61 protein-coding genes, 3 tRNA genes, 1 pseudogene and 1 riboswitch (1 of these 66 running past the window's edge) are annotated in these 57671 nt (G+C 27.0%); of the genes and pseudogenes, 48 read left to right on the top strand and 17 right to left on the bottom strand.

All coding sequences use genetic code 11. From position 1 onward, the window contains the following. From AS160_RS04015 to AS160_RS04005, 3 genes are all read left to right on the top strand, one after another. Positions 1 to 105: the final stretch of an aromatic ring-hydroxylating dioxygenase subunit alpha gene (locus AS160_RS04015; RefSeq protein ID WP_165145236.1), read on the top strand. The gene continues 897 nt to the left of window position 1, outside the view; the window shows 105 of its 1002 coding nt (coding positions 898-1002); its start codon lies beyond the left edge, outside the window; it ends in the stop codon at positions 103 to 105. Beyond that, positions 86 to 1063 carry a tocopherol cyclase family protein gene (locus AS160_RS04010; protein WP_165145234.1) on the top strand — a complete coding sequence of 326 codons (978 nt, stop codon included), beginning with the start codon at positions 86 to 88 and terminating at the stop codon, positions 1061 to 1063. The genes AS160_RS04015 and AS160_RS04010 overlap by 20 nt, the downstream gene beginning before the upstream one ends. 62 nt (positions 1064 to 1125) lie before the next feature. After that, the gene (locus tag AS160_RS04005) at positions 1126 to 2187 is read left to right on the top strand and encodes an endonuclease/exonuclease/phosphatase family protein (RefSeq protein ID WP_165145232.1); all 1062 of its coding nucleotides are present in this window, start codon (positions 1126 to 1128) and stop codon (positions 2185 to 2187) included. Positions 2188 to 2241: 54 nt separating this feature from the next. Here AS160_RS04005 and glgP read toward each other — a convergent pair whose 3' ends face one another. Together glgP and rlmD are read right to left on the bottom strand one after the other, a co-directional pair. After that, complete coding sequence (gene glgP, locus AS160_RS04000; RefSeq protein WP_165145230.1) at positions 2242 to 4806, bottom strand: alpha-glucan family phosphorylase; 2565 nt, start codon at positions 4804 to 4806, stop codon at positions 2242 to 2244. Positions 4807 to 4902: 96 nt separating this feature from the next. Then, on the bottom strand, positions 4903 to 6240 hold the full coding sequence (rlmD, locus tag AS160_RS03995) for a 23S rRNA (uracil(1939)-C(5))-methyltransferase RlmD (protein ID WP_165145228.1): 1338 nt from the start codon (positions 6238 to 6240) through the stop codon (positions 4903 to 4905). A gap of 64 nt (positions 6241 to 6304) precedes the next feature. Here rlmD and AS160_RS11220 point away from each other — a divergent pair, with 64 nt between their 5' ends. From AS160_RS11220 to AS160_RS03985, 3 genes are read left to right on the top strand one after another with little or no spacing between them, the layout of a single operon-like run. Then, positions 6305 to 6454 (top strand): hypothetical protein, encoded by a 150-nt coding sequence (locus tag AS160_RS11220; protein WP_206528073.1) that lies wholly within the window; start codon positions 6305 to 6307, stop codon positions 6452 to 6454. After that, positions 6436 to 6717, top strand: coding sequence for a VOC family protein (locus AS160_RS03990; protein WP_206528072.1), 282 nt, complete (start codon positions 6436 to 6438; stop codon positions 6715 to 6717). Before AS160_RS11220 ends, AS160_RS03990 begins: the two co-directional genes overlap by 19 nt. Position 6718: 1 nt before the next feature. Next, on the top strand, positions 6719 to 7075 hold the full coding sequence (locus AS160_RS03985; RefSeq protein WP_165145226.1) for an MmcQ/YjbR family DNA-binding protein: 357 nt from the start codon (positions 6719 to 6721) through the stop codon (positions 7073 to 7075). A gap of 7 nt (positions 7076 to 7082) precedes the next feature. Here the strand turns inward: AS160_RS03985 and AS160_RS03980 are convergent, their stop codons facing one another. Continuing rightward, positions 7083 to 7976 (bottom strand): hypothetical protein, encoded by an 894-nt coding sequence (locus tag AS160_RS03980; protein WP_165145224.1) that lies wholly within the window; start codon positions 7974 to 7976, stop codon positions 7083 to 7085. Positions 7977 to 8485: 509 nt separating this feature from the next. Here AS160_RS03980 and AS160_RS03975 point away from each other — a divergent pair. The 27 genes from AS160_RS03975 to AS160_RS03845 all read left to right on the top strand — a co-directional run bounded on the left by AS160_RS03975 (position 8486) and on the right by AS160_RS03845 (position 33007). Next, on the top strand, positions 8486 to 9067 hold the full coding sequence (locus AS160_RS03975) for an HD domain-containing protein (protein WP_165145222.1): 582 nt from the start codon (positions 8486 to 8488) through the stop codon (positions 9065 to 9067). Continuing rightward, entirely contained in the window at positions 9051 to 9548 is a 498-nt protein-coding gene (locus AS160_RS03970) for a transcription repressor NadR (protein ID WP_206528071.1), read from the top strand. The genes AS160_RS03975 and AS160_RS03970 overlap by 17 nt, the downstream gene beginning before the upstream one ends. Before the next feature lie 13 nt (positions 9549 to 9561). After that, positions 9562 to 10599 (top strand): low-specificity L-threonine aldolase, encoded by a 1038-nt coding sequence (gene ltaE, locus AS160_RS03965; protein ID WP_165145220.1) that lies wholly within the window; start codon positions 9562 to 9564, stop codon positions 10597 to 10599. Further along, positions 10583 to 11686: a GNAT family protein gene (locus AS160_RS03960; protein ID WP_206528070.1), complete on the top strand. Its 1104-nt coding sequence runs from the start codon at positions 10583 to 10585 to the stop codon at positions 11684 to 11686. Before ltaE ends, AS160_RS03960 begins: the two co-directional genes overlap by 17 nt. Before the next feature lie 296 nt (positions 11687 to 11982). After that, positions 11983 to 12489: an NAD(P)H-dependent oxidoreductase subunit E gene (locus AS160_RS03955; RefSeq protein ID WP_165145214.1), complete on the top strand. Its 507-nt coding sequence runs from the start codon at positions 11983 to 11985 to the stop codon at positions 12487 to 12489. Between the two features lie 12 nt (positions 12490 to 12501). Continuing rightward, positions 12502 to 12900: a (2Fe-2S) ferredoxin domain-containing protein gene (locus AS160_RS03950; protein WP_165145211.1), complete on the top strand. Its 399-nt coding sequence runs from the start codon at positions 12502 to 12504 to the stop codon at positions 12898 to 12900. A 13-nt stretch (positions 12901 to 12913) separates the two neighbouring features. Further along, the gene (gene nuoF, locus AS160_RS03945; protein WP_165145208.1) at positions 12914 to 14704 is read left to right on the top strand and encodes an NADH-quinone oxidoreductase subunit NuoF; all 1791 of its coding nucleotides are present in this window, start codon (positions 12914 to 12916) and stop codon (positions 14702 to 14704) included. Positions 14705 to 14718: 14 nt separating this feature from the next. Then, positions 14719 to 16452, top strand: a complete 1734-nt coding sequence (locus tag AS160_RS03940) for an NADH-dependent [FeFe] hydrogenase, group A6 (RefSeq protein ID WP_165145205.1) — start codon at positions 14719 to 14721, stop codon at positions 16450 to 16452. Between the two features lie 52 nt (positions 16453 to 16504). Continuing rightward, on the top strand, positions 16505 to 16930 hold the full coding sequence (locus AS160_RS03935; protein ID WP_165145202.1) for a hypothetical protein: 426 nt from the start codon (positions 16505 to 16507) through the stop codon (positions 16928 to 16930). A gap of 68 nt (positions 16931 to 16998) precedes the next feature. Then, positions 16999 to 17388, top strand: a complete 390-nt coding sequence (locus AS160_RS03930) for a hypothetical protein (protein WP_165145199.1) — start codon at positions 16999 to 17001, stop codon at positions 17386 to 17388. 68 nt (positions 17389 to 17456) lie between these two features. Further along, entirely contained in the window at positions 17457 to 18347 is an 891-nt protein-coding gene (locus AS160_RS03925) for a hypothetical protein (RefSeq protein WP_206528069.1), read from the top strand. Between the two features lie 132 nt (positions 18348 to 18479). Continuing rightward, the gene (locus AS160_RS03920) at positions 18480 to 20105 is read left to right on the top strand and encodes a putative manganese-dependent inorganic diphosphatase (protein WP_165145193.1); all 1626 of its coding nucleotides are present in this window, start codon (positions 18480 to 18482) and stop codon (positions 20103 to 20105) included. Positions 20106 to 20339: 234 nt separating this feature from the next. Beyond that, entirely contained in the window at positions 20340 to 20651 is a 312-nt protein-coding gene (locus AS160_RS03915) for a metalloregulator ArsR/SmtB family transcription factor (protein ID WP_165145190.1), read from the top strand. 23 nt (positions 20652 to 20674) lie between these two features. Continuing rightward, on the top strand, positions 20675 to 21160 hold the full coding sequence (locus AS160_RS03910; RefSeq protein ID WP_206528068.1) for a Na+/H+ antiporter subunit E: 486 nt from the start codon (positions 20675 to 20677) through the stop codon (positions 21158 to 21160). Continuing rightward, a complete protein-coding gene (locus AS160_RS03905; RefSeq protein ID WP_165145187.1) occupies positions 21157 to 21405 on the top strand; it encodes a cation:proton antiporter in 249 nt (82 codons plus the stop codon). The genes AS160_RS03910 and AS160_RS03905 overlap by 4 nt, the downstream gene beginning before the upstream one ends. Next, positions 21402 to 21743 carry a monovalent cation/H(+) antiporter subunit G gene (mnhG, locus tag AS160_RS03900; protein ID WP_165145184.1) on the top strand — a complete coding sequence of 114 codons (342 nt, stop codon included), beginning with the start codon at positions 21402 to 21404 and terminating at the stop codon, positions 21741 to 21743. Before AS160_RS03905 ends, mnhG begins: the two co-directional genes overlap by 4 nt. Then, on the top strand, positions 21730 to 21975 hold the full coding sequence (locus tag AS160_RS03895; protein ID WP_165145181.1) for a hydrogenase subunit MbhD domain-containing protein: 246 nt from the start codon (positions 21730 to 21732) through the stop codon (positions 21973 to 21975). The genes mnhG and AS160_RS03895 overlap by 14 nt, the downstream gene beginning before the upstream one ends. Further along, positions 21975 to 22724 carry a Na(+)/H(+) antiporter subunit B gene (locus AS160_RS03890; RefSeq protein ID WP_165145405.1) on the top strand — a complete coding sequence of 250 codons (750 nt, stop codon included), beginning with the start codon at positions 21975 to 21977 and terminating at the stop codon, positions 22722 to 22724. Before AS160_RS03895 ends, AS160_RS03890 begins: the two co-directional genes overlap by 1 nt. Next, positions 22725 to 23069 carry a cation:proton antiporter subunit C gene (locus tag AS160_RS03885; RefSeq protein ID WP_165145178.1) on the top strand — a complete coding sequence of 115 codons (345 nt, stop codon included), beginning with the start codon at positions 22725 to 22727 and terminating at the stop codon, positions 23067 to 23069. Beyond that, positions 23062 to 24441 (top strand): proton-conducting transporter membrane subunit, encoded by a 1380-nt coding sequence (locus tag AS160_RS03880; RefSeq protein WP_165145175.1) that lies wholly within the window; start codon positions 23062 to 23064, stop codon positions 24439 to 24441. The genes AS160_RS03885 and AS160_RS03880 overlap by 8 nt, the downstream gene beginning before the upstream one ends. 1 nt (position 24442) lies before the next feature. Then, positions 24443 to 26284 (top strand): proton-conducting transporter membrane subunit, encoded by a 1842-nt coding sequence (locus AS160_RS03875; RefSeq protein ID WP_165145172.1) that lies wholly within the window; start codon positions 24443 to 24445, stop codon positions 26282 to 26284. Beyond that, positions 26281 to 27192: an NADH-quinone oxidoreductase subunit H gene (locus AS160_RS03870; RefSeq protein WP_165145169.1), complete on the top strand. Its 912-nt coding sequence runs from the start codon at positions 26281 to 26283 to the stop codon at positions 27190 to 27192. The genes AS160_RS03875 and AS160_RS03870 overlap by 4 nt, the downstream gene beginning before the upstream one ends. Then, a complete protein-coding gene (locus tag AS160_RS03865) occupies positions 27183 to 27776 on the top strand; it encodes an NADH-quinone oxidoreductase subunit B (protein ID WP_165145166.1) in 594 nt (197 codons plus the stop codon). Before AS160_RS03870 ends, AS160_RS03865 begins: the two co-directional genes overlap by 10 nt. Continuing rightward, entirely contained in the window at positions 27760 to 28275 is a 516-nt protein-coding gene (locus AS160_RS03860) for an NADH-quinone oxidoreductase subunit C (RefSeq protein WP_165145163.1), read from the top strand. The genes AS160_RS03865 and AS160_RS03860 overlap by 17 nt, the downstream gene beginning before the upstream one ends. Beyond that, entirely contained in the window at positions 28272 to 29387 is a 1116-nt protein-coding gene (locus AS160_RS03855; protein ID WP_165145160.1) for an NADH-quinone oxidoreductase subunit D, read from the top strand. The genes AS160_RS03860 and AS160_RS03855 overlap by 4 nt, the downstream gene beginning before the upstream one ends. 9 nt (positions 29388 to 29396) lie before the next feature. Beyond that, on the top strand, positions 29397 to 31235 hold the full coding sequence (locus AS160_RS03850) for an FAD-dependent oxidoreductase (RefSeq protein WP_165145157.1): 1839 nt from the start codon (positions 29397 to 29399) through the stop codon (positions 31233 to 31235). Between the two features lie 476 nt (positions 31236 to 31711). Next, complete coding sequence (locus tag AS160_RS03845; protein ID WP_165145154.1) at positions 31712 to 33007, top strand: uracil-xanthine permease family protein; 1296 nt, start codon at positions 31712 to 31714, stop codon at positions 33005 to 33007. Positions 33008 to 33031: 24 nt separating this feature from the next. On the opposite strand, the gene purD is transcribed toward AS160_RS03845, so the two are convergent. From purD to AS160_RS03795, 10 genes are read right to left on the bottom strand one after another with little or no spacing between them, the layout of a single operon-like run. Next, the gene (gene purD / locus AS160_RS03840; RefSeq protein WP_165145151.1) at positions 33032 to 34270 is read right to left on the bottom strand and encodes a phosphoribosylamine--glycine ligase; all 1239 of its coding nucleotides are present in this window, start codon (positions 34268 to 34270) and stop codon (positions 33032 to 33034) included. A 10-nt stretch (positions 34271 to 34280) separates the two neighbouring features. Beyond that, the gene (gene purH, locus AS160_RS03835) at positions 34281 to 35768 is read right to left on the bottom strand and encodes a bifunctional phosphoribosylaminoimidazolecarboxamide formyltransferase/IMP cyclohydrolase (protein WP_165145148.1); all 1488 of its coding nucleotides are present in this window, start codon (positions 35766 to 35768) and stop codon (positions 34281 to 34283) included. A 4-nt stretch (positions 35769 to 35772) separates the two neighbouring features. Beyond that, complete coding sequence (gene purN / locus AS160_RS03830; protein WP_165145145.1) at positions 35773 to 36333, bottom strand: phosphoribosylglycinamide formyltransferase; 561 nt, start codon at positions 36331 to 36333, stop codon at positions 35773 to 35775. Between the two features lie 5 nt (positions 36334 to 36338). Continuing rightward, complete coding sequence (gene purM / locus AS160_RS03825) at positions 36339 to 37292, bottom strand: phosphoribosylformylglycinamidine cyclo-ligase (RefSeq protein ID WP_165145142.1); 954 nt, start codon at positions 37290 to 37292, stop codon at positions 36339 to 36341. Positions 37293 to 37306: 14 nt separating this feature from the next. Further along, the gene (gene purF, locus AS160_RS03820) at positions 37307 to 38659 is read right to left on the bottom strand and encodes an amidophosphoribosyltransferase (protein WP_165145139.1); all 1353 of its coding nucleotides are present in this window, start codon (positions 38657 to 38659) and stop codon (positions 37307 to 37309) included. Between the two features lie 2 nt (positions 38660 to 38661). Continuing rightward, entirely contained in the window at positions 38662 to 40806 is a 2145-nt protein-coding gene (gene purL / locus AS160_RS03815; RefSeq protein WP_241244215.1) for a phosphoribosylformylglycinamidine synthase subunit PurL, read from the bottom strand. After that, positions 40790 to 41458, bottom strand: a complete 669-nt coding sequence (gene purQ, locus AS160_RS03810; protein ID WP_165145402.1) for a phosphoribosylformylglycinamidine synthase subunit PurQ — start codon at positions 41456 to 41458, stop codon at positions 40790 to 40792. The genes purL and purQ overlap by 17 nt, the downstream gene beginning before the upstream one ends. After that, positions 41458 to 41718: a phosphoribosylformylglycinamidine synthase subunit PurS gene (gene purS / locus AS160_RS03805; protein ID WP_165145133.1), complete on the bottom strand. Its 261-nt coding sequence runs from the start codon at positions 41716 to 41718 to the stop codon at positions 41458 to 41460. The genes purQ and purS overlap by 1 nt, the downstream gene beginning before the upstream one ends. Next, complete coding sequence (gene purC / locus AS160_RS03800; protein WP_165145130.1) at positions 41715 to 42422, bottom strand: phosphoribosylaminoimidazolesuccinocarboxamide synthase; 708 nt, start codon at positions 42420 to 42422, stop codon at positions 41715 to 41717. Before purC ends, purS begins: the two co-directional genes overlap by 4 nt. Next, complete coding sequence (locus AS160_RS03795) at positions 42419 to 42829, bottom strand: AIR carboxylase family protein (protein WP_165145127.1); 411 nt, start codon at positions 42827 to 42829, stop codon at positions 42419 to 42421. Before AS160_RS03795 ends, purC begins: the two co-directional genes overlap by 4 nt. 64 nt (positions 42830 to 42893) lie before the next feature. After that, positions 42894 to 42995, bottom strand: a riboswitch (purine riboswitch). Positions 42996 to 43170: 175 nt separating this feature from the next. Here AS160_RS03795 and AS160_RS03790 point away from each other — a divergent pair. The 13 genes from AS160_RS03790 (at position 43171) to AS160_RS03730 (ending at position 52426) form a co-directional block, all read left to right on the top strand. Continuing rightward, a tRNA-Glu gene (locus AS160_RS03790) sits at positions 43171 to 43246 on the top strand. A gap of 7 nt (positions 43247 to 43253) precedes the next feature. After that, positions 43254 to 43329: transfer RNA gene (locus AS160_RS03785), tRNA-Val, on the top strand. Positions 43330 to 43339: 10 nt separating this feature from the next. Beyond that, positions 43340 to 43415 (top strand) — tRNA-Phe (locus AS160_RS03780). Between the two features lie 120 nt (positions 43416 to 43535). Then, positions 43536 to 45119 (top strand): bifunctional aspartate carbamoyltransferase catalytic subunit/aspartate carbamoyltransferase regulatory subunit, encoded by a 1584-nt coding sequence (locus AS160_RS03775; protein WP_165145124.1) that lies wholly within the window; start codon positions 43536 to 43538, stop codon positions 45117 to 45119. 9 nt (positions 45120 to 45128) lie between these two features. Next, entirely contained in the window at positions 45129 to 46316 is a 1188-nt protein-coding gene (locus AS160_RS03770; protein ID WP_165145121.1) for a dihydroorotase, read from the top strand. Then, a complete protein-coding gene (locus AS160_RS03765) occupies positions 46313 to 47026 on the top strand; it encodes a dihydroorotate dehydrogenase (RefSeq protein WP_165145118.1) in 714 nt (237 codons plus the stop codon). Before AS160_RS03770 ends, AS160_RS03765 begins: the two co-directional genes overlap by 4 nt. Next, positions 47020 to 47919 carry a dihydroorotate dehydrogenase gene (locus AS160_RS03760; RefSeq protein ID WP_165145115.1) on the top strand — a complete coding sequence of 300 codons (900 nt, stop codon included), beginning with the start codon at positions 47020 to 47022 and terminating at the stop codon, positions 47917 to 47919. The genes AS160_RS03765 and AS160_RS03760 overlap by 7 nt, the downstream gene beginning before the upstream one ends. Further along, positions 47912 to 48685 (top strand): orotidine-5'-phosphate decarboxylase, encoded by a 774-nt coding sequence (pyrF, locus tag AS160_RS03755; RefSeq protein WP_165145112.1) that lies wholly within the window; start codon positions 47912 to 47914, stop codon positions 48683 to 48685. Before AS160_RS03760 ends, pyrF begins: the two co-directional genes overlap by 8 nt. Beyond that, a complete protein-coding gene (gene pyrE / locus AS160_RS03750) occupies positions 48672 to 49238 on the top strand; it encodes an orotate phosphoribosyltransferase (RefSeq protein ID WP_165145109.1) in 567 nt (188 codons plus the stop codon). Before pyrF ends, pyrE begins: the two co-directional genes overlap by 14 nt. Before the next feature lie 10 nt (positions 49239 to 49248). Next, positions 49249 to 49434, top strand: a complete 186-nt coding sequence (locus tag AS160_RS03745; RefSeq protein ID WP_165145106.1) for an EamA family transporter — start codon at positions 49249 to 49251, stop codon at positions 49432 to 49434. Between the two features lie 230 nt (positions 49435 to 49664). Next, a complete protein-coding gene (locus AS160_RS03740) occupies positions 49665 to 50015 on the top strand; it encodes an EamA family transporter (protein ID WP_165145103.1) in 351 nt (116 codons plus the stop codon). A gap of 583 nt (positions 50016 to 50598) precedes the next feature. Further along, a complete protein-coding gene (locus tag AS160_RS03735; RefSeq protein WP_165145100.1) occupies positions 50599 to 51066 on the top strand; it encodes a hypothetical protein in 468 nt (155 codons plus the stop codon). A 16-nt stretch (positions 51067 to 51082) separates the two neighbouring features. Further along, a complete protein-coding gene (locus AS160_RS03730; RefSeq protein ID WP_165145097.1) occupies positions 51083 to 52426 on the top strand; it encodes a carboxypeptidase-like regulatory domain-containing protein in 1344 nt (447 codons plus the stop codon). A 54-nt stretch (positions 52427 to 52480) separates the two neighbouring features. Here AS160_RS03730 and AS160_RS03725 read toward each other — a convergent pair whose 3' ends face one another. Then, positions 52481 to 54067: a gamma-glutamyltransferase family protein gene (locus AS160_RS03725; RefSeq protein WP_165145094.1), complete on the bottom strand. Its 1587-nt coding sequence runs from the start codon at positions 54065 to 54067 to the stop codon at positions 52481 to 52483. A 9-nt stretch (positions 54068 to 54076) separates the two neighbouring features. Further along, positions 54077 to 54820 carry a sulfite exporter TauE/SafE family protein gene (locus AS160_RS03720; RefSeq protein WP_165145091.1) on the bottom strand — a complete coding sequence of 248 codons (744 nt, stop codon included), beginning with the start codon at positions 54818 to 54820 and terminating at the stop codon, positions 54077 to 54079. Positions 54821 to 54921: 101 nt separating this feature from the next. Here AS160_RS03720 and AS160_RS03715 point away from each other — a divergent pair, with 101 nt between their 5' ends. Continuing rightward, positions 54922 to 55746 (top strand): M55 family metallopeptidase, encoded by an 825-nt coding sequence (locus AS160_RS03715; RefSeq protein WP_165145088.1) that lies wholly within the window; start codon positions 54922 to 54924, stop codon positions 55744 to 55746. A 76-nt stretch (positions 55747 to 55822) separates the two neighbouring features. Here the strand turns inward: AS160_RS03715 and AS160_RS03710 are convergent, their stop codons facing one another. After that, a complete protein-coding gene (locus tag AS160_RS03710) occupies positions 55823 to 56584 on the bottom strand; it encodes a TSUP family transporter (RefSeq protein ID WP_165145085.1) in 762 nt (253 codons plus the stop codon). Positions 56585 to 56603: 19 nt separating this feature from the next. Further along, entirely contained in the window at positions 56604 to 57104 is a 501-nt protein-coding gene (locus tag AS160_RS03705) for a hypothetical protein (RefSeq protein WP_206528066.1), read from the bottom strand. A gap of 380 nt (positions 57105 to 57484) precedes the next feature. Between AS160_RS03705 and AS160_RS03700 the strand changes: the two are divergent. Next, positions 57485 to 57671, top strand: a pseudogene (locus AS160_RS03700) (IS110 family transposase); the annotation flags it as partial.

Below are 57671 nucleotides of genomic sequence, written 5' to 3'. Positions count from 1 at the left end.
ATGAATGAAAATTTAATTACCGGTGATTTACCAATTTTAGAATACAGAAGAAAAAGAGATGAACTAAAAAATAGGGAGGAATTAAATGAATATATGGAATCCTGAAAATTATCATGGAAAAGGCAAAAAAATTTTTTTTGAAGGATGGTATTTTAAGCATACTGATACTCTAAAAAAATATGTTTTTGCAGTTATACCTGGAATTTCACTTGGAAAAGATTCTCATTCTTTTATACAAATTATTGATAATAATAATTTTTCTAAATATTATAGATTTAGTATTACAGATTTTAAATATATAAATAATCCTTTTAGTGTTATAATCGGGAATAATTTTTTTTCTTTAGAAAAATTAGTTTTAAATCTTGAAGATTTTTCTGCTGATTTAAATTTTGAAAATATAAAACCTTGGCCTGTAAATTTATTTAATCCCGGTGCAATGGGACCATATGGATTTTTAAATTTTTTAGAATGTTATCATGGAATATTAAGTTTTAATCATAATGTACATGGTACTGTTACTGTTAAAGGAGAAAAAAAAGACTATAGTAATGGTAATGGTTATATAGAAAAAGATTGGGGAAAATCATTTCCAAAATCATGGATATGGGCATCATCTAATAATTTTGAAAATTATGATGCATCTTTTTCAGCATCAATAGCAAATGTTCCTTTTGGAAAAAGTTATTTTGTAGGATTTATAATAGGATTTTATTTAAATGGAAAGATTTATCAATTTACTACATATAATGGAGCAAAAATATATGATCTAGAAAATAATGAAAATAAAATATCTTTTAAAGTAGTAAGAAAAAAATATCTTATTGAAGTTGAGATAATAAAAAATGAAGGAAATATATTATTAGCTCCTAAAAATGGAGATATGATTGGTAGAGTAAATGAAAGTTTAAGTTCTGAAATAAAAATAGTATTTAAAGAAAATAATAATACAATATTTTCATCAAAAGGTATTCATGCAGGTTTAGAGGTAAATGGCGATATTATAATGGATATTAAAAATGATAAGAAGAGGAAAATATTTTTGAAAAATAATAAGTTTTAATATTAAAATTGTTTTATATATTAAAGTTTTATTATTAATTTTATCAGGAAGGGGATAGTTATATGGGTAAAAAGAAAATACCTGGATGGTTAAAGGTAGTTATTATTGTTATTGTTGCTATTATATTATATTTTCCTGGAGTTATTTTATTTGGGACATTTACAGATTACAATCCTAAAAATATTGAAAATATAAATATAGAAAGTTATTCAGAAAATATTGCCCCTGATGAATTAGTTATTTTTAATTGGAATATAGGATATGCTGGTTTGGGAAAAGATGAGGATTTCTTTTTAGATGGTGGTAAAACATCTGTTCCTTCAAAAGAAAGAGTAAGAAAAAATTTAGAAGGTATAGCTGAAATTTTAAAAAACAATCTATCAGATATATATTTGATTCAAGAAATTGATATTGATAGTCATAGAAGTAATAATATAAATGAATTAGAGTATTTAAAAAATAATGTTTTTGAGAATAATTATAATATAGCTTTTGCAACTAATTACAATGTATTATTTGTTCCTGTACCTTTTTCAAAGCCTATGGGAAAAGTATTATCTGGTTTAACAACTATATCAAAATATAAAATAGAGGAAGCTAAAAGGTATAAATTACCTGGAGAATATAGTTGGCCAACAAAGGTTTTTCAATTAGACAGATGTGTTATTTTATCTAGAATTCCTACAAATAAAGAAAAAGATTTAGTAATAATAAATATTCATCCTAGTGCATATGACTCTGGAGGAACTTTAAGAAAACAACAACTAGAATTTATTTTAAATATAGCTAATGATGAGTTTAAAAAAGGAAATTATGTAATTATAGGCGGGGATTGGAATAGTGAATTTACAAAAACAAACTTTAATTATACAGAAAAAAAACCAGAAAGTTATGTAGAATTACCAGAAAATATGAAAATTGATGGTTGGAAATGGGGATATGATATATCAAATCCAACTAATAGGTCAGTAGCATTTCCGTATAAAAAAGGAGAAAATTTTGTTACTGTTATTGATGGATTTTATGTTTCACCGAATATTGATATTGAATATGTAAAAACATTAAACTATGAATTTGAATATTCTGATCATAACCCAGTAATTTTAAAGGTAAAATTAAAATAATTATTATTATAAATATGAAAAATATATCCCATACATACGTATGGGATATTATTTTTACTGAGGATATTTAACAAATCCTATCAAGTAATGTTGATATGGCATTATTGGATTATAAGGTATTACTCTAACATTCCAACCGTATTGTCCTCTTTCGTCAACTTCAAATTCACCTTCGTATAAATATGTATCTTTATTGACTTCTTTTATTAGTTTCATGTCAAAAGATTTTAAAGAAACAATTTTATTATCTTCAACTTTTGCTAAAACTATTTGCGTTAATATCGAATCAGGTCCAATTCCTGGAGAATATACTTCAGCTTTTACTTCTATTTTTCCTCCTGTAGAGTATTCAACGTCTTCATTAACATTAGATAAAACCTTTATTCTAATGCCATCCCAGTTTCTCTCTAATATTTCCACCCAATTACTAAATTTCTTTGCAATAGAATAATTATCTTTTGTAAATTTTGTGCCTAATTCAGCAGCGGTCATATATAATTTTTGTGTATATTCTTTTAACATTCTATGAGTGTTAAAAAATGATGTAACAGATATTATAGATTCTTTCATTATTTTTATCCATTCTCTAGAAACACCTAATTCTTCATTATGATCATAATATAGAGGGACAATTTCTTTTTCTAATGTGTTATATATTGATGAACTATCAATTCTATCCTGTAATTCTAAGTCAATATAATCTCTTTCATCACCAATAGCCCATCCATTTTTACCATTATAACCTTCTACCCACCAACCATCTAGTACGCTGAAGTTAGGAGAACCATTCATTCCTGCTTTTTGACCACTAGTTCCACTTGCTTCCCTTGGCCTTCTAGGGTTGTTTAACCAAACATCTACTCCAGCAACTAAATGTCTTGCAACATTCATGTCGTAATTTTCTATAAATACTATTTTATCTTTAAATTCTGGCATTCTAGAAATTTCATATATTCTTTTAATTAATTCTTGTCCTGGTTTATCTGCAGGATGAGCTTTACCAGCAAATATTAATTGTACAGGTCTTTCTGGATTATTTAATATTTTACTTAATCTTTCTAAATCTCTAAAAATCAAAGTAGCTCTTTTATAAGTTGCAAATCTTCTAGCAAATCCTATTGTTAAAGCGTTAGGATCTAATATTTTTTCTACTTCTTCTAATTGTTCAACAGTTTCACCATGTCTCATTCTTTGTTTTATAGTTCTATTATGAACAAAATCGATTAATTTCTTTTTTAAATTTTTCCTTACATTCCATAATTCTTCATCAGGTATATTATCTATTTTTTTCCATAAGTCAGGATCATCAACTTTTTCATGCCAATCTTTTCCTAAATAATTATTAAATAAATCTTGTAATTCTTTTGAAATCCATGTTGTAGCATGTACGCCATTAGTTACATGTGTAATGGGAACTTCTACGGCCTCTAAACCTTTCCATACATCTTTAGCTAAATCTCTTGAAACTTCACCATGTAATTTACTTACACCATTTGCTCTAGAAGATAAATTTAAAGCTAATGCGGTCATTGAAAATAATTCTGAACCATCGGGTCTTATTTCTGCTCCTAAATCTAAAAATTCTCTTCTAGAAGCTTTTAATTGTGGATAATAATTTTTAAAATATTTATCCATTAAATGAAATGGGAATGCATCATGACCGGCTGGAACTGGAGTATGAGTTGTAAATACTCCGCTTGCCTTTACAGCTTGAATAGCTTCTTTAAAAGTTAGTCCTTCTTGAACTAATTCTCTTATTCTTTCTAAACCCAAAAATGCAGAATGTCCTTCATTCATATGCCATACAGATGGATTGTATCCAAGAGCTCTTAAAGCTCTAACCCCTCCAATACCTAATAATATTTCTTGTTTTATACGCATTTCTTGGTCTCCACCATATAATTGGTATGTAATCATTCTGTCTTCTGGATCATTTTGCGGTATATCTGTATCTAAGTAAATTAAATTAATTCTTCCAACTCGTAATTTCCATACCTTAGCGTATACTTTTCTATTATCCAATTCAACAAAAATATATAATTCATTTCCTTCTTTATCTTTTACAGGGACAACAGGGAAATTATCAAAATCATATGGGTTAAATATAGACTCTTGCCAACCTTCGGAGTTGATTCTTTGTTCGAAATACCCTTGTTTGTATAATAATCCTACTGCTACAAGAGGTATCCCTAAATCGCTAGATGATTTTAAATGATCTCCTGCTAATACTCCTAATCCACCAGAGTAGTTTGGGAATGATTCATGAAGACCATATTCAGCACAGAAATATGCGAATTCTCCACCTTTATATTCGCGATGAGTAGATTTAAACCAAGTATTTTCTGCTTTCATGTAATTGTCAAACTTTTCCATAACTAATGAATATAGTGCAATAATAGCATTATTTTCTGCAGCATCATTTAATTTTTTTTGGCTTACCCTTTTTAAAAATAGTATTGGATTTCTGTTTACTTCAATCCACAATTTTTCATCTATTCTTTCGAATATCTCCTGAGCATCATAGTTCCATGTCCACCAAAGATTTTTGCTTAATTCTGGTAATCTAGATAATTTTTCTGGAACTTTAGGTAATACATTAATTTTAGAAATAAATTCCATGGAAAGTCCTCCCTCCAAATTTTATTATCCAAATCATATTATACCAAAAAACATTGTTTTTTTTCAATAACTAAAGGAAATTAACTTTAATTAGTTTTAATTGTCAATATTTAACTTTAAAAACGCAAAATTCTCAATATGAAATGTATTAGGGAACATATCAAAAGGTCTTATAAACTCGATTCTATAAACTTCGTTTAATATATTTAAATCTCTAGATAATGTTGTTGGATCACAAGATAAATAGAAAATATTTTTAGGTTTCAATTGTAAAATTTTGTTTAAAACTTCTTTATCAATTCCATTTCTTGGAGGGTCTACTATTAATAAATCCACTTTTTTATCATATTGAGAAATAAATTCTTTAACATCCGCTTTAACAAAAGAAGTGTTTTTTATATTATTTATATTAGCGTTAGAATGAGCTGCTTTAACCGATATGACGTTATTTTCTACTCCTGTAACATGTTTAAATAAAGGTGCTAAATATATTGAGAATAAACCAACGCCAGAATATAAATCCAATAATGTACCAGAAATTTTTTCTTCTTTAATAATTTTAACAAATTCGTTTAAAACTTTTTTGGTTACATTATAATTATTTTGGAAAAAAGCTGTAGGTGGAATTTGGTATTCAAAACCATCGAATTCTTCTTTAATAACTCCTTCACCTTTTAATGTTTTATATGGTCCTCTTAATACAACTGAATCAGATCCGTTCATAACATGAATAATAGAATCTGACTTTATTTTTTCTTTTATTAATGATTTAAAATTTTTATAATTTGATATATATTCTGTTTTTGTAATGAAAATAGACATTAATTCATTTTTTGAAAATGATTTTCTTAATACTAAATGTTTAAATTCACCTTTTTTGGTTTTAGGATTATATATTTTTAAATTTAATGCTTCAAAAATTTTCCTTGTTTCGGATATTGTACTATTAAATTCTTTTGGTGCAATTAAACATTTTTTTATATCTACGATTTCATTGCTATTTCTCTTTTTTAATCCGATTTTAATATTTCCTTTATTGTATGAAAAGGCAAATTCCATTTTACTTCTATAACCTATAATATCATCTGATTCAAAAACGTCTAATACTAACTCATCATTTAGTTTTCCAATTCTTCTAATTTGTTCTTTTACAATATCTTTTTTAATTTTTAGTTGTTCATTATACTCTAAATCAAGCATTTGACACCCACCACATTCTTGGAAATGAGGACATATCGGTCTATTCCTGTATGGTGACTTTTCTAAATATTCTATAACCTCTGCAAAATATACATCCTTTTTATTATTTTTTACATTAATTCTTACAAATTCACCTGGGTAAGCATGTTCTATCATATATATTTTGTTATCATACCTGGCAAATCCATATCCACCGTTTACAATTTTTTCAACTACTAAATCAATAGTATTCATCTAATCACCTCTTAAATTATGATATAATTGTTATACATATTATATCATAAAGGGTGGTAAAAAAATGATTATAATACCTTATTTGAATTTTAAAGGTAATTGTGAAGAAGCTATGAATTTTTATGCTAAAGTATTTGGAGGTGAAATCACATACTTGATGAGATTTAAAGATGGTTCTGATGAATTTAAAAAAATTTGCCTGAAGAGAAATTAGAAAAGATAATGCATTGGGAATTAAAAATAAAAGATCAAATATTATATTTTTCTGATTATGCAGAGGTTGTGGAAGGAAATATGGTTTTTTTAAATATTAATTGCGAGTCTGAAGAAGAAATAATTAATATATATGAAAAATTAAGTGAAGGCGGAAAGATATATATGGAATTACAAGACACATTTTGGGGGGCAAAATTTGCTACTTTAATTGATAAATACGGTATAAACTGGAGTTTAAATTATCAAAAAACAGGTGAATAATATGGATTTAGAAAATTTAAAAGAATATTGTTTAAACAAAAAGGGAGTTTGGATTGATTTTCCATTTGATGAAGAAAATATGGTATTTAAAGTTGGATCTAAAATGTTTGCGTTAACGAACATTAATAGTGAAAGATTTTGGGTAAATTTAAAATGCGATCCATTTCTTTCAGAAAAATTAAGAGAAGAGTATAAAGGGATTATTCCTGGATATCATATGAATAAGAAGCATTGGAATACAGTATATATTAATGAAGATGTTCCTGATGAAAAAATAAAATGGTTAATAGATATATCATATGATTTAGTTTTTAAATCTTTGAAAAAATCTGAAAAAGATGAAATAAAGGGCTCTTAATGGCCCTTTATTTAATACCTAAATGTTCAAAAAGTTCATCATTTTCAATTTTTAAATTCCAATCATCTAATAATATTTTAGACAATATTTCTCTTCCGTTTCTATGCTCGACTTTTTCTATTATCATTTTAAATATTTCAGGTGTGATTTTGTACATTTTATTTAATTCTTCAAAAGTAAATTTAGCATTTGATATGTTTATTGGATCAAACATACACTTTTGAGGCATTAAAGGGCACGTTACTTTTTCTCTTTCTTTACCAAATTCAAACAACATGCCACATTTCTGACAATAGTATTTACCGATTTTCATTTCGCCAAATATATTAATAAAATCTATTATAATTTTTTTATCTAAATTTAGAAATTCTTTTAAATAATTAACTCCCTCATTTATAATATCTTTTAAAACATTTTTATCTTGCCAAACTTTTTCCGGATCCATAATAATAAAAGCGATATCTTGTTCGTTGATCCTTTGAGCAGTTTCACATCCACTTATTATAATAACAAAACTTTTTATTGTTTGAATTGGTTGATTAGTATAATTAATATTCCAATTATCTAAAAATTCAATATAGGTTTTAGCGAATATTTTTCCTAAATTTTCTGGATTTTTTATTATTTTTGCAAGAAATTTTTGAGGAATTTTAGGGTAATATAATCCAAACTTTTCAATTGCTTCTGGAGATTCAGCAGATAAATTTTCTACAGCAATTGGAGTGTTAATACACATATTAGTCATATAAGGACATTTTGGTTTATTCAATCTGAAAAATTTTTTGCAAGTAGCACACCAGTACCTATTAGTATTTGATTTCATGCCTTCGGGCAATGTTTTTAACTTTTCTTGAATCATCATCATTTTAGACATATTTTTCATATTCATTTTATTTTCCATATTACCCTCCTATAAAAAAGAAAAATTAGAAATATATAATATTATAATTTTCTAATTTTACAATAAATTTAGAAACTAATTAAATGAATCTAAATTTTATTCCAGGTTATTTTTTTACATGTATTTCATATTTTATTGAAGTTATGAATGTTTTGGTATTTATATTGCTATCACTTTGCAAGAAGAGGATTTATAGTTGATAAATAAAATTAAAACCTTTTTGTATTCAAATGTATATAATGTAGTGGTTATATTTTCTCTTTCATATTTACAATCATCTTTCTGTTCAAAATAAATAAAATTCTAATAAGTATGACTTTTTATTTTATATTCTCTCTTGATAGTAGTTTTGTCAATACTATACAACTTAATAAAAAAATAAATAATTTTGTAATATCATTTATTACAAATTAATTGGCATTAATTATATTTAAATATTTTTCATATAATATATAAATGTAATATTTGAATTATTTTTTTGAAATGATATAATAAAACAGGTGATAAAAATGAATTTTATAGAAAGAACATATAAATTTTTATTAGAACAAGATCTGGATCATACACATGATTTAGGACATATTTTAAGGGTAACTAAATTTGCAGAAATTATTGCTTTAAGTGAAAAAGCAAATAAAGAAATTGTTACTATTTCTGCATTATTACATGATATAGCTAGGCCTGATGAATTAAAAGGGGTTATTAAAGATCATGCTGAAGAAGGTGCTAAAAGAGCAAAAGAATTTTTGATCAGTATTAATTATCCATATTATGAAGAGGTTTATTATTGTATAAATAATCATAGATTTAAAAAACAAATTATTCCTGAAACTTTAGAAGCAAAAATTTTACAAGATGCAGATAGATTAGATGCTTTAGGGTATATTGGAATTGCAAGAGTGTTTATGCATAAAAATGGTGGAAGTATTAATGAAAGAATTAATCATTTTTATGAAAAAATTTTAAAATTGAAAGATTTTATGCATACAAAAACAGCTCGAAAAATAGCTGTTGGAAAATCTAAAATAATAGAAGATTATATTAATGGTTTAAAGGAAGAAATTGAGGTGTATTATGGAAAAAAAAGATAAAATTTTAAGCATATTAATGAAAACTAATACTCCAATTAAAGGAAAGGATTTAGCAGAACAAATAGGTGTAAGTAGGCAAATGATAATACAATATATATCAAAATTAAAAACAGAAGGTTATAATATTTCTTCAACACGAGAAGGATATATTTTAGAACGAGAAAAAGGAATAAGAAAAATGATAGCAGTAAAACATTCTTCTGATGAAATAGAAGATGAACTTTTTTTAATTGTAAAAGCAGGAGGAAAAATTTTGGATGTTGTAGTGGAACATCCAATATATGGAGAAATAAAGGGAAGAATAGATGTAGAAAATGAAAATGATATTATTAAATTTATGAGCTTAATAAAAACAACTAACGCAACACCATTATTGGAGTTATCCGGTGGAATTCACATACATACTATTGAAGTTAAAGATGAAGAAACTTTTGAAAAAGTAAAAAAATCTATAAAAAAATATTTGATATTAGAAAATTGAAAAGAGGGATAATATGAATTTTATTGATTTAAGAAGCGATACAGTAACAGTTCCTACTGAAGAAATGAGAAAAGCAATGTATGAAGCTGAAGTAGGTGATGATGTATATGATGAAGATCTTACTGTAAAAAAACTTGAAAATATGACAGCTGAAATATTAGGAAAAGAAGCAGGTTTATTTGTTCCTAGTGGAACATTTGGTAATCAGCTTTGTCTTTTGACGCATTGTAATAGAGGAGATGAAGTAATCTTAGGTGATGATTGTCATATTGTTCAACATGAAGCTGGTGCGGCTTCAATTATAGCTGGAGTGCAGTTAAGGACTATTAAGTCAAACAAAGGAATGTTGAGCCCTGAAGAAATAGAAGAAAAAATTAGAAAAGAAGAGGATATACACTACCCAAAAACAGGTTTAATAGCACTAGAAAATGCTCATTCAAATGGAAGAGTAATACCTTTAGAAAATTTTATGAAAATTAGAGTTATTGCTGATAAATACAATATCCCAATACATCTTGATGGTGCACGAATTTTCAATGCTGCAGCAACATTAAATAATAAACCAAAAGAAATTGCTAAATTTGCAGATTCAGTAAGTTTTTGCCTTTCAAAAGGATTATGTGCTCCGGTAGGATCTGTTGTAGTAGGTTCTAAAGAGTTTATAGAAAAAGCCAAAAAGAATAGAAAAATTATGGGTGGTGGTTTAAGACAAGCTGGTGTTTTAGCAGCAGCTGGAATTGTAGCTTTAGAAAAAATGAGATTTAGACTTATAGAAGATCATGAAAATGCTAAATATTTAGCAGAAAAGTTATCTAAATATGATTTTATTGAAATAATTGAAAAAGTTGAAATAAATATGGTATTTTTTAAAATTAATAAAAAGTTTGATAATAATGAATTTATTTTTTTTATGAAAAATAACGGCATAAAAATTAATCCACCTGAAGAAGGTATTTATAGGTTTGTTACCCATTATTGGGTTAAGAGAGAAGATTTAGATAAAGTTATTAATGTTATGGAAAAATTCTTTAAGGGTGATAACAATATATAAAAATCATTATGGTGATTTATTTTTTAAAATAGTTAATGAAAATGAATTTTATGACATATTAAATGGTATTGAAAAAATACCAAAAAGATCTGTTTATTTTTTTTCAGAATTAGATATTAATTCTTTTTATTTAAATAATATAGGGGAATTAATTATATACAATTGTAAAAAAGAATTGTCTTCTAAAAAAACATTTATTGATTTTTCACCAGATAATGAATTGATATATTCAATATTAAAATTATTAAAAAAATCAATTATTCCTATTACAATATGGGACTTAGTGAATTTTTATAAAAAAGGATACAAAATAAGATATTTAAAGGAAAAGGATAATATTTTGGCATTATATATAATGAATAAAAATGTGGTTGAATTTATGTTTTTTGAAGTAGAAAATGTTAATCTTATGAATCAAGCATTATATGATATATCAACATTTGTTGACGATACATATGTATTAAATGTTTATTCATATCAAAAAAAACTTATTAGTTTATTATCTTTAAAAGGAAGTATTGAATATAATAAATATAAGATTTTTAAATTAGATGGTTATGGTATCTATATTGGATCGCCACAAAAAAATGATTCAAATAAATTAATAGAATTTTTTGAAAAAATTTTTGAAAATTCTGAAACTTTAGCTACTAAATATGATGAATTTGATAAAACATCAAAGGATTTTGAAAAAATTATAGATTTATCAAGAAAAAATTATGGATTAAGAATATTAGTAGCTAAAAATAAAAATTCTATTATAGGGAATTGCGATATTTTTTGGAATATAACAAGAAAAAGGTTAGAGAAAACTGCAAAACTTGGGGTTAGTGTATTAGAAGATTATAGAAATATTGGTATTGCTACAACTCTTATTAATAATCATATTACTTGGTGTATAGAAAATTCAAATATACATAGACTTGAGCTAGAAGTTTTTTCAAATAATACTAAAGCAATATCTTTATATGAAAAACTTGGATTTTCTATTGAAGGAAAAAGAAAAGAAGCAGCATATATTAATTCTAAATATATCGATATTTTAATGATGGGTTATATAGTTGAACCAATAAGATTTTTTTTGTGAACTAATGTATATACATATACATTTTGTATATATAAAATTAATTTAAAAGTATCATTATGGCATATTTTTAACAATTAATTAATATTTGCTTTTCTATATTGTTATATTTCACATATCAATTTAAATTTAATTATAATATAATAACACCGTAGTGAATTATTTTTCATTATTGTGAACTTGTGAAAAAAATATCTAAATATGACTTTTTTTATCCATATTATAGAATGTGAAAAAAATATCTATTTTTCATATATATATATTTTTTGTATATAAATTTATCTCAAGGAGGGAACGGAATGTCCGTAGAACTTGAAAACAAGTTAAAAGAAGTAGAAGCTTATATTGATTCATTGGGATTAGAAGAAAAAGATAAAGTAACGAAAAGAAGTTATTTGATTCATGTGTTACATAAAGCACAAGAAATAATAGGTTATTTACCTATTGAAGTGCAAAAAATAATTGCGAAAAAATTGGACGTTCATGCTTCAGATGTATATGGTGTTGTAACTTTTTATAACTTTTTTAGTATGAAACCAAAAGGAAAATATCCAATTAATGTTTGTTTAGGAACAGCATGTTATGTTAGAGGTTCTGGGGATATTTTAGAAGAATTTAAAAAGCAATTAGGAATTAAAGAAAATGAAACTACAGAAGATGGCATGTTTAGTATTCATGCTGTTAGATGTGTAGGTGCCTGTGGTTTGGCTCCAGTTGTTATGATTGGAGATGAAGTGCATGGAAGATTAACAACTAAAGATGTAAAAAAATTAATTAAAGAGTATAAAGAAAAGGATAATAATTAAGGAGGGGTTTTTATGCCTAAAATAAAAAGTTTAGAAGATTTATTAAAACAAAAGGAATCCGCAAAAGATAAATTATCCTTAAGAAAAGTTGCAGAAAACGATAATGTAATTACTTTGAGAGTTGCTATGGGGACATGTGGAATTGCAGCTGGAGCTAAAGAAACATTTGATAAATTATTAGAAACGATAGAAGAAAAGAAATTAGAAAATATAAGAGTTATTCAAACAGGATGTATGGGTTATTGTCACGCTGAGCCTACAGTAGAAGTTGTTGAACCAGGAAAAGAACCAATATTATATGGAAAAATTTCTGGAGATAAAGCAAAAGAATTGATTGAAAAACATATTTTAAATGGAGAATTATTACAAGATTCAATTATAGGAGAAACACATACATCTATTAACGAATAAGGAGGGAATAAAAATGTCATCATATAAATATCATGTTTTGATATGTGGTGGTACTGGTTGTACCTCTTCAAAAAGTGAATTGATAAAAGATAATTTAGAAAATTTAATAAAAGAAAAAGGTTTAGAAAATGATGTTCAAGTAGTTAGAACAGGATGTTTTGGTTTTTGTGAACAAGGACCTATAGTAAAATTCTTACCAGATAATACATTTTATGTTCAAGTAAAACCTGAAGATGCGGAAGAATTAGTAAATGAACATATTGTAAAAGGAAGAAAAGTTGAGAGATTATTATATGTTGAACCAACAGAAAAAGAAAAAATTGATGAATCAAAGAAGATGCCATTTTATAAAAAACAAATTAGAGTTGCATTAAGGAATGCTGGTTTAATTAATCCTGATGATATAGATGAATATATTGCTAATGATGGATATCAAGCATTAGCAAAAGCATTATCAATGACTCCAGAAGAAGTTGTTGAAGAAATGAAAGAATCAGGATTAAGAGGAAGAGGTGGAGGAGGATTCCCAACAGGTTTGAAATGGGCATTTGCTCAAAGGGCACAAGGAGATATTAAGTATGTTGTATGTAATGCTGATGAAGGTGACCCTGGAGCATTTATGGATAGATCTGTTTTAGAAGGTGATCCTCATTCAGTTATAGAAGGAATGGCAATTGCTGCTTATGCAATTGGTGCAAGACAAGGTTATGTATATATTAGAGCTGAATATCCTTTAGCAGTAAAAAGATTACAAAATGCTATTAATCAAGCTAAAGAATATGGACTATTAGGAGAAAATATATTTGGAACAGATTTTTCATTTGATTTAGAAATAAGACTTGGTGCTGGTGCATTTGTTTGTGGTGAAGAAACAGCTTTATTAGCTTCAATTGAAGGTTATAGAGGAGAACCAAGAACAAAACCACCATTCCCAGCAAATAAAGGATTATGGGGAAAACCAACTATAATTAATAATGTTGAAACTTTTGCTAATGTAGCTCCAATTATATTAAAAGGAGCAAAATGGTTTAGAAGCTTAGGAACAGAAAAATCACCTGGAACAAAAGTTTTTGCTTTAGCTGGTAAAGTAAATAATGTAGGACTTGTTGAAGTTCCTATGGGAATTACATTAAGAGAAGTTATTTTTGATATAGGCGGTGGAATAAGAGGTAATAAAAAATTCAAAGCTGTACAAACAGGTGGCCCATCAGGTGGATGTATACCAGCAGAATATTTAGATACTCCAATTGATTTTGATACTTTAACTGCGTTAGGATCAATGATGGGTTCCGGTGGTATGATTGTTATGGATGAAGAAACATGTATGCCAGATGTTGCTAAATTCTACTTAGAATTCTCTGTTGAAGAATCATGTGGTAAATGTACTCCATGTAGAATTGGTAATGTAAGATTGTTAGAAACATTAGACAAAATAACATCAGGTAGAGCTACAATGGATGATTTAGAAAGAATGAGAATATTAGGAGAAACAATAAAAGATTCTGCATTATGTGGTTTAGGACAAACATCTCCTAACCCTATATTATCTACAATGCATTATTTCAAAGATGAATATGAGGCTCATGTATTAGATAAATCATGTCCAGCAGGAGTATGTAAGAATTTAATTACATATAAGATAGATAAAGAAAAATGTGTTGGATGTACAGCATGTGCTAGAGTATGTCCTGTAGAAGCAATAAGCGGTACTATTAAAAATCCTCATGAAATTGATCAAGAAAAATGTATTAAATGTGGCGCTTGTTATGCAACATGTAGATTTGGCGCTATAGAAAAGATATAGGGAGGAGGAAAAATATGCCAAAAATTACTATAAATTGTAAAGAAGTAGAAGTACCTGAAAATTATACAGTTTTAGATGCAGTAAAATCAGTTGGTGGTTATGTTCCAACATTATGTTATATGAAATTAGAAGATATAGGTGTTGAAAATAAACCAGCTTCTTGTAGAGTATGTATGGTTGAAGTTGAAGGTAGAAGGAATTTAGCTCCAGCATGTGCTACTCCAGTTGCCGAAGGTTTAGTTGTAAAAACACATTCTAGAAGAGCTATACAAGCTAGAAGAACTGCAGTTCAATTATTGTTATCTGATCACCCTCAAGATTGTTTAAAATGTCCAAAAAATGGTGAATGTGAATTACAAGATTTAGCAGCAGAATTAAATATCCACAATAATCCATATTTTGGAAAAATGTCTTTACATAAAAAAGATATTTCATCTGCAATTATTAGAGACCCAAATAAATGTGTTATGTGTAGAAGATGTGAAACAATGTGTAATGAATTTCAAACTGTTGGAGTTTTATCAGCAGTTAATAGAGGTTTTGAAGCTGTTGTTAATCCAACATTTGATTGGACACTTGAAAGTACTGCATGTACATTCTGTGGTCAATGTGTTGCAGTATGTCCTACAGGTGCATTAGTAGAAAGATCATATATAGATCAAGTTTGGGATGTAATAGAGGATCCAAAAAAACATGTTGTAGTTCAAACAGCTCCAGCAGTTAGAGTTGCAATTGGAGAGGAATTTGGATATGAACCAGGAACAATTTCAACTGGAAAATTAGTTGCTGCATTAAGAACTTTAGGATTCGATAAGATTTTCGATACTAATTTTGCAGCTGATTTAACTATTATGGAAGAAGCATCAGAATTTAAAGAAAGAATTGAAAATGGTGGATATTTACCAATGCTTACAAGTTGTTGTCCAGGTTGGGTTAAATTCTTAGAACATCAATTCCCAACATTATTAGAAATGCCATCATCAGCAAAATCTCCACAACAAATGTTTGGAGCAGTTGCTAAAACATATTATGCTCAAAAAGCTGGAATTGATCCAAAAGATATTGTTGTTGTATCAGTAATGCCATGTTTGGCTAAAAAATATGAAGCTAATAGAGAAGAATTAAGAGATTCAGGATATCAAGATGTTGATTATGTAATTACAACAAGAGAGTTAGCTGATATGATTAGAGAATCAGGTATTAATTTCCAAAACTTACCTGAAGAAGAATATGATAGCATCTTAGGTGAATCAACAGGAGCTGCAGATATTTTTGGTAGAACTGGTGGTGTAGCTGAAGCAGCATTAAGAACAGCATATGAATGGATAACAGGTGAAGAACTAGGAAATGTAGACTTTGAAGCTGTAAGAGGATATGAAGGAGTTAGAATTGCTGAAGTTGATTTAAAGGGAACAAAAATTAAAGTTGGTATTGCTCACGGTTTAGGAAATGTTAGAAAATTATTAGAAGATATTCAAGCTGGAAAAACAGAAGTTCATTTAATTGAAGTTATGGCATGTCCTGGCGGATGTGTTGGTGGTGGAGGACAACCATATCACCATGGAGACTTTGATGTAATTAAAAAGAGAACTGAAGCAATTAATAAGATTGATAGAGAAAAACCAATAAGAAAATCACATGAAAATCCATCAATTAAGAGAATTTATGATGAATATTTAGGAAAACCATTAAGCGAAAAATCACATCACTTGTTACATACAGAATACTTTGAAAGAGAATGGTTATGATATAATATATAGGCGGGGATTCCCGCCTATATTTTAATTAGGAGGTAAAAAAATGTATACATATGGATTAATATTGATTTCAGATAGCGAAGAAAGAGCAATTTTTGAAGCATCAAAAAGAGCTTTGAGATATGGTGATCATAATGTGTCATCATGTATAAACTATTCTAAAGAAGAAAAATTATTTGAAGATACTATAAAAGAAATGATTTCAATGTATCAGGGTTTAAAAAATGCCTCAGAAAATATGATAAAAAGATTTGAAGGTAAAGTTCCGGAAGACGATTATATTTTAAATCAGTTAAGAGAAAATATAAAAAGATATGAAAATGGATCATATGCTTATCCTGAAGAATGGAGATTAGTTTTTCATGATGGAAATGAATTTGAACATATTGATGATTATAAATACTTTGAAAAAATAAAGAATAGTAATAATCCAGATAATATTTATTTATTAATAATTGATATTCCTTAATGATGGCTTTTGCCATCATTTTTTTTTAATTTATTTATTGTGATATAATTTTAATTGGAGGTGATAATATGAAAAAAAATATTTTTCTTTTATTAATTTTATTTGTTTTTGTTCTCTTTGGATGCACACAATTAGTATTAGAAAAATATTATGTAGAAGGATATTTTAAAGATGATTATGGAAATGGAGAATTGGGAGGTTGGTGGTCTCCATTTGTAGTTGGGGCATTTCAAAATGGAGAAGTAAAGGGATATGATATTGCGAATGAAGGAGATACACATGATGATTATTTTAAAATTGAAAATTTAGCAGCTGGCGAATATACTTTAAAGGTTTATACAAATTATTCAGATGAAATGAACATATCTGACTTATGGGATGACACGCCTAATGCAACTAAACATATTAATTTAACTCAAAATGCTAGTATAACTATATTATTTGGAATGGATGAATAGGAGGGGATAACATTAGTTATAGAAAAAAATTTATTATTTTACTTTTATTTTATGTGATAATAGTATTTTTGACTAAATTTTTTGATTTTAACTTAGATAAATTTCCTCATTTAGAAGATCAGGGAGCTTCTTGGTATTATTGGAAGCTTCCTCATGCCAATTTTTTATCAAGAATAACAAGTTGGGGAGGATATTTATTACATCAAATTACTATCTGGTTTTTAACATTTACAGCTTTAAAAAAACCTGATAAAAGGGAAAAAGCATTAAATTGGTTATATATTTCTAATATTATATTTGTATTATTACATTTTATTCAAACACATTTATTTTATGATGGAATTGCACAAGATGTGCCAATATGGACTAGTCAATATTCTGTAATAGTGATGTTGGTAATTTTACTTTTTATGTTGGAAGAAAAAAGAGGATTGTTTTTTGGTAAAAAAATTGGAATAAAAAAAGAATATATAAATAATGTAAAAAAATGGCATGGTATTTATATTAGTTGGGCAATAATTTATACTTTTTGGTTCCATCCTATGGAAGGAGATATAGGATTATTACTAGGTTTTATATATATGTTCTTATTATTTATACAGTTGTCTATGATTTTTACTCCACTGCACGCAAATATTTATTGGATTACATTATTAGAAAGTTTTGTAACGATACATTCATTATCTATAGCATTGCAAAATAATCAAGAAATATGGCCAATGTTTTTAATTGGTTTCTTATTTATGTTTGTAATGACATATCAATATGGCTTAAAATTAAAAAAATCGGTTTATATAATTAATTGGATATTATATATACCCTTAGTAATTTCATTATATTATTTTAGAGGATTTAATAAATTATATGAATTATTATTTATTCCTTCAGCATTATATGGAGGAGTATTATTAATGTTTATAGTGTATAATTTATTGTATAGATTAAAATATAATAAATAAAAGTTTTAGTAAATAATAATATATGTTATGAAATTGTATTAAAACCGGCATTTAAGTATATGCCGGTTTATTATTTGAATATATACTAATTTATGATATAATAATCTAATAATATTAAAAATGGAGGGAAATATGAGCAATAACGTTTATATATTTGGACATCAAAGACCTGATACAGATAGCATTACAGCAGCTATTACATATTCATATTTAAAAAATCAAATAGATAATAAAAATTATTATATTCCTTTTAGATTAGGTGAAATAAATCCTGAAAGTGAATTTGTATTAAAATATTTTAATGTAGATAAACCCGAATTGTTAGAACATGTGTATATTCAAGTAAAAGATGCTATGATGAAAGATGTTATTAAAGCTAATATAGATTCTACAATTTTTGAAATAGGTAACATGATGCTTGAAAGACAGATAAAAAGTATACCTATTGTAGATATTCATAATAATTTAAAAGGATTGGTTACAGAAAGGGAATTTGCTAGGTATTTTTTAAATGAAATTCAAAATTTTTCCTTGGAAGAAAATCCGCCAAAGGTAAAAGATGTAATAAAGACAACAAATGGTAAATTAATTGTTGGTGATGAAAACAAAAAGTTAAAAGGTTGTCCGACAATTGGTGCAATGACAGCAGATGAGGTAGAAAGATACGTAAAGAAAGATGATGTTTTGATAACAGGTAATAGGGAAGATGTACAAAGAATAGCTATTGAAAAAGAAGTTAGTTGTTTAATAATTACAGGTAATTTTATTCCAAATGAGGAGATTATTAGTTTAGCTAAAAGTAAGGGAATTCCTATTGTAATTTCACCACATCCAACATATGTAACAGGTAGATTATTAAGGTTAAGTACACATGCTGAGAGAATTATGGAAAAAACGCCGTTAACAACTCATCCTGAAGAAATATTAAAGGACTTTGAAGAAGAATTAATGCAAGATAAAAAAGGTATAGCAATAGTTGTTGATGAAAATGGTAAAGTAGAAGGTATTATTACAAGACATGATTTGATAAGACCAAAAGCAAAAAAAGTAATATTAGTTGATCATTCTGAAAAATCACAAACAATAGAGGGTATTGATGAAGCAGAAATATTGGAAATTATAGATCATCATAGATTAGGGGGATTAGAAACAGGGCTTCCAATAACTGCACACATCAGACCCGTAGGATGTACTAATACAATTATATGGGATTTATATAAAAAAAATAAAATTATACCTCCTAAGGAAATAGCAGGATTGATGATATCTGCTATTTTGTCTGATACAATGATGTTAAAATCACCAACCACTACAGATGAAGATAGAAAAGCTGTAGAAGAAATATCTAAATTGATAAATATAGATTATTATAAATATGGAATAGAAATGTATAAGGCAAAGACAAATCTTGATGGATATTCTGAAAGAGAAATTTTAGCCATTGATCTTAAGGAAACGAGATTATTGAGAGGATTAATTGCTGTTTCGCAAATTGAAGTAATAGATCCAACAAATTTATTAAATAAAAAAGACTTAATAATTAGAGAAATGGAAAAAATATCTAAAGAGAGAAATTATTTATTATTTTTATTTTTATTAACCGATGTTTTAAATGAAGGATCTTATGTATTTTCTGCAGGACAGTATAAATTAGCTGAGAAAATATTTAAAAAAGATTTTGAAAATAGAGTTGTGTTTTTAAAAGGAATTGTATCAAGAAAAAAGCAGGTTATGCCGTTAATATTTAGGAATATATAATACCTGATAAAAATTATCTATATTTAAATAACTGTAAAGATACTATTAAAGAGCGTTTTGGGCGCTCTTTTTTTATTTTTCTTTATTTTTAAATTATGAGAAATTACAGTATATTATAAGGGAATAAATATAATAAAGTTTAAAAATCTTAATTTTATTTATAAGCATTTTTATATTATAATAATATTAGAATTTTCTAATATTATTTTTAGTTTATTTTAGGGAGATGATATTTTGGACGAATGTAAATTAATATCTAACGTATTTAAAAGTTTATCACACCCGGTTAGGTTAAAAATTATTAGACTATTGGAGAATGAAAAACTTTCTGTTTACGAATTAACTGATAAACTAAATTCAAGTCAATCGAGTATATCTCAACATTTAAAGATTTTAGAGGAAAATGGGATAATTACAAAAGAAAAGCAAGGTAATATAGTTTTTTGTAAATTGAAACATAATGAAGTTTTAGAACTTTTGTATGACGGAAAAAGAATTATTTCACAAGAATTAAATGAAGCAAAAAATATTATAAAAAATTCATAAAATCTTTAAAAGGAGGGAGTATTTTGAAAAAGTTTATTTCAACTTTTTTGACCTTATGGGTAATCTGGATTGCTTTGACGGGATTTAGCACTCCGGAATTACTTACAGGTTTATTAGTTTCCTTGATATTATCTTTTGTAATATCAAAGGTTGTAGACTATGCTTTTGATTTTACAATTATCCCAAAGCTTTTCGTTTTTGTATTTGTTTATGTACCAGTATTTATTGTTGAAATGGTAAAAGCAAATATTGATGTAGCTGCAAGAGTTTTAAATCCAAAGTTACCGCTTAATCCTGGATTTGTAAAAATACCTACAAAGTTAAAGGGGAATGTAGGAAAATTGACTTTAGCAAATTCAATAACTCTTACACCAGGTACCATTTCAATTGATGCAGATGAAGAAAATATTTATATTCATTGGATTGATGTAAAAAGTGATTCTCCCGAAGAAAATCAAAAATATGTATCTGGAAAATTTGAAAAAATCTTAGGGGGGATATTTAAATGAATACATTGATCGGCGTTTTAATTTTTATAGGTGGATTCTTTTCTGTTATTAGATTAATTCAAGGGCCAACTACCCCAGATAGAGTCGTTGCTGTTGATACTTTAAATGTTATTATAACAGGTACAATAGTATTTTTATCTTTTCTTTTTAAAAGTGAATTATATTTAGATATTGCATTAGTATATGGGGCATTATCATTTATTGAAACGGTTATAATTGCCCGATATTTGGAGGGGAAAAAATGAGTGCTATAGGATATATATTTATGATAATAGGTGCTCTGTTTTATGTTTTAGGAGGATTAGGATTATATAGAATGCCTGATGTTTATAATAGACTTCAAGCAGCAACAAAAGCTACAACTTTGGGAACATTCTCATTGGTATTAGGAGTAGGAATTGCACAACCTGAATGGTTTATTAAATCATTGTTGATAATTATATTTTTGACTATTACTAACCCTGTTGGAAGTTCTGTTTTGGCAAAGGCATCATATATTTATGGTGCAAAACCATTTAAATTAGTAAAAAATGATTTAGATGAACTCTACCAAAGTAGAGGTGATGAAAATGCAAATAGTTGAAATTTTAGTAGGAATAACTCTTTTAATTTTTGCTTTTTTGGCAATTGAATCTAAAAAAATTATTAATTCAATAATATACTTATCAATTCTAAGTATGTTATCAGTTATTTCTTTTGTATTTATGAAAGCTCCAGATGTTGCGATTACTGAAGCTGTAATAGGTTCTGGATTAGTAACTGCAGTATTTATATTTACCCTTTTTTCTATTAAAAAGGTTGGTGATAAAAAATGATGAAAAGATTAATTGCAATATTATTAGTTGGAGTATTAGGTTTTTTCATTTTTACTAACTTGTATTCTGAAGGGAATGGAAAAGTATTTCCAAAATTTGGTGAAGTTAAAATTTCTGAAAGAGTTTCTGATAAATTTGTAAAAAAGAATGTGAATGGAAATGTAACTACAGTTGAGTATAAAGTAACAAAAGATGCTGAAAGCGGTTCTGCTAATATGGTAACTTCAATTGTTGTTAATTACAGATCTTTTGATACATTAGGTGAAGTAACTGTATTATTTGTTTCAGCATTGGGAGTTGGATTATTATTAAGTGGAAAATCAAGAATGAAATTTAAAACTCCTCCCAACTTTATTTTAAAAGCTGCAGTAAGAGTTGTAGCTGGAATTATACTCATTACAGGTGTTTATATATTTATTCATGGTCATTTAACTCCTGGTGGTGGATTTCCAGGTGGCTCTATGATCGCATCAGCTATATTATTATTCTATATTTCTGATGATGAATTTAAAACAAAAGTTAAAGCTTTTAAATTTTTAGAAGGAACTGCAGGTAGTTTATATTTGATTTTTGGTTTATTAGGTTTAACCATGGGTGGATATTTCTTATATAACTTTATTCCAACAGGAGTTGTTGGTGAGTTATTGAGTGCTGGTATAGTTCCAATTGTATATATATTTGTTGGATTAAAAGTAGGATCTGAGCTTTCAAATTTAATCTCAGATTTTCTCTCAGAGGAGGGGAAATAAATGATACAATACTTATTTATTGGATTGATTTTAATAGGAATGTATGGTTTATTAACACAGAAAAATCTTATAAAAATAATAGTTGCTTTAAATGTATTAGAAGTAGGAGTTAACTTATTTATTATATCTACAGGTTACGTGAAAGATGGAATTGCCCCCATATTATTTAGTGGAGCAAAAACAAATGTGGGAAATTTTGTTGATCCATTACCTCAAGCTTTAGTTTTAACTGCTATTGTTATTGGTGTTGGTGTTACAGCTCTCGCATTAACAGTTGTAAGAAAATTATACGAAAAATACGGAACACTAGAACTTGACGAGATGGGGAGTGAAAAAAATGATTAATCCTGTCTTATTGATAGCTATACCATTATTATTTGCTTTTTTATCAGTAATGTTTAAAAAAGCTGATAAAGGTTTATTAACAATTGCAATATTTTTTAATTTAATTGGAGCATTTTTGTTGAAAGAAACTGAAGTAATTATAGGTGGTTGGAAACCTCCTTTTGGAATTAACTTAGTAGCTGATCAATATTCTATTTTTGGATTAATAGTTTTAAACATTGTTTTTGCTTTAACAGTATTTGCTTCTTTTTCATCAGTGAAAAAATATTCTACTGTATTATTAGTATCTTTAGCTTCATTAAATGGTTTATTGTTAACAGGAGACTTATTTAATTTATTTGTATTTTTAGAAATTGCTTCAATTTCAGGATACATTTTATCAACTATGACAAAAAAATATAAGGGTACATTTAACTATATTGTTTTAGGTGCTCTTGGTTCAAATTTATATTTATTAGGATTAATTATTTTATATGCTACTGTTGGAACATTAAATATGGCAGACATGGCCACTAAAGTTCCAATGATAAATAATAATGTTCTATTATTAGCATTAACATTTATTTTTGCAGGCTTTGCAGTTGAAGCAAAATTAATTCCGTTCAATGGATGGGTAAAAAATGTTTATGGAAATGTGAATGATTTAAGTGGAGGTATTTTTTCATCAGCATATTCCACAGCATTTATATTAGTTTTTGGAAGAATATTTACAGAAGTTTTTCAATTGAGCGAAACATTAAAAGTAGTATTCTTAACAATATCAGTTTTAACATTTATTTTTGCTGAAGCAGCTGCATTTGAACAAAAAAATATTAGAAAGATACTAGCTTATTCATCTGTAGCTCAAGCTGGTTTAGCGGCAACATTATTATTGTTTGGATTTAAAGAAATTGCTATGATGCAAATTTTAAATAATTCATTAGCAAAAGTTGTAATGTTTACAATTGCAGGTGGAATTTATCTTGCAACAGGTACAGATAATTTGGATAAATTAAATGGATTATTCAAAAAACAATTTTTACTTGGATTAGGATTTACAATTTCAGCTATGTCTTTAATAGGATTGCCAATTTTTTATGGATTTTATGTAAAAATATTATCTTTAACTTCAATAATGAAATCTGGTAACTATATTGTTCCAATTTTGATATTATTAGCAGCTTTAATAGAAGGAGTATATTATATAAGAATGTTAGTAAAATTATGGAATCCAAAAGATGGAGAAGTTACTGGACTAAAAGTTGAAAAATGTATAAAATATGCTTTATTAGGTGTTATAGTTGGTGCATTTATTATCTACATTAGTATTAATCCACAATTTGTCACAGAAGGTATGATTAATTACCTTTCCAAGATAGCGGGAGGGATGTGATGTGAATATAAATATACTTTTAATTTTTATATTACTAAGTTCATTTGCAGTATATTTAATAACAAAGGTTAATAAAAAGTTAGGATCATTTTTAACTATTATTATTTCATTATATTCAGTATTTAATGTTTACTTTTTAAAAGAATCAGCAAATGAAGTATTCAATTTGTTTAATTATGGTGATTTTTCTTTAAATTTAGTAACTTCTAATTTTGCTTGGTTTTTTGGAATAACTGTTATGACTGTATTTGCATCAGTGTCATTCTTTATTCCATATTGGATGGAAAAATTGTCTCATCCGGCATCATTTAATATGTTATTCTTAGGTGCAATGGGTGGAACATTAGGAGTATTTTTTGCTAAAGATTTCTTAACATTATTTATTTTCTGGGAAATAGCTGTCTGGGCATCTGTATTTATTATTGGTTTTGGAAGTTCTAGAAAAGCTTCATCAATATATTATGCTGTAAGTACATTTGGCTCATTCTTTATGCTATTTTCATTAATATTAGTTTATACAAAATATAATACATTTGATATAAAAATGGTAATAAATAACTTATCAAATGATCCTAAATTTGCAATGCTATTTTTCTTTACAGTAATATTAGCAGGATTGGCAGAATTAGGTATTTTCCCATTTCATGTTGTAGCGCCTATTTCACAAGGTAATGCTCCAATAATTTATTCAGCAGCGTTAGCAGGCGGGATTGAAAAAATGGGAGCATTTGTAGCATTATTAGTAACAGCAATTTTGCCTTCAGCAAATGTTTTTTCAACAGATTTAAAAATAATGGGATATCCATTTGAAAATTATATTTTAATGGTTATTGGTGGAATAAGTATTATTATAGGTACATTAATGGCTATTAAACAAGATGATGTAAAAAGATTAATAGCATATTCATCAGTAAGTAACGCTGGATATATATTAATTGGTTTAGCAACAATGAATCAATTTGGTTTTGCTGGTGGTATGATGCATATGTTTAATCATGCTATAGCTTCAGCAGCAATGTTTTTAGCTTTTGCAGGAGTAGCATATAGAACAGGTACAACAAAAATATCAGAATTAGGTGGTTTAATATTTAAAATGCCTTTAACATATGCTGCATATTTATTAGCGATTATTTCTGTAGCTGGTATTCCTCCTCTAAGTGGATTTGCATCTAAATGGATTATTTTCCAAACTTTAGTTAGAGGTGGGAATGTATTTATTGCTTTTGCAGCATTCTTTGGAAGCGTTGGCTCATTCTTATATGTATTTAGACCATTAGCAGGTGCATTATTGGGTCAATTATCACCTAAATATAAAGATGTAAAAGAAGTTCCAATATTAATGCAAATTCCATTAGTTGTATTATCTTTATTATCATTACTATTTGGAGTATATCCTGGATTAATGTTAAGGTTTATTGGTGAAATAGAAACTACTTTAAACATTAAACCTATTGTAGTTGAAGGATTTAAAGTATTTGGTCCAAGCGGCCAATGGGATTCATTCATAGTAACATTAGTGTTTGCTGGTGGATTTATTGCAGCATTGATTTTATTTGCATTATTACCAAAATCAAAAAAAGTTGGATTAATGGATACATATACATCATCTGAATTTATTTATGATCCAGATAAATATCATTATTCTCAAAGCTTCTATGCGCCATTTGAAAGAATGTATAAAAATCACCCATCTTTTGAAAAGTTATATGAAGCAATTGCTATGAGAGTAGAAGAATTTGGTAAATTAGTAAAAACATGGTTCTTTAATGATAATCCTGCTTATACTGTATTTTGGATTTCATTAATAATTACAGCGATTATTATGTGGGGTGATAAAATATGACAACTTTCTTTTCAGCTATAGGAATTGTATTACTTGCTTTCTTTTGGCAAACAACTTTATCAGGAATAGCTAGAAAAGTTGTTGCGAAGGGTCAAAAAAGAATGGGACCTCCATTTTATCAACAATTTTTAGATATATTTAAGTTATGGAGTAAAGGTTCAATTTCTCATGGATTTATATATGATTTTGGAGTTATTATGGCTTTGGGTGGAACTATGGCAACATTGATTTTTGTTCCAGCAGGAAATTTTGTAGTTTTTAAGGGATTAGATAGTTTCTTTGTAATTACATATTTATTAGCTATTGGGTTATTAGGAATGGCTATGAGTGCATCAGGTTCTGGAAACCCTTGGGCAAGTATTGGGGTTATGAGAGGATTAACACAAAACTTAGGATATGAAATGCCATTTTTAATAGTAGTTTTATCTTTAATATATGGTTATAAAACTGGTTCAATATCAGGTATTGCTCAAGCACAACAAGGAATGGGTATTTTAGGTTGGAATTTATTTAGAATGCCATTAGGAACAATAGTAGCCTTTATTTCGTTACTAGGTATGTTAGGTAAAAAACCATTTGATACTCCTATTGCTCCTGCTGAAATAGCATCAGGTCCATTAGTAGAATATAGTGGGAAACATTTAGGTTTGTTAATGTTACAACATGAATTTGCACAATTTATTGAAGTAGGATTATTTGTTAATTTATTCTTAGGCGGAGGAACCGTAATAACATTTTTAATTAAATATTTCTTTGTATATATCTTAGCAACAATGATTGGTAATGTTATGGGGAGATTTAAGATTGATGAAGTTGTAGCGTTTTATTTTAAAGTTCCACTATTATTAGCATTTATACAAGCTTTAATTATAATCTTCACCGGTTTGGGGGTGAGCGTATGGCTTTAAATGAAAATGAAAAAATTAATGAAATAGATGTTAATGAATTAGATTGTAGAGATACAAAAACATTCTGGGAAAAATTCGGAAATATATTCAGAAGTAAATCATTATGGATGTTACATTATTGTACTGGATGTGGAGCTATAGAATTACCTCCAACAATGACTTCTAGATTTGATATGGAAAGATTTGGTATGGGGCCAATGGCTACACCAAGACAAGCAGATGTATTATTGATAACTGGTTATTTAAGTGTTAAAACTTTAAGAAGGGTAATTTATACATATGAGCAAATGCAAACTCCAAAATACGTTGTAGGTTTTGGGTCCTGTACTTTAAATGGCGGAATTTATTATGATTCATATGCGGTTATATCAAGATTAGATTATTATCTTCCAGTAGATTTATATATAGCAGGTTGTATGCCAAGACCAGAAGCGGTAATGAATGGATTTAGGACATTATTAGATATGATAAACAAGGGCGATGCACAAGGCTGGAAGAGATATTTGAAATATAATGATTGGTATAAGAGAAACCAAATTAGAGCCCTTGGGGAGGTGTATGTAAAAGATGAATTCCATGAATGATATTATTAATGATTTAAAAAATAAATTTAATCCAATAAATTTTGATATTGTGTCAGAAAAACAATTTGCAATTGATGTAGAAAACGAAGAATTACAAAGTATTTTAGCTTATTTAAAAGCCCAAGGTTGGAAACAATTAACATTATTAACTTGTATCGATTGGATTAAAGAAAATAAATTTCAATTAGTTTATATTATATATAACTGGGATAATCCAATTACAATTAATGTTAGAACAAAAATAGATAGGGATAATCCTAAATTTAGAACAATAACTTCTATTTATCCAGGTGCAGAATATTATGAGAGAGATGTTCATGAATTTTTTGGTGTTGAATTTGAAGGAAATGAAAAATCCAAAAAACCTTTATTCTTAGAATTATGGGATGATATACCACCACTAAGAAAAGATTTTGATCCTTTAGCTTATTCAAAGAAAAAATTTGATGTAAGAGATTACAAAGTAGATTTCATTCCGAAAGAAGGTGAAGCAGAATGAAAAGAGAGTTGAAATTATTTTTAGGTCCTAACCATCCAGGTATGCATGGAAATTTCAGTGTTCACTTATATGTAGATGGCGATATTGTAGAAAAGGCTAGACCATTACCTGGAATGCTTCATCGAGGTTTTGAAAAATTAATGGAAAGAAGATTATGGATGAATAATCTTGCATTAATTCCAAGAATTTGTGTTCCTGAACCAGATATAAATGAAATGGTATATGCAATGGGAATTGAAACATTAGCAAAAATAGAAGTTCCTGAAAGAGCACATTGGATTAGAATGTTAATATTAGAAATGGCTAGAGTAGCAATTCACATGATGTCATTTGGAGGTATTGGTGGCCCTACAGGATTATATACTGGTCCTAACTGGGCAATCTCAGATAGAGATTTAATTCTTGATATTTTTGAAGCAATAACAGGAGCAAGAATTTATCATATGTATATTGTTCCAGGTGGTGTAAGAAAAGATTTACCAGAAGGAATAGAAAAGAAAATAGAAAAATTAATGGATGATATAGAAAGACGTTTACCTGAATATGAAGATTTAATTTTAAGAAACCCTGTAATGGAAAAAAGACTTAAAGCAGCTGCCCCTTTATCAGCTGAAGTATGTTGGGAATTAGGAGTTACAGGTATTGGATTAAGATCAACTACAGGAGAAGCATATGATATAAGAAAAGTTGAACCATATGCAAGATATGATCAAGTAGAATTTGACGTTCCTGTTCATAAAGGTGTGTCTTTTGCATATGACAGATTATCTATGAAATTTGAAGAAATAAAACAATCAATTAGAATTATAAGACAAGTTTTAGATAAAATGCCTAAAGAAGGTCCAATTAGAGCTAAAATTTCAAGAGGAAGTGCTTTAAGGTGGAGAGTACCTAAAGGTCAAGTATATGCTCATGTTGAATCTTCTAGAGGAGATTATGGTTACTTTATTGTGTCCGACGGAGAAAACAAACCATACAGAATAGCTGTTAGAGGTGCTTCTTATCCTCAAGGATTATTAGGTATTGAAAAATATTTACCAGGAACTAGATTAGAAGATGTTGCTATATGGTTGGATACTATGGGTGTATGTTCTCCAGAAATAGATAGGTGAGGTGAGAAGATGTCAGAAAGAAAAAAAAGCTTTTTTGCTCCAATAAAAGCATGGAAATATATGACAAAAAAACCTGTTACAATTCCAATGGATAATATTTTAAAGGAACCTAGAGAAGCTGCTGCTAATTATAGAGGTTTTCATAAAAATGATTGGGACTTATGTATCGGATGTGGTACTTGTTCAAAAATTTGTCCTACAGAAGCTATAAATATGATTAATATACCTGAACTTCCAGATGAAGAAGGATCAAAACCTGAAAGACCAGCAATTGATTATGGAAGATGTACTTTCTGTGCATTATGTGTAGATATTTGTACAACAGGATCATTAACAATGTCAAAAGAATATATTCATATTGATACAAATCCTAACTCATTCTTCTTTTTACCAAAAAAAGATGGAATTCATCAAATTGAATATGAAGATGGCTATACAAGAACAGAAGATACAGATTTGTTAGATTTAGAAAGAATACCAATGGAAATATTAGATGCCGATACAAGAAAGAAAACATTCTTAGAAGTTGTAAAAGGATTTTCAAAACAACAAGCAATAGAGGAAGCAGCAAGATGTGTTGACTGTGGAATTTGTACAAAAACATGTCCTGCTCATATGGATATTCCTGATTATATTAGATCAGTATATGAAGATGATGTAGAAGAAGGTTTAAGATGGTTGTATAAAACAAACCCATTACCTTTAGTTTGTGGAAAAATGTGTACTCATAAATGTGAAACTGCATGTACTATAGGTCATAGGGGAGAAGCTGTATCGATAAGATGGTTAAAAAGATATATTGTCGATCAAATTCCTGCTGAAGAATATGATAACGTATTAAAACAAAAACAACAAATAATTAAAAAAACGGATAAAAAAGTTGCTATTATTGGTGGAGGTCCTGCTGGTTTATCTGCTGCATATTATTTGATATTAATGGGTTATGATGTAACAGTTTATGAAGCAGAAAAAAGACCTGGTGGAGTTTTAAATTATGGAGGACCAACATATAGATTGCCATTAGAATCATTTGAAAAAGATTGGAAATATATTGAATCATTAGGAGTTAAATTTAAATTTAATACAAAAGTTGGTGTAGATGTAACTTTTGAAGAATTAAAAGATAATTATGATGCAGTATTTGTTTCCACTGGATTTACTTTAGGAAGGACAACAGGTGTTCCAGGAACAGATCATCCAATGGTTAAACAAGCTATGGTTATTTTAAAAGAAATGAAGTATTATGTAATTGGTGATGGACCAAAACCATATATCCCTAAAAAATTAGTAGTTATTGGTGGGGGTAATGTTGCAATGGACGTTGCCAGAACTATGGTTAGATTACAAAATAAAGAATATGGAAAGTCAGAAGTTCACGTTGTAAGTTTAGAAAGAACATTAGATGAAATGCCTGCTGATTGGGATGAAAAACATGAAGGTGGAGAAGAAGGTGTAATTTTCCATACTGGTTGGGGTCCAATAGAAATAGTAACTGAAGGAGATAAAATTAAAAAAGCAAGATTCAAGAAAGTTTTATCAATTTTTGATGAAAACGGAAGATTTAATCCAAAATATGATGAATCTCAAACATTAGAAATTGAAGCAGATATGGTTGTAGAATCAATTGGTCAAATGCCTGATTATTCATACTTACCAGAAGACATAAAAGAGAAAATTACTATAGAAAGAGGAAGAATAAAAACAGATGAGTATAATCACGTTTTAGGTGTTCCTTGGTTATTTGCTGGTGGGGATATAGTAAATGGTCCGGATATTATTCATGGAGTTGCGGACGGTCATAAAGCTGCACAAGGAATAGATTTTTACTTAACGGGTTATGAAAAATAATAATAAACGGAGTGGATATATTCTACTCCGTTTTTTTATTAACTCTATATATAGTATTGTAAATTATATTTTACACTAAATTTATTGATTTTTATTTATATTTTGTGTAATATATTTTAGAAAAAAATTTGGGGGGTGGTTAAATGAAAAAAATTAAAATGAATTGTAAAATCCTCCATAATAACTTTTTATTGTATCTTCAAAAACATATTATAAAAAATTTAAAATTTCTATCTTTTATATACCTCTTATTAAAAATCTCTCAAATTATTTTCTTCATTCATCCTCAGAATATTTTAAGAATCTTCTTATATCCTTTAAATTCCTCTTTAAACAACTTCCAGTTTAATCCTCATCTAAAAAGTTTTTCTCTTACAATATCACCACCTTTTTATTAAAAAAACTAATTAAATCTTAACCAATTAAATTCTTATAATATTAATAATTTTATTATATTTTTATATAGGAGGGGTATTATGAGTGAATATGTTAGTGTGTCTTTACAAGAAGATCGAAGTGAAGGTATGGGGACAGGGGGATTAATATTATTAGGATTACAACATACCTTCACAATGTTTGGCGCAACAGTATTGGTGCCTTATTTAACAGGTATACCTGTAAATGTAGCGTTATTTACAGCTGGACTTGGAACATTATTATTTCATTGGATCACAAAATGGAAAGTACCAGTATTTTTAGGCTCTAGTTTTGCATACATTGCTCCAATAGTTGCAGTAGTAATGCATTATATGAATGAAGCTGGACTTGGATATAATAACATTCAAGATGCAGTAGCAGCTGGAGTAGATTTAAAACCATACTTAGCCTATGCAACAGGTGGAATATTTTTAGCAGGTTTAGTAAAGTTTGGTTTTGGAATATTAATTAAGTTTATAGGGATAAGGAGATTTGAAAAATTATTCCCGCCAGTAATATCAGGAACAATGATAATATTAATAGGTTTAATATTAAGTCCAGTAGCAATAAATATGGCAAGTGGAAATTGGTGGATAGCATTAGTATCTTTATTTACGGCAGTAATAGTAAGATTATATACAAGAGGATTTAGTAGATTAATACCTGTTATATGGGGGATAATAGTAGGGTATATAGTAGCAGCAATAACAGGAAATGTAAGTTTTGCAGAAGTAGGAACAGCAAGTTGGGTAGGAATGCCGGAAATATATTTACCAAAATTCTCATGGTATGCAGCAGCTGCAATAGTACCAGTAGCAATTGCACCATCAGTAGAACACTTCGGTGATATATTTGCAATATCAGCAGTAGTAGGAAAGAAATTCTATGAAGATCCAGGAATGCATAGAACATTAATGGGCGATGGTCTTGCAACATCATTAGGAGGATTTTTTGGAGGACCTGCAAATACAACATATAGCGAAAATACTGGAGTATTAGCATTTACAAAAGCATTTAATCCATGGATAATGAGAATAGCAGCATTCTTTGCAATATTATTGGCATTAATACCAAAAGTAGGAGCATTAGTAAGATCAATACCTGTACCAGTAATGGGTGGAATAGAAATATTATTATTCGGTATGATTGCAAGTATTGGTGCAAAAACATTAATAAACAACCAAGTAAAAGTAGAAGGGAAAAATCTAGTAACAATGTCATTAATGTTAGTAACCGGTTTAGGTGGAGCTGTTTTTCAAGCAGGAAATTTTGCTTTACAAGGGTTAGGTCTTGCTGCTGTTGTTGGAGTAATTACTAATTTATTATTAACTATAACTGGAGCTTCAGAAGATTAAAAATTCCCCATCAAATGATGGGGACTATATATCTTTTCTATAATACATATTTTCAAAATAAATATTTTGTATAGAAGAATAAACATTTTTTCGAGCATTTTCCAAATTAATATTAGTTCCAACAACAGAAATTACTCTTCCTCCATTGGTTACTATTTTACCATTTTTGTATATTGTACCCGAATGAAAAATCGTAGCTGTATTATTTATATCAAATTTAATATTATAACCCGTATCATATTTTAAAGGATAACCTTTAGAAGCTAACACAACACAACATGATATTTTATTATCCCAAATAATTTCTGTTTTATTTAAATTTTTATTAATTATATTATTAAGTATATCAAATAAATCAGATTTAAGCAATGGCATCATAGCCTGAGTTTCTGGATCTCCGAATCTAACATTATATTCTAATAAATAAGGTTCATTGTTTTTTATCATTAAACCTAAAAAGATTACACCTTTATAATTTAGTTGCTCTGATTTTATTCCATTAATTGTAGGGAGAATTATTTTTTCTTCAATCTTTTTCATTAATTCATTATCTAATTTTGGATGTGGTGAAATTGCTCCCATTCCACCTGTATTTAATCCTTTTTCTCCTTCATTTATCTTTTTATGATCTTTTGCGCTTTGGAAAAATTTATAATTAATACCATCAAATAATAAGAAAATAGACATTTCATAACCTTCTAAAAATTCTTCAATAATAATTTTTTTTCCTGAACCTGAAAAAATATCTTTAATCATAAAGTCATATATACATTTCTTTGCATCAGAAAAATTGTAGGCTATAACAACCCCTTTTCCTGAAGCTATACCATCAGCCTTTATAACTATTGGGAATTTTGCATTTTTTATATAATTTAAAGCAGAATTATAATTATTGAAAACACTGTAATTTGGACTTTGAATATTATATTTTTTACAAAAGTTTCTAGAAAATTCTTTAGATCCTTCTAACATTGATGCTTTTTTATTAGGACCTATGATATTTAGTCCTAAATTTTCAAATTTATCAGCAATACCTTCTATTAAGTATTTTTCAGGTCCTACAATTGTAAGATAAACATTATTTTCTTTTGCAAAAGTTGCTATTTCATCAATATTTTCAATTTTAATATTAATGCATTTTTTTTCATTAGCAGTCCCGCCATTACCAGGTACACAATAAATTTTATCAATTTTATTGCTTTGTGCTAATTTCCAAGCTAAAGCATGCTCTCTACCACCATTTCCGATAATCATAACATTCACATTATCACCTCTAATGTTTGAAATGTCTCATATTTGTGAATATCATATGAATTCCTAATTCATTAGCTGCTTTTATGGAATCTTCATCTCTAATTGATCCTCCTGGTTGGATAATTCCTTTAATATTATATTCAGCTGCTTTTTTTACTACATCATCAAAAGGTAAAAATGCATCGGAGGCTAAAACAATTCCGTTTTTCCCTCTATCTAATGCTTCTATAGCAGCCCAAATTCTATTTGGTTGCCCTGTGCCTATTCCAATAGCCATTTTGTTTCTTGAAACTACAATAGCATTTGATTTTACATATTTAACTACTTTAAAAGCAAAAATTAATTCTTCTAATAATTCATCATCAATTTTATTTTTAGTTACAATTTTTAGCTCATTATATAACTTAAGATCTCTTTCCTGTACTAAAATTCCACCATCAATAGAACTATATTCTAATTTTTCATTAGGAGGATTATATACTTTTATTATTCTTAAATTCTTTTTTTTCTTTAATATTTCCAAAGCATCATAATCATAATCAGGAGCTACTATAATTTCTAAGAATATTTTATTTAATTCATTAGCAGTATTTAAATCAACTTTATGATTAAAAGCAACAATTCCACCAAAAATAGATATAGGATCGCAATTGTATGCTTTAATATAAGAATCATAATTATCTTTGCCAATAGCAACACCACAAGGAGTTTGGTGTTTTAATGTACAACAAGTTAATTCTTCAAACTCATTAACAATTTTCCAAGCTATATCAATGTCTTTATAGTTGTTATAAGATAACTCCTTTCCATTTAATTGTTCAATAGTATTAAAAAAGCCATTTTCTATTGTATTTTTATAATATGCAGCATTTTGATGTGGATTTTCTCCATATCTAAGTTTATTTTCTTTTTTTAAAGGTAATGATTTATAGTTTGGAAAATTAATATTTAATATTTTATTAAAGTATGATGATATTAAAGAATCATAATAAGCTGTTAAATTAAAAGCTTTTGAAGCAAGATATAATCTTGTATTATCATCAACAGCATTTATATTTTCTTTAATTAAATCAAAGTCATTTATATCTGTTAATACCAATGTATTTTTATAATTTTTAGCAGCAGCTCTTAACATAGCTGGACCGCCAATGTCAATAAATTCTATTAAATCATCTATTTTATTAATTTTTTTAATCATTTCTTCAAAAGGGTATAAATTAACATATACTAAATCAATTTTTTGTATATTAAATTTTTCTAAAATTATTTTATCATCATATTTTGCTAATATACCCCCGTGAATATTAGGGTGTAAAGTTTTTACTCTACCATTTAATATTTCAGGAAAATTTGTGATTTCTTCAACTTTTTTTGTTTTTATTCCTTTTTTCTCAAGATATAATGCGGTTTTCCCTGTGGAAATTATTTCATAATTATGTTTAATTAATTCTTTTGCTAAAATTTCTAAATTATCTTTATAATATGCTGAAATTATAGCTCTTTTCATTTTTTCACATCCTTCTTAAAATTTTATCAATAACTTTTGGATAAAGTTTATGTTCAATTTTATGTATTTTTTCTTCAAGAGAATGTAATGTGTCTTCAGTTTCTATTTTTACAATATCTTGAGCAATTATTTCTCCTCCATCTAATTCATTATTAACGTAATGAATAGTTACTCCTGTATATTTTACTCCGTAATCATATGCTTTTTTTATAGCATTTAATCCTTTAAATGCAGGTAATAATGATGGATGAATATTAATAATTCTTTTTGAAAAGAAGTCTACTATATAGTCAGGTAAAATTTTCATATAACCAGCTAAAACAATTAAATCTGGTTTTTCCTTTTTTAATTTTTCAAATAACTTTTTATTATATAAATCCCTATTTTCAAAATTTTTATAATTTATTATTTCATAATCTACATATAAGTTTATAGCTCTTTGTAAAACATATGCTTCTTTATTTTCGCTTATCAATTTTATACTATATTTATTCCTTAATTTATTAACTATTGCTTCAAAATTAGAACCATTTCCTGAAGCTAAAATAATAATTTTTTTTTTCATTTTTATCACCACTGCAATTCAATTTTTTCTTTTCCTTTTTTAATAATTCCTAACTCAATAATTTCTTCATCATATAAAATATTTTTAATTATCTCTAAATTTTCAGGTTTCAAAATATATATCATACCTATACCCATATTGAAAGTTTTAAATGATTCTTGCAAAGAAACTCCAGCATTCAAAATTTCATGAAAAATCTCATGAAAATCCCAGTTAACATGTATTTTTGCGCATAATCCATCCGGTATTACTCTTGATAAATTTTCAATAATTCCACCACCGGTTATATGAGCTGCAGCATTTATATAATTTCTAATACTTAATGTTTGATTAACCATTAATTTTGTTGGTGCAATTAATTTTTCAGAATAGCGTAATTTTTTCTCTTCTAATAATTTTCTAACTAAGGAATATCCATTTGAATGAATTCCATTAGATTTTAACCCAACTATAATATCACCATCGTTTACTTTGTTTTTTCCTAAAATTTTTTCTTTTTCTACTATACCAACAGCAAAACCGGCAACGTCTACTTTGTTATTTATCAGTAATCCAGGTAATTCTGCTGTTTCTCCTCCAATTAATTGACAATCAAATGTATTCAATATTTTAATTAAATAATTTAAAAATTCTGCCCCTTCTTCGCTGTTTAATTTCCCTGTAGCATAATAATCAAGAAAAAATAAAGGTTTAGCTCCGACACATACTAAATCATTTAAAACCATTCCAACTAAATCTTGAGCAGCAATATCCCATCTTTTTTCTTTTTCTAATAAAATCATTTTAGTTCCAACACCATCAGTACTTGCGACTAATAATGGATTATTATAATTTTTTATAATTTCTCTAATATCAAAAATACCAGCATACATATCGGCATTATCTTTTAATTTATTTTTAATTTTAAATAACATTTTATTTGCTTCGTCTATATTTACTCCACTGTTTTTGTAATTCATATAACACCTCACTATTAATTGTTTTTAAAGCAATTTAAACAATAATAATTGAACTCTTCTTTTAATATTTTTTTTATTCCGTTAATTGAAACATATCCTATTGAATCAGCTTTTAATTCGTCTTTTAATTCTTTTAATGAAAGTTTATATGCAATTAAATCTTCCTTTTTAGGTATATCAACCCCCCAATGACATGTATTTATTACCTTAGGACTGCTTACTCTAATATGTATTTCAGATGCACCAGATTTTCTAAGCATACTAACAATATTTTTCATAGTTGTACCTCTAACAATTGAATCGTCAACTAAAATAATTCTTTTCCCTTCTATTACTTTAGAAATAGGAGGTAATTTTCTTTTGACTCCAATTTCTCTATCTTTTTGATTTGGTGCAATGAATGTTCTTCCTACATATCTATTACGCATTAAACCTAATTCAATAGGTATTTTACTTTCTTTTGAATAACCTAATGCAGCTGATAACCCACTATCTAAAACTGGCACAACTATATCAGCTTCTACAGGATTTTCAATTGCACATATTCTTCCTAAATCTTCTCGAGTTAGATGAACATTTCTACCAAAAATATTTGAATCTGGTCTGGCAAAATAAATATGTTCAAAAAAACAATATTTTTTTTCTTTTGTAGGTATTTTGAATTTTTTAATTCCTGATTTTGAAAATTCTATTGCTTCTCCTGGTAATACTTCGAATATATTAGCATTATTTGGATCTAAAAAGTTAAACCCACTATCTTCTGAAGAAATATAATATCCGCTTTCTGATATATAGTAGTATAAAGGTCTATATCCATATTTATCTCTTATTGCAATTAATTTGTCTTTAAATAATAAAAGTAATGAATATGAAGGCCTAATATATTGAAATATTGTTTTAGAAATTTCTTCAATTGTCCACTTAGAAATATCTTTATTAATATTTTTTATAAGTATATGAAGAATTAATTCAGTATCACTATCAGTTAAGAAAATAGTGCCATTTTCTTCTAACTCTTTTCTTAAGGTTTCAGCATTTTCTATTTGACCATTATGTGCAATAGCAAAGTGTTCGTTTTTATACCTTACATGAAAAGGTTGTGCATTTTGTATATCAGATTTACCTTTTGTAGAATATCTAACATGACCAATTGCTAAATCGCTAAACATTTTATTATAGTTTTCAAAGACATCTATAACCATTCCCATTCTTTTGTGTACTTTAATTTCATTATTTGAAACATAAGCTATTCCTGCAGATTCTTGGCCTCTATGTTGTAATGCTATTAATCCTTCAATAACAAAAGGAATTGAGTTTTCGTTATTTTTTAATACAACTCCGAAAACACCACATTCTTCCATTAACATATTTATTCCTCCATATATACTTTAATTGAATTAAAGTATAGGTTATATAGTTCTTCGAATTCAAATTTCCCAAAACCAAAATTTATACCATAGTCTCTTGGCATAACTTCACCTATACATTTAAATTCAACTTTGTGCAATTTAAGTAAATCTTCAAGAAAAATGCTTTTTTCTGGAGGGACAGAAACTAAAAATCTAGATTGATTTTCTCCAAATATTTCTTCTAAGGTATTTCCGATTTCTCCGTTAAATCCAATGTTTCCATTTAATGCGGATTCTAAAATTGCAATAGCAATACCTCCTTTAGAAACATCATGGACGGAATTTACAATGTTATTTTTTATTAAACTTAAAATAGCATTATGTATTTTTATTTCATAATCTGGATTTACGGTATCAATTTCTCCAAATATCGTATTTTGTAAAATTTTTTGGTAAATACTTCCTCCTATTTTCGATTTATCTAAATGTACTTTTCCAATTAAATATACTTTATCCAAGGGTTTTTTAAAAGTCATATCCATAATATTATTTATATTAACTTCTCCAACAATTCCAATAACGGGTGTTGGTAATATTGCTTTATTTTTAGATTCGTTATAGAAACTTACATTTCCTCCTGTAACAGGTATGTTTAATATTTTACAAGCATCTGCTATTCCTTCAATGCTTTTTTCAAACTGCCACATAACAATGTCGTCTTCTGGGTTTCCAAAATTCATGTTATCTGTTATACCTAAAGGAATAGCACCTACTGATATAATATTTCTAGCAGCTTCAAAAACAATATTTTTACTTCCTTCATATGGATCTATATATGAATAGTAACTATTTCCATCAATAGCTACCGCTATTCCTTTATTTGTACCTTTTAACCATAATACAGATGCATCGGCTTTACCTGGTTTAATTAAAGTATTTGTACCTACCATATAATCATACTGTTCAAAAATCCATGATTTGTTAGCTATGTTTATATTTTTCACCATTTTTTTCAACGCATCTTTAAGATCTATATTGATCTTGATATTATTATGCTTAATTTCCTCAATGTATTTTGGTTTTATAGTTTTTCTATATAACGATGGAGCATCTACTAATGAATATATTGGTATATCTGATAATAAATTTCCATTTTTATATATTTTTATATTTTTTCCATTAATTGTTTTTCCAATAATACTAAAATCTAAAAAATATTTATTAGCTATTTTTTCTATTTCTTTTTCTATACCAGGTTCAACTAAAAAAAGCATTCTTTCTTGAGATTCTGAAAGTAATATTTCCCATGGTTCCATATTTGCTTCTCTTAATGGAACATTTTCCATATATAATTCACATCCTAAATTTCCCTTAAAAGACATTTCAGATGAAGAACTTAGTATTCCGGCTGCCCCCATATCTTGACATGCTAAAACGCCATCTATTTTTAATATTTCCAATGTAGCTTCTATTAAATTCTTTTCAGAAAATGGATCTCCTATTTGTACAGAAGGTCTATCATCTTTACCGGATAACTCTTTAGAAGCAAAAGAAGCACCATGAATACCATCTCTTCCTGTTTTTGAACCAACATATACATATAATTTTTCAGGAGCATTTGCTTTTGAAGAAGATAATTGATCTTTTTTTACAATGCCTAAACACATTACATTTACTAGAGGATTCGAATTAAAACTGTCATCAAAAAAAGTTTCTCCAGAAACTGTTGGTACTCCAATAGAGTTTCCATATCCGCTAATTCCAGAAATTACACCTTCAAATATATTTTTTGATTTTTGATCTATACCAAAGCGCAAGGAATCTAGTAATGCAATAGGTCTTGCTCCCATGGCTAAAATATCTCTAACTATTCCACCAATTCCTGTAGCAGCACCTTGATATGGTTCAACAGCACTTGGATGATTGTGGCTTTCTACTTTAAAAACGATTGCGAAATCATCTATAGTAACATATCCTGCATTTTCACCATCAATATTTTTTGGAAGCTTTTTTAAAAGATCTTTTGAGTGCTTGTATCCGCAATGTTCTGACCATTGTGCGGAATACATATATAATTCTAATTCATTTGGTTCTCTTTTTAAATCTTTTTTTATTTTTTCATATTCAAAATCTTTTAATCCTAATTTTTTATAAAATGTATTCATTTTCAATTGACCTCCTGATAGAGAGTAAAATTTCTCTTCCATCACCATTTCCCAATAAATTAACGGAATTTCTTTCCGGATGCGGCATCATTCCTAAAACATTAAATTTTTCATTATATATACCAGCTATATTACCAATTGATCCATTTGGGTTTTCAATATATTCAAAAGCAATAAGATTTTTATTTTTTAATTCTTCATAGTTTTCAATATAATAATTTCCTTCTCCGTGAGCAATAGGAATTATTAAATTGTTTTTTTTAATATGTTTAGTAAAAATAGTATTTTTATTCATAATTTTTAATTCAACATCTTTACAAATGAATTTCAATGATTTATTTTTTGTTAATGCCCCTCGTAAAATACCAGCTTCAGTTAAAATTTGAAACCCATTACAAACACCTATAACATAACCTTTATTGTTTAAAATATATTTTTCAATTTCTTTCATTACTGGTGAAAACCTTGCTAACACGCCTGCTCTTAAATAATCTCCATATGAGAAACCGCCAGGTATAAAAATAAGATTATATTTTGATATATTTGTGAAATCATGCCAAACGTATTCTGTATTAAAACCACACATTTTTAATGCAAATTCCGCATCCCTATCACAATTTGTTCCTGGGAATACAATTATTCCAGCATTTATCATAGTTCTATCTCCTTTAGTATTTTTAATTCAAAATTTTCTAATACGGGATTTATTAAAGTATTAAATGTTATATCTTCAGCAATTTTTTTGGCATTTTCAATATTATCAGTAACTATTTCAAATTCAATTAATTTTCCAAATTTAATATTATTAACAGGATAATTTAATCTTTTTAATACTTTTTGAGTTGCTATACCTTGAGGATCTAATATTCCATTTTTTAATGTGATTAAAGCTTCAAAAATATATTTTTTCATAAATTTATCCTCCTTAAAAATTCTTTATATTTATCTATTAAGTTACCTTTATTTTCTCTATATATATCTTTATCAAATGATTCCATTGTGTTTTTATCCCAAAATCTACATGTGTCTGGAGAAATTTCATCGGCTAAAAATATCTCGTTATTATTAATTCCAAATTCCAATTTGTAATCAACTAAAATTAAATTTTTTTCTAATAAAAAATTAGAAATAATATTATTTATTTTTAATGAATAATTTTCAATTTTTTCTAATAAATTATTTTCAATTAAATTTAAAGATAAAATTATATTTTTACAAATCATTGGATCACCTAATTCATCATTTTTTAAAGAGTACTCTAATATAGGATTTTTAAATTTAATACCTTTTTTTAAACCATATCTTTTACAAAAACTACCTGCTGTATAATTTCTAACAATTACTTCTAAAGGTATTATTTTTCCTTTTTTTGCTAAAAAAGAGTTTTCGTCAATATCTTTAATAAAGTGAGTAGGTATATTTTCCTTTTCTAACATATCAAAAAAGAATTTTGAAATCTTTTTATTTATTTTTCCTTTTCCGCTTAATGAGTCTTTTTTTAATCCATTAAAAGCAGTAACATCATCTTTGAAAAAAATTATTACTTCATTTTCTGTGAATTCAAAAATTTTTTTTGCTTTTCCTTCATATAATAACTTTAAATTTTTTGCATTCATTTTTTTCCCTCCAACTCTAATATTCTTTTAGCAAAAAATGCAGCATTTTTCATTCCGTGATTGCCTATTCCCATCGTTGCTACAGGTACCCCTTTTGGCATTTGTACCATTGATAGTAATGCATCAATTCCTTTTAAAGGACCAATATCATTAGGAACACCAATTACAGGAAGTGTTGTAAGTGCAGAAATTACTCCAGGAAGAGCTGCAGCTAACCCTGCTACTGCTATAATAATGCTAAAGTCGTTAGGGAGATTCTTTATATAATTTGTTAAATCCTCGAGATTCCTATGAGCGCTAAAGATTTTAAATTCATATTCTATACCCAATTCATTAAATAATGCTAATCCTTGTTCTACAAATTCTTTATCAGAATTACTTCCTGCAACAACAAGAACTTTTGCCATTTTATCCCTCCTATTTTTTAAAAAATAAAAGCGCCTCTCAGGAAGAGAGGCGCGATTATAAATAATACCACACCCCTCTCCCTGTAGTCAGACAGTTTACGGCTGTCTGGTAGAGACTCCCAAACCATATTATTGGGATTATACAGGAAGAGGAAATAATAATATTAAATTTTAATTTTATACACCGCGATTTTATCAAAAATAATATGAAAAGAAAATAAAATCAAAATTAAAAATATGTAAATTAAATATATTTTTAAAAAAACAAATTTTACATAATTTAAATATTTGATTTATTGATATTTAATCTTTTTTTTGATATTATATATTTCGGTTGTGATGCCCCCATCGTCTAGCGGCCTAGGACATTGGCCTTTCACGCCAAAGGCACGGGTTCAAATCCCGTTGGGGGCGCCAGAGAAGTGGGTGCTTAGCTCAGCTGGGAGAGCGTCTGCCTTACAAGCAGAAGGTCGTAGGTTCGATCCCTGCAGCACCCACCATTTTATTAGAGGCCAGGTAGCTCAGTTGGTAGAGCACTGGACTGAAAATCCAGGTGTCGACAGTTCGATTCTGTCCCTGGCCACCAAAAAACCCCCTAAATTATCAGGGGGTTTTTTAATTTTTGCGTTACATTTAATTAATTGATTTTTAAGAAAAAATTGTGTATTATTTTCGAGAATAAATTATTTTTTGGGAGGTGGTTAAGTTGGAAAAAGTGTTAAAAGATACTTTTCTAAGTAGGTCTCTTACTGTTATTAATGATTTAAGTATTGATGAACAACTTTTTTTGTATAATCAAACCCGAAGATTAAAAGAAAAATGGTTTAATAAAGAAGATGTTTCTGAATTTATGATTAAAGGAAATGTTGGTATTTATATTGTATTTATCGAACCTAGTACAAGAACTAAAGAATCTTTTATAAATGCTGCAAAATTCCACAAAAATGCTAAAGTAACTATCTTCGATTCAAATCTCTCCTCCTTTAATAAAAATGAAAGTTATGTTGATACGTTTAATATGCTAACCGGTTATAGTGATTATTCAATTTTTATTGTAAGAACAAAGTTAGAAGGTACTTGTAAGTTACTTGAAAAATCCGTTTCTGATTTTGCTGTTAGGAATAACCTTATTGTCCCTTCTTTTATAAATGCTGGTGATGGAAAGCATGAACACCCTACCCAAGAACTCCTCGATGAATTTACCTTCCTTGAAAAAAATAATTTTGATAATTCTTATATTCATATAGCATTAGTTGGTGATCTTTTGCACGGAAGAACTGTACATTCAAAAGTTAATGGATTAAAAATTTTTAAAAATGTTAAAGTGGATTTAATAGCTCCTCAAGAAATTTTAATGCCAAAACATTATATAGAAAAAATGAAATCAAATGGATTTGAAGTTAGAATATTTGAGTCAATTGAAAAATATTTAAAACAAAAAGATATAGCAAATATTTGGTATTTTACAAGACTTCAATTAGAGAGAATGGGAGAAGATATTTTAGAAAAAGAATTTTTTTTGAGAAAATCTGTAACTTTTAAAAAAGAATTCCTTCCTTTGCTTCCTCAAGATGTTAAATTTTACCATCCTTTACCAAGACATAAAATTTATCCTACTATTCCAACTTTCCTTGATTCATTACCATTAAATGGTTGGGAAAAACAAGCAATTAACGGATATTGGACACGTATAATATTATTATCTATGTTTGGAGGCGCATTAAAATACAATTCTAACAATAATACAGATATTTGTAATAATGAAGAGTATATAATTAGTGCTCCAGTAATAAATGGAACAAAAGGTGTCCAAAAAGATGGAAAAAGAGGTATTAAACCTATAGAAAATGGAACAGTAATTGATCATATTGCAAAGGGTAAAGGAGCGGATGAAATATTTTTAACAATTTTAAAAATAAGAAAGATTATGAAATTTTTTGATATTGATAGTGCAGATGGTATTTTTAAATCTGAAGACGGAAAATTAAAAGGATATATAAGCTTACCTGATAAATATTTATCAAAAAGAGAAATTAAAAAGCTTTCTGCAATTTCTCCAAATATTACTGTTAATATAATAAAAAATTCAAGGGTAACTGAAAAATATAGGATAAAATTACCGCCTAAAGTGTATGGATTTGAAGAATTAAAATGTAAAAATGAAAATTGTATATCTAATCCTATTCATGGGGAAAATGTAAAAGGCTCTTTTATAAGAAATAATAATGGGGAACTAATTTGCGAATATTGTGAAACCCCTCACGATTATAATGAAATATGGGATATTTAAGGTGATATTATGCTTTTAATAAAAAATGCTAAAATTATTTCACATTCTACTAAAGGTAATTTTAATATATATATTGAAGAAGATAAAATAATTGAAATATCTAAAATAATAAAAAAAGTAGATAAGGTTATTGATGCAAAAGATTTAATCTTAATACCTGGAATAATTGATATGCACACGCATTTAAGAGAACCTGGTTTTGAATATAAAGAAACTATATATGATGGTTTAAGAGCGGCAGTTCATGGTGGAGTTACAACGTTAGGTATTATGCCTAACACAAATCCTGCTATGGATAATTTAGAAATATTAAATTTAATTTTAGAAAAATCTAAAACAATAGATTTATCAAATGTAATACTTATTCCCTCGGTGACAAAACAAAGAAAAGGTATAGAATTAAATGATTTAGATAATTTAGGTAAGAAAGGTTTTACTTTTTTTTCTGATGATGGAGACCCAATTTTTAATGATGAGATAATGTTTAAAGCTTTGAATATTGTAAAAAAATTTAATGGGGTTATAATTAATCATTGTGAAAATAAAAGATTTTATAATATGGATTTATTTGAATCATTAATGGTAGCTAGAGATATAGAGTTATCAAAATATATAAATAGTCATGTTCATATAGCACATATTTCAACAAAAAATACTCTTGATTTAATTAAATATGCAAAATTAAACAAATTAAAAGTAAGTAGCGAAGTTACTTTTCATCACTTATTATTAGAAAAAGATGAAAAAAATACTTTAAAAAAAATAAATCCACCACTTCAAAATAAAAATGGAATTAAATATTTAATTGATAATTTAGATTATATAGATATAATAGTTAGTGATCATGCTCCTCACACATTAGAAGAAAAAAATACTGATTATAAAAATGCTCCAAACGGAATTTCTGGTTTAGATATATTCTTTCCTGCTATATATACAATATCTAAAAAATATAATATCGATTTAGAATATTTAATAGAGAAAATCACTTATAATCCTTCTAAAATATTTAATCTTAAAAATAAAGGAGATATAAAAGAAGGGTATAATGCTGACTTAGTAATAGTTGATATAAATAAAAATTGGGATAGGAAAATATTTTCTAAAGGAAAAAATATTCCATATAAAACTTTAAATGGAAGAGTAATAATGACAGTTGTAAATGGAAAAATTAAATATAAGGAGGATCTTAAATGAATTGCATTGTAAAAGATATTAAAAAAACAGAAAATTATATATTATTAACTGTAGAAACTGAAAAAGAAATATTAATAGAACCAGGACAATTTGTTATGTTAAAGCCTAAATATTATGATTTTGGAAAACCATTTTCTGTTATTTTTCAAGAAGGAAAGATAATAAAATTTCTTATAGCAGTTGTTGGAGAACTAACAACAGAATTAAAAATGTTAAAAGAAAATGATGAATTAGATATAAGGGGAGCATATGGTATTCCATTTATAAATAAAATAGATAAAAGTAAAAAATATATATTATTAGGTGGAGATTGTGGTTCTGCTCCTCTTATTCATTTTTCTGAAAAATATCCACATTTAGTTGACAAAAAGATATATGGTTATGCAACTTCTGAAATAAGAAAAATATTTAATATTAAAGGGTTACATATAGATGAAGAAGAAAAAATGAATTTAATAGAAAAATTATTTAAAGATATAAAATTTGAAAATAATAATGCTTTTTTGGTTTGTGGAAGTATGGACATGATTAAATCTATAAAAAAAGCTTTTAGTTTATATAATGTTAAAATTTATGCTTCTCTTGAAGCTATTATGGGTTGTGGGATAGGTATTTGTAAAGGTTGCCCGGTTAAAACAAAGAATGGAATAAAGATGATTTGTAAAGATGGCCCTATATTTGATTTAAGTGAGGTGAATTTAGAATGGTAGAAATTTGTAATATAAAATTCAAAAACCCTATAATTATAGCCTCCGGGCCTGGAGGTAATGGACAAGAACTAGCAGAATATATTGATTTAAATAAATTAGGTGGGTTTACATCAAAAACAGTAACTATAAAAGAAAAAGAAGGTAATCCGCCACCTAGAATAGTAAATGTTAAAGCAGGTATAATAAATTCTATAGGATTACAAAACCCAGGAATAGAAAATTTTATAAAAAATGATTTGAAATTTTTAAATAATTTAAAAACAAATGTTATTCTAAGTTTGGGTGGAGAAAATATAAGCGATTATTTAATGTTAGTTGATAAGTTAAATAATTCTAATGCAGCTATATTTGAATTAAATTTATCTTGTCCAAATGTGGGAAAAGATGGAATTCCTCTTGGAATAAATGAAAAATCTATTTTTGAATTAGTTCAAGAAGTAAAAAAAATTTCAAAAAAACCAATTTTTATTAAATTTGGAGTAGAAACTTTTTTAGAAGATTTAATTAATGCAGCAATTAAAGCAGGAGCGGATGGGATTACATTAATTAATTCTCCAAAAGGTATGAAAATAGATATTAATACAGGAAAAGTTATTTTAAAAAGAGGAGTTGGAGGTTTAAGTGGGCCTGCAATAAAACCAATAGCTTTAGCTACAATTTTTAGAATAAGAAGAAATTTTAGAAAAATACCGATAATAGGTATGGGTGGTGTTTTTGATTATAAAGATGCAATAGAATTTATTATGGCTGGGGCTAATTTAGTTGGAGTTGGGTCAGGAGTAATGACAGATCCTTATTTACCATTGAAAATAATATATGATTTAGAAAATTATTTTAAAAATAAAAATTATAATGAAATTTTTTCATGCGCTGTGGAGGGATATTATGTTTGATAAATATATTAAACGTAGACAAAAAAATAATTCAGTATTGTTTGTAGGATTAGATAGTGATTATGAAAAAATAAATGGAGATATTTACGAATTTAATAAATGGATAGTAAAAAATACATATGATTTGATCTGTGGATATAAAATAAATATAGCTTTTTATGAGAAGTTAGGAGCAAAAGGATTAGAAATATTAGAAAATACTATAAATTATATTAAAAATGTTGATGAAGACATACCAATTATTTTAGATGCAAAAAGGGGAGATATTGGAAACACTGCAAAGGCGTATGCAACATATTATTTTGAAAAATTAAAAATAGATTCTTTAACTGTTAATCCTTATATGGGGTTAGATACACTAGAACCTTATTTAATGTATAATGATTCTCATATATTTGTTTTATCTTTAACTTCAAATAAAGGAGCATATGATTTTGAAATTCCTGAAAAATTATATTTAAAAATTACTCAAAAAATGAATGAGTTAAATAAAAAGTTTAAAAATAAAATTGGTTTAGTTGTAGGTGCAACGAATGCAATATTCATAAAAGAAATTGTAAATAATTCTGATAATATGTTATTTTTAATTCCTGGTATAGGTGCCCAAGGTGGTAGTATTAAAGATATATTTAATAATCTTAATGGTTATAAAAATATATTAATAAATGTTTCAAGAAGTGTAATTTTTAGTGATGATCCGAGAAAAAAAGTAATTTTATATAATTCTGAAATTAATAAATGGAGGGAAAATAATGAATTTAATTAAAATTTTAGAAGATACAAATGCAATTTTAAAAGGTCATTTTTTATTATCATCTGGTTTGCATTCTGATAAGTACATTCAATGTGCACAAGTATTAAAATATCCAAAATATGCTCAAATATTAGGAAATGAATTATCAAAAAAATTTAATGAAATACCAGATTATATTATCTCGCCAGCATTAGGTGGAATTATAATAGGACACGAAGTTGCAAAGGCTTTTGATGTTCCATTTTTATTTACCGAGAGAAATAAAGATGGAAAAATGGAGTTAAGAAGAAATTTTTATATAGAAGAAAATAAAAAAATAATAATAATAGAAGATGTTATAACAACAGGAAAATCGACATTAGAGGTATTAAATGCAATTCAAAAATATAATCCTAAAATTATTGGGATTGGTTGTATAATTAATAGAAGCAAAAAAAATATATTAAATAATTATTTAATAAACTCCTTATTAGAAATAGAAGCAAAAACATTTGAACCTGATTCTTGTCCATTATGTAAATTAAATATTCAATTAATTAAACCGGGTAGTAGAAAAGTATTGTAGAGGAGGGAAAATGAATAAAAAATCAATATTTTATATTTTATTGGCAGCGGTTTTAATGGGAAGTACTTTTTCTATTCAAAAAATAGGTCTTATAAGTGTAGATACTCTTTTTTATTTAACTATAAGATTTTTGATTGCTACTATAATTTCATTTCTTTTTTTAAGAAAGGAAATATTTACTATTCCGTTATTTTAGGACTTATTTTATCTATAGGAGATTTAACTCAAGTTGTAGGTATTAAATATACAACAACATCTAAAGCTGGCTTCATAACATCTCAATATGTTGTATTTATACATATTTTTTCTTATTTTATTGAAAAAGAAAAAATTAATATTTAACAAGGAATAGGATTTATGTTATCTATAATAGGTTCTTATTTGTTATCAGGTAGGATACATAGGTTTAATATTTGAGATTTTTTAATGATTATATGTGCTATTAGCTTTTCGCTATATATAGTTTTAATTACAAAATTTAGCAAAAAAATAAAAGAGATAGATTTACTAACATTTCATTTTTTTACAGTTGCTGTTATAGGAATGATATTTTCATTTTTGTTTAAAATAAATATATATATTACAACATTCTCATTTTTTACGATTATTTATTCTGAGATAGTGGGAAGTATAATAGTTAGATATTTGCAACTGAAACATCAGAAAAATGTAGGTAATAACTTAATAGCGTTGATATTTCTGGTACAACCAATATCCTCATCGATGCTTTCTAAAGTAATATTAAATGAAATATTTACTAAAAATCAAATAATTTGATCATTTATACTATTGATTAGTATTTTGATTTCAAATTGTAGAAAAAATAGATCATAATTATTTTATTGTCTATGAGATGTATTTCTATTTTATAGAAATAGTTAATATATTATAGAAAATATTTTTTATAAAAAGATCAATAAAAATATGATAATTTATATTTATATATTAAAAACTATTCTCATATAAGTACAAAAGATACGATTTTAAAGTTTATTTTGATAGAACTATTTAATGTTTATATTTAAACATTTAAAGAGATATTGCCTAATAATTAAAATTTACATTTACAGATATACCTATAAAAATACATATTAAAATATATACAGATCTTTTATATTAAATGATAAAAATTTATCTAATTTTATAAAACTATATTTATTAATAGTAGAATTTTTATATAATTATAAAGAAAAATAGGATTGGCTTTTGCCAATCCTATTAAATATTATATTGAATGCAATTCAAAATATTAAATTACAAATAATAATTAATTAATAATTAGTTACATTTAAATAAATTTATTCATTTAGTTATATACTAGGTGTATAATATTAATATATCATTAAAAAGGAGGGGTATTATGAAAAATTTCATTTTTTTAATATTGATTATAATGTTTGCTGTATCAATATATTCATTTGAAATTTCTGGTTCATATTTAATGGAATTATCTGGTTATGAAAGAACTTTTTACGGATTAAATATTATATTTGGAGACAAAAGTTTGTTGGGAGTTGAATTGGGTGTGTTTTCTCCGCCAGATATAATAGAAACATATGAAATAACTTATTTACAACCTACTGTATTTGCGTTATTGCAAATACCGTTTGGAAATGTGAAAATTTTTAGTGGCGTTAGTCCAATTATACAATATTACGATAACTCATTTTCACTATATTCATATACTATGTATTTAATAAAAGGAGGGTTATCAATATATTTAGGGCCTATTGTTTTTACAGGTGGAATGAATACTGTTTTTGATCTTTCATTTCAACAAACATTTGGAATATATAGTGCTTATGGGCAATTTGGTCTTAGATTTTAAAAGAGGAGGGAATAATATGAAAAAAATTTTATATATTTCTATATCAATATTTTTAATTCTTTTTTTGTTTTCATGTCAAAAAATCGACCCATTACTTGGAAATAGTGATATTAGTGGATTAGCCAAATTATACGATTCATTTGATTACACTAATATAAAAGTATCTATAGAAGGGTTAGAAAGTACAGGGGAAGGTTTTAGTCCTATTGATACGATATCTACATTAGGAGAAACATATACAGATGAAAAAGGGAATTTTACTTTAGAAAATATACCAGCTGGAAATTATATACTAAAGGCTGAAAAAGAGGGGTATTTCCCTACTAAACAATTTATTAATGTAATTGAAGATTCTGAAATTACTTTAGAAAAAACTTTAATATTATATCCTCTAGGTGATTATGGTACATTAAACGGAAATGTAAAATATATTGATAAAACAAATCATTCTGGAATTTTAATTGAAATTAGAACTCCGGAAGGGGAGCCATTACCTGGAATGTATGCTTTTTCAGATAAGAATGGAAATTATTCATTTGACTTTGTTCCGGTAGGAAATTATGTGGTATATGCTTATGATCCATCAGAAAATTCAATATATACTCCAGATGCTGCATCTATATTAATTGAAAAATCAAAAAATACTATAGCTCCAAATTTAATTCTACGTCGGGCTGCCGAGCATGTTGTTATTTTTAGAGATGTAGCTGCTTGGAGTTCTCCTAATGCAATTGTAGAAATATTAGAAGAAATAGGTTTTACAGATGGGTTAGGTAAAAAACAATATGAGATAAAAAATTCAAGTGATATAATCTCTATGAGTTCTTTTGATCCATCCTGGGCTATAATAATTGAAGGTGACCAAACAACAAACTTTTATAGTATATATGAAAATAATTCCAACAAGTTTGACTTATTTGTTCAAAGTGGGGGAACAATTTTTTGGATAGCATGTGATAATGGATGGAATTATGGCGATTTTACTGGTAGATTGCCTGGTGGCGTTACATGGAGAGATTATTATGACCAATATAATATTTTAGTAAATACAACTCATCCATTATTAGAAGGATTCCCTGAAAATAATGAACTTCATGGAAATTATGCTAGTCACGGTGGATTTGATAATTTAGACACTGCAAATATACAGAATTTATTAATATTTATAGAAGAAAAGTCTTCTTTAGAAAAATACCCAACATATATTGAGTACAGATATGGAAAAGGTAGAGTAGTTGCTTCTACATCACCACTAGAATTTTATACAACACACAATTATTATGATAGTGAATATTATATATGGTTATTAAGAAGAAGTATTGAATATGTATTTAATCTTCCTATTTCTCCTATTGAATAAAAAAAGCCCTTCGGGGCTTTTTTAGTATAATCATTTGATAATTAAAAATTTTGATTAATATACAGCTATATAACCATCAGCTCTTTTTTCCGTTCCTGCTACATATGAATTATTATCTTTTAAAATTATTTGGCCTCTTCCAAATGGTCCTGAATTTAATGATACTCTTATTTCATGACCTTTTCTTTCTAATTTTTCTGCAATATGAGAAGGGAAATCTTTTTCCACTAATATAGTCTTCTTTTCAATCCATTGCCATCTTGGGGCATCTAGAGCAGATTGAGGGTTTAAATTTTTATCTATAAGATTTAATATAACTTGCAAATGTCCTTGTGGCTGCATAAATCCACCCATTACACCAAATGGACCTATAGGATTATTATCTTTAGTTATAAATCCAGGTATTATAGTGTGATATGGTTTCTTTCTAGGTTCTAAAAAATTTATATGATTTTTATCTAATGAAAAACTATGACCTCTATTTTGTAATGCAATACCAGTTTCAGGAACAACTATTCCAGAACCAAATCCCATATAATTACTTTGTATAAAAGATACCATATTACCCCATTTATCAGCTGTTGCTAAATAAACTGTATTTGAAGTAGGAATTTTTCCAGGGAATGGTTCAATAGCAATATCAGAAATATTTTTTGATCTTTCCTTTGCATAATTTTCAGATAACATATCTTCAACTTTTACTTTCATTTTTGAAATATCTGTAATATATTCCTTCCCATCAATAAATGCTAACTTTAATGCTTCTATAGATTTATGATACATATCGAATTCATCTTTTATTTCTAAATTTTTATATATATTTAATGCCATTAATGTAATAATTCCTTGTACATTTGGAGGTAGCTCCCAAATATCATATCCTTTATAATTTATTTTAATGGGTTCTACTAAATCACCTTTAAATTCAGCAAAATCATCATAATCAAAATATCCACCATATTTTTCAGAAAACTTTATTATTTTTTCTGTTATTGAACCATTATAAAATTCTTTAGCATTTGAATTTGCAATTAATTCTAATGTTTTCGCATGATATGGCAAACTTACAATTTGACCAGGTTGAGGTGCATCATACCCAAAAGTCTCAAACCAATATTTAAACACTTCATCTTTTAATCTTTCTTTGTAGATTTTATTTGCTCTATTCCAATAATATGAAACAGTTGGAGAAACCGGATAACCATCAATAGCATATTTAATTGCTGGTTCAAATAATTCTTTAAATTCTAATTTACCAAATTTATTCCATAATAAATTCCATCCAGCGGGGGTACCTGGTACAGTTACAGATTCCCAGCTATGTGGTTTTATTTCATTAATGTCTCTTAATTTTTCCAAAGATAAATTTTTTGGAGAATAACCACTAGAATTCATACCGTATAATTTCCCATTATACCAAATAATAGCAAAGTTATCAGATCCAATACCATTTGATGTTGGTTCAACAACTGTTAATGCAGCAGCTGTTGCAATTGCAGCATCAATAGCATTACCACCTTTTTTTAATATTTCTACTCCTGCTTGTGCTGCTAATGGTTCAGATGTGGCAACTACACCATTTTTTGCAAAAATACAATTTCTTTTAGATGGATAAGGATACTCTAAATAATCAAAATTCATATTTACCTCCTATATATTTAATGCATTATATATATAGTAAATACCAATAATTATTAATGCAATAAATAATATTCTTTGAATCCATTTTGAACCTTTTTTTATTGAAAAAGTACTTCCCAAATATCCTCCTGTTATACTTCCTAATGCAAGTACAAATCCTGCTAAATAATCTACTTGTTTGTTTATTGCAAATATTATAAAGGCAAAAATTGTATAAGATAAAACTAAAAACACTTTAATAGCATTAGTTTTTACTAAATCATAACCTTCTAATAATACCAATGCACTCATTAAAAAAAAGCCTACTCCTGCTTGAATAAATCCACCATATATTCCTATTAAAAAGAAAACTATAAAACTTAATATGTTGTTCCTTTTAACCTTTCTTTCTTTTGTCCAAAGATCAGGTTTTTTTATTAAAAATACACTCATAATTATTAAAATAAATCCAACTATACTTTTTAATAATCCTTTATCTATATTAACAACAATATTTGCACCTAGTATAGCTCCTAAAGTTGCAGGAATAGCTAAAAAAATAGCTCTTTTTAGATCTAAAACATCGTTTTTTCTAAATTTTGTTGTAGCTGTAATATTTTGAAAAATTATACCTATTCTATTTGTCCCATTGGCAATATCAATAGGCAGTCCTAATAAATTTAATACTGGTAAAGTAATTAATGATCCACCACCTGCTATTACATTAATAAAACCACTAAATAATCCTGCTAAGAAAACTAAAAAATAAAGCATAATATCCCTCCTAAAATTCGCTAAGCTAATTATTCATATTATATATAAATTTTTTTGTTATGTCAATATATATGGTAAAATATATATAAGGGGGAGATAATATGAAAATATATATATCATTTGATTTTGAAGGATTAGGTGGAGTTACTCAATGGTCTGATGTTAATAAGGGAAATAATTTTAAACAAAATTATGCATTAGAACAATTAAAAGCATTATTAAAGCCATTAAGAGAGTATGAAGTATTGATTTCAGATTCTCATGGTATGGGAGATAATATATTATGGGAAATTACAAATGAATTTCCAAATGTAGAATTAATATCAGGTGGAATTAGAAAATATTATATGATGTCAGGAATTGATTCATCTTTTGATAGAATGATTTTTTTTGGATATCATTCTGGAATAGGTGAAATATATTCTACTATGGATCATACATATTCGAGCTCTTCTATTCACAATATTTGGATAAATGGAATTTATATGAATGAAACTTTAATAAATGCAGCTTTTGGAGGTTTATTTAATGTTCCTCTTGCAATGGTAGTTGGAGATGATAAATTAGAGAAACAATTAAATGGTTATTTTAATAATTTAATTTATGTATCTACAAAAGAATCTTTAGGAAGATATTCTGCTAGATTTAAACCAATGAAAAAATTATTAGAAGAAATTGAAGACGCAACTCAAGTAATGCTAAATTATAGGAAAGAGGATTTTACAGTATTTAATTTTGAAAAGCCTATTGAGATGATAGTTGAATTATCAGATACAGCAAAAGCTGATATGGTAGAATCTATGCCTCTAGTTGAAAGAATTGATGGGAGAAAAATAAAATTGGTTCATGAAGATTATAAGATTGTATTTGAGGGGCTATTGGCGATTACATATATTACTTTAGCAGCAAAATATATAAACTCTTAAATAAAATATTTTTTTAAAATAATAAAAAGGGATCATTTTATTAAGATTAAAATGATCCCTAAACAATTTATATTGTTTAAAATATAATATCAGATAATATTTTAATAAATAGTAAAATAAGAACAATTATCATTATTGGTTTTATTATTTTACTTCCGTTTTTTAGAGCCAGCCCAGAACCTACCCAATTTCCTGCAATTCCAAAAAATGCCGCTGGAAGACCTATAGAAAAAAATACTTTTCCACCAATTATAAAAGTTATTAAAGCACTAATATTTGACGCTAAATTTACAATTTTAGCTGTTCCAGAGGCTTTTACATGATCTAATGATAATATTGAAACATATAAAATAATTAAAAATGTACCTGTTCCTGGTCCAAAAAAACCATCATACATTCCTATTATAAACCCTATTAAGCTAGAAAAAACTATTTTTTTTATATGAGATATTCTTTGTTCTTTATATTTAATAGGTTTTCTAAACATAATAAAAACCGCTGCTAACGGAATCAATATTGCTAAAACTACTTTTAAAATATTATCTGATAATATTAATGCTAATCTTGCACCTAAAAAAGACCCTAAAAAAGAAAAAACAACTGAAAAAATTCCTATTTCAAAAATAATAGCTTTTCCTTTAGCATATCTTAAAGTACTTATAGTCGTTCCTATAGATGAAGATAATTTATTTGTAGCCAACGCATAATGACTGGGAAGTCCTATAAACAGATATGCAGGTAGAGATATTAATCCACCACCACCAGCTATTGAATCTACAAAACCTGCTAAAAATATTAATGGAAATAAAATGACTTTATCCAATAACGTTATATCCACAATATCCCTCGCTTTATATTTATAATTCTGTCGCCATCATTAAAAAGCCTGTAAATGCTGCATTGTCAATATCCAAAGTTTTATCTACATGTTTTTTCATTTCCAAAATATAATTTCTATATTTTACATAAAAATCATATGATGGTTTAGGAGAATACTTTATATCTTCCAATTCATAATAATTAATAATTAATTTTGTAGTATTAGGTTTTATAAAAACTTCTTTTCTAGGGAAATAATAATAAGGAAAAACAGTTAGTAATGTCCATTTTGCTAATTTATATTGTGTCAAAATTTCCAAGGCTAAATTAAACCCTAATTCTTGATCTCCATGAATAATTTGTTTAATACCCTCTACTAATTGCTTTTTTTCTTCATTTGTCATTGAACTCAATGCATCTTTAAATTTTGGTTTTTCAAATAAAGATATTAGAGATGATTTTGAAACCATTTTAGCCATATTTTCTACTATGAGTTCTGTATTTTCAAACACATTAAAATCAAAAAATTCTATAGCCATTTTATGCATTTTATCGGGAATATGCTTTTTTGAAAGTTTTATTAGTTCCGGATGAGAAAACCCGCCTGGATAGACACTTAAAAATTTTTTTGATGCTTTTTCTACTTTCTTAATATTTATATTTTTCCTCCTCGTGTATAATGTTTTCGTATAATTAATAAATTTGATAATTGTTTTTAAAAAAACGATTCTAACTCTGAGTTATTATTTAACTATAGTAATTCTGCCCCTCCTTGCGATTAAAGCGCCTGAAAAAGTCTGACTAACTTTGGTATATAAGTTGAATTGCTACCGGAGAATGAGCTATAGCTCTTACATATAACGAGGCTCTTTTCTTATATACCCAGAGTTAGAATCTAATTCTGAAAGGTTGTGTTTCTATGTTGTTTGTTGGTATCGATGTTTCTAAAGATAAACTTGATTATTTTCTTGATAATTCTATCAAAGGTGTTGTTGATAATTCTATCGATGGTTACGAGAAACTTGTTTCTATTTTTAAAGATATGGACGATATCGCTTTTGTTTTGGAACCTACTGGTATTTATTCTAAAAATATTTTTGTTTTTT

This window comes from Marinitoga sp. 38H-ov (assembly GCF_011057715.1).
GTDB lineage: Bacteria > Thermotogota > Thermotogae > Petrotogales > Petrotogaceae > Marinitoga.
This window is presented reverse-complemented; position numbering and strand designations above follow the sequence as displayed.

Bases quoted from the DNA above. Each gene is read 5' to 3' on its own strand.
- pyrE (WP_165145109.1), top strand. From the start codon at position 48,672: ATGAATTTAATTAAAATTTTAGAAGATACAAATGCAATTTTAAAAGGT.
- purC (WP_165145130.1), bottom strand. From the start codon at position 42,422: ATGAATGCAAAAAATTTAAAGTTATTATATGAAGGAAAAGCAAAAAAA.
- purS (WP_165145133.1), bottom strand. From the start codon at position 41,718: ATGAAAAAATATATTTTTGAAGCTTTAATCACATTAAAAAATGGAATA.
- AS160_RS03765 (WP_165145118.1), top strand. From the start codon at position 46,313: ATGAATTGCATTGTAAAAGATATTAAAAAAACAGAAAATTATATATTA.
- AS160_RS03760 (WP_165145115.1), top strand. From the start codon at position 47,020: ATGGTAGAAATTTGTAATATAAAATTCAAAAACCCTATAATTATAGCC.
- AS160_RS03705 (WP_206528066.1), bottom strand. From the start codon at position 57,104: ATGGCTATAGAATTTTTTGATTTTAATGTGTTTGAAAATACAGAACTC.
- AS160_RS03970 (WP_206528071.1), top strand. From the start codon at position 9,051: ATGGAAAAAAAAGATAAAATTTTAAGCATATTAATGAAAACTAATACT.
- AS160_RS03935 (WP_165145202.1), top strand. From the start codon at position 16,505: ATGTATACATATGGATTAATATTGATTTCAGATAGCGAAGAAAGAGCA.
- AS160_RS03880 (WP_165145175.1), top strand. From the start codon at position 23,062: ATGATTAATCCTGTCTTATTGATAGCTATACCATTATTATTTGCTTTT.
- purL (WP_241244215.1), bottom strand. From the start codon at position 40,806: ATGAATACATTTTATAAAAAATTAGGATTAAAAGATTTTGAATATGAA.
- AS160_RS03980 (WP_165145224.1), bottom strand. From the start codon at position 7,976: ATGGAAAATAAAATGAATATGAAAAATATGTCTAAAATGATGATGATT.
- ltaE (WP_165145220.1), top strand. From the start codon at position 9,562: ATGAATTTTATTGATTTAAGAAGCGATACAGTAACAGTTCCTACTGAA.
- AS160_RS03905 (WP_165145187.1), top strand. From the start codon at position 21,157: ATGAATACATTGATCGGCGTTTTAATTTTTATAGGTGGATTCTTTTCT.
- AS160_RS03725 (WP_165145094.1), bottom strand. From the start codon at position 54,067: ATGAATTTTGATTATTTAGAGTATCCTTATCCATCTAAAAGAAATTGT.
- rlmD (WP_165145228.1), bottom strand. From the start codon at position 6,240: ATGAATACTATTGATTTAGTAGTTGAAAAAATTGTAAACGGTGGATAT.
- AS160_RS03885 (WP_165145178.1), top strand. From the start codon at position 22,725: ATGATACAATACTTATTTATTGGATTGATTTTAATAGGAATGTATGGT.
- AS160_RS03865 (WP_165145166.1), top strand. From the start codon at position 27,183: ATGGCTTTAAATGAAAATGAAAAAATTAATGAAATAGATGTTAATGAA.
- glgP (WP_165145230.1), bottom strand. From the start codon at position 4,806: ATGGAATTTATTTCTAAAATTAATGTATTACCTAAAGTTCCAGAAAAA.
- pyrF (WP_165145112.1), top strand. From the start codon at position 47,912: ATGTTTGATAAATATATTAAACGTAGACAAAAAAATAATTCAGTATTG.
- AS160_RS03720 (WP_165145091.1), bottom strand. From the start codon at position 54,820: ATGCTTTATTTTTTAGTTTTCTTAGCAGGATTATTTAGTGGTTTTATT.
- AS160_RS03730 (WP_165145097.1), top strand. From the start codon at position 51,083: ATGAAAAAAATTTTATATATTTCTATATCAATATTTTTAATTCTTTTT.
- AS160_RS03930 (WP_165145199.1), top strand. From the start codon at position 16,999: ATGAAAAAAAATATTTTTCTTTTATTAATTTTATTTGTTTTTGTTCTC.
- AS160_RS03795 (WP_165145127.1), bottom strand. From the start codon at position 42,829: ATGGCAAAAGTTCTTGTTGTTGCAGGAAGTAATTCTGATAAAGAATTT.
- purN (WP_165145145.1), bottom strand. From the start codon at position 36,333: ATGAAAAAAAAAATTATTATTTTAGCTTCAGGAAATGGTTCTAATTTT.
- AS160_RS03940 (WP_165145205.1), top strand. From the start codon at position 14,719: ATGCCAAAAATTACTATAAATTGTAAAGAAGTAGAAGTACCTGAAAAT.
- mnhG (WP_165145184.1), top strand. From the start codon at position 21,402: ATGAGTGCTATAGGATATATATTTATGATAATAGGTGCTCTGTTTTAT.
- AS160_RS11220 (WP_206528073.1), top strand. From the start codon at position 6,305: ATGATTATAATACCTTATTTGAATTTTAAAGGTAATTGTGAAGAAGCT.
- AS160_RS03955 (WP_165145214.1), top strand. From the start codon at position 11,983: ATGTCCGTAGAACTTGAAAACAAGTTAAAAGAAGTAGAAGCTTATATT.
- AS160_RS03975 (WP_165145222.1), top strand. From the start codon at position 8,486: ATGAATTTTATAGAAAGAACATATAAATTTTTATTAGAACAAGATCTG.
- AS160_RS03850 (WP_165145157.1), top strand. From the start codon at position 29,397: ATGTCAGAAAGAAAAAAAAGCTTTTTTGCTCCAATAAAAGCATGGAAA.
- AS160_RS04005 (WP_165145232.1), top strand. From the start codon at position 1,126: ATGGGTAAAAAGAAAATACCTGGATGGTTAAAGGTAGTTATTATTGTT.
- AS160_RS03895 (WP_165145181.1), top strand. From the start codon at position 21,730: ATGCAAATAGTTGAAATTTTAGTAGGAATAACTCTTTTAATTTTTGCT.
- AS160_RS03740 (WP_165145103.1), top strand. From the start codon at position 49,665: ATGATTATATGTGCTATTAGCTTTTCGCTATATATAGTTTTAATTACA.
- AS160_RS03715 (WP_165145088.1), top strand. From the start codon at position 54,922: ATGAAAATATATATATCATTTGATTTTGAAGGATTAGGTGGAGTTACT.
- AS160_RS03950 (WP_165145211.1), top strand. From the start codon at position 12,502: ATGCCTAAAATAAAAAGTTTAGAAGATTTATTAAAACAAAAGGAATCC.
- purH (WP_165145148.1), bottom strand. From the start codon at position 35,768: ATGAAAAGAGCTATAATTTCAGCATATTATAAAGATAATTTAGAAATT.
- AS160_RS03770 (WP_165145121.1), top strand. From the start codon at position 45,129: ATGCTTTTAATAAAAAATGCTAAAATTATTTCACATTCTACTAAAGGT.
- AS160_RS04010 (WP_165145234.1), top strand. From the start codon at position 86: ATGAATATATGGAATCCTGAAAATTATCATGGAAAAGGCAAAAAAATT.
- AS160_RS03855 (WP_165145160.1), top strand. From the start codon at position 28,272: ATGAAAAGAGAGTTGAAATTATTTTTAGGTCCTAACCATCCAGGTATG.
- AS160_RS03870 (WP_165145169.1), top strand. From the start codon at position 26,281: ATGACAACTTTCTTTTCAGCTATAGGAATTGTATTACTTGCTTTCTTT.
- AS160_RS03920 (WP_165145193.1), top strand. From the start codon at position 18,480: ATGAGCAATAACGTTTATATATTTGGACATCAAAGACCTGATACAGAT.
- AS160_RS03860 (WP_165145163.1), top strand. From the start codon at position 27,760: ATGAATTCCATGAATGATATTATTAATGATTTAAAAAATAAATTTAAT.
- purF (WP_165145139.1), bottom strand. From the start codon at position 38,659: ATGTTAATGGAAGAATGTGGTGTTTTCGGAGTTGTATTAAAAAATAAC.
- AS160_RS03845 (WP_165145154.1), top strand. From the start codon at position 31,712: ATGAGTGAATATGTTAGTGTGTCTTTACAAGAAGATCGAAGTGAAGGT.
- nuoF (WP_165145208.1), top strand. From the start codon at position 12,914: ATGTCATCATATAAATATCATGTTTTGATATGTGGTGGTACTGGTTGT.
- AS160_RS03745 (WP_165145106.1), top strand. From the start codon at position 49,249: ATGAATAAAAAATCAATATTTTATATTTTATTGGCAGCGGTTTTAATG.
- AS160_RS03890 (WP_165145405.1), top strand. From the start codon at position 21,975: ATGAAAAGATTAATTGCAATATTATTAGTTGGAGTATTAGGTTTTTTC.
- purM (WP_165145142.1), bottom strand. From the start codon at position 37,292: ATGAATTACAAAAACAGTGGAGTAAATATAGACGAAGCAAATAAAATG.
- AS160_RS03735 (WP_165145100.1), top strand. From the start codon at position 50,599: ATGAAAAATTTCATTTTTTTAATATTGATTATAATGTTTGCTGTATCA.
- AS160_RS03985 (WP_165145226.1), top strand. From the start codon at position 6,719: ATGGATTTAGAAAATTTAAAAGAATATTGTTTAAACAAAAAGGGAGTT.